This is a genomic window from Streptomyces sp. NPDC000983, from assembly GCF_040299205.1.
Classification (GTDB): Bacteria; Actinomycetota; Actinomycetes; order Streptomycetales; family Streptomycetaceae; genus Streptomyces.
Window position 1 is genome coordinate 283900 of sequence record NZ_JBEPBM010000006.1, and the last position, 40639, is coordinate 324538.

General features: G+C 73.2%; 30 protein-coding genes (1 of these 30 cut by a window edge). 14 read left to right on the top strand and 16 right to left on the bottom strand.

The annotated features are described in order from the left end of the window. Together ABT296_RS09775 and ABT296_RS09780 are read left to right on the top strand one after the other, a co-directional pair. On the top strand, positions 1 to 1154 hold the 3' portion of the coding sequence (locus ABT296_RS09775) for a catalase (RefSeq protein WP_351925119.1). Its footprint begins 319 nt before the window's first position; 1154 of the gene's 1473 nt are visible here — the last part of the coding sequence; the start codon falls outside the window, past its left edge; the stop codon is at positions 1152 to 1154. A gap of 339 nt (positions 1155 to 1493) precedes the next feature. Then, complete coding sequence (locus ABT296_RS09780; protein WP_351925121.1) at positions 1494 to 1748, top strand: hypothetical protein; 255 nt, start codon at positions 1494 to 1496, stop codon at positions 1746 to 1748. 300 nt (positions 1749 to 2048) lie between these two features. Here the strand turns inward: ABT296_RS09780 and gcl are convergent, their stop codons facing one another. After that, complete coding sequence (gcl, locus tag ABT296_RS09785; protein WP_351925123.1) at positions 2049 to 3833, bottom strand: glyoxylate carboligase; 1785 nt, start codon at positions 3831 to 3833, stop codon at positions 2049 to 2051. Positions 3834 to 4038: 205 nt separating this feature from the next. Here gcl and ABT296_RS09790 point away from each other — a divergent pair, with 205 nt between their 5' ends. After that, positions 4039 to 4737, top strand: a complete 699-nt coding sequence (locus ABT296_RS09790; RefSeq protein WP_351925125.1) for a hypothetical protein — start codon at positions 4039 to 4041, stop codon at positions 4735 to 4737. A 73-nt stretch (positions 4738 to 4810) separates the two neighbouring features. Here the strand turns inward: ABT296_RS09790 and ABT296_RS09795 are convergent, their stop codons facing one another. The 5 genes from ABT296_RS09795 to ABT296_RS09815 all read right to left on the bottom strand — a co-directional run bounded on the left by ABT296_RS09795 (position 4811) and on the right by ABT296_RS09815 (position 11772). Further along, positions 4811 to 5893, bottom strand: coding sequence for a lytic polysaccharide monooxygenase auxiliary activity family 9 protein (locus ABT296_RS09795; protein ID WP_351925127.1), 1083 nt, complete (start codon positions 5891 to 5893; stop codon positions 4811 to 4813). Between the two features lie 132 nt (positions 5894 to 6025). Continuing rightward, positions 6026 to 7165, bottom strand: coding sequence for a glycoside hydrolase family 12 protein (locus ABT296_RS09800; protein ID WP_351925129.1), 1140 nt, complete (start codon positions 7163 to 7165; stop codon positions 6026 to 6028). A gap of 266 nt (positions 7166 to 7431) precedes the next feature. Next, positions 7432 to 8457: a LacI family DNA-binding transcriptional regulator gene (locus ABT296_RS09805; protein ID WP_351925206.1), complete on the bottom strand. Its 1026-nt coding sequence runs from the start codon at positions 8455 to 8457 to the stop codon at positions 7432 to 7434. Positions 8458 to 8518: 61 nt separating this feature from the next. Then, complete coding sequence (locus ABT296_RS09810) at positions 8519 to 10108, bottom strand: AMP-binding protein (protein ID WP_351925131.1); 1590 nt, start codon at positions 10106 to 10108, stop codon at positions 8519 to 8521. Next, on the bottom strand, positions 10105 to 11772 hold the full coding sequence (locus ABT296_RS09815) for an AMP-binding protein (protein WP_351925133.1): 1668 nt from the start codon (positions 11770 to 11772) through the stop codon (positions 10105 to 10107). The genes ABT296_RS09810 and ABT296_RS09815 overlap by 4 nt, the downstream gene beginning before the upstream one ends. Before the next feature lie 113 nt (positions 11773 to 11885). Here ABT296_RS09815 and ABT296_RS09820 point away from each other — a divergent pair, with 113 nt between their 5' ends. The 3 genes from ABT296_RS09820 to ABT296_RS09830 all read left to right on the top strand — a co-directional run bounded on the left by ABT296_RS09820 (position 11886) and on the right by ABT296_RS09830 (position 17759). Beyond that, complete coding sequence (locus tag ABT296_RS09820) at positions 11886 to 12719, top strand: helix-turn-helix transcriptional regulator (protein WP_351925135.1); 834 nt, start codon at positions 11886 to 11888, stop codon at positions 12717 to 12719. 1219 nt (positions 12720 to 13938) lie between these two features. Continuing rightward, positions 13939 to 16743 carry a helix-turn-helix transcriptional regulator gene (locus ABT296_RS09825; RefSeq protein WP_351925137.1) on the top strand — a complete coding sequence of 935 codons (2805 nt, stop codon included), beginning with the start codon at positions 13939 to 13941 and terminating at the stop codon, positions 16741 to 16743. Between the two features lie 221 nt (positions 16744 to 16964). Beyond that, entirely contained in the window at positions 16965 to 17759 is a 795-nt protein-coding gene (locus ABT296_RS09830; protein ID WP_351925139.1) for a S1 family peptidase, read from the top strand. Positions 17760 to 17858: 99 nt separating this feature from the next. Here the strand turns inward: ABT296_RS09830 and ABT296_RS09835 are convergent, their stop codons facing one another. From ABT296_RS09835 to ABT296_RS09850, 4 genes are all read right to left on the bottom strand, one after another. Next, complete coding sequence (locus ABT296_RS09835; RefSeq protein WP_351925141.1) at positions 17859 to 18962, bottom strand: winged helix DNA-binding domain-containing protein; 1104 nt, start codon at positions 18960 to 18962, stop codon at positions 17859 to 17861. A 49-nt stretch (positions 18963 to 19011) separates the two neighbouring features. Further along, on the bottom strand, positions 19012 to 21129 hold the full coding sequence (locus ABT296_RS09840; RefSeq protein ID WP_351925143.1) for an ATP-binding SpoIIE family protein phosphatase: 2118 nt from the start codon (positions 21127 to 21129) through the stop codon (positions 19012 to 19014). Between the two features lie 203 nt (positions 21130 to 21332). Next, positions 21333 to 21791 carry an iron chaperone gene (locus ABT296_RS09845; RefSeq protein WP_351925145.1) on the bottom strand — a complete coding sequence of 153 codons (459 nt, stop codon included), beginning with the start codon at positions 21789 to 21791 and terminating at the stop codon, positions 21333 to 21335. After that, the gene (locus ABT296_RS09850; protein ID WP_351925147.1) at positions 21788 to 22255 is read right to left on the bottom strand and encodes a carboxymuconolactone decarboxylase family protein; all 468 of its coding nucleotides are present in this window, start codon (positions 22253 to 22255) and stop codon (positions 21788 to 21790) included. Before ABT296_RS09850 ends, ABT296_RS09845 begins: the two co-directional genes overlap by 4 nt. A gap of 166 nt (positions 22256 to 22421) precedes the next feature. Between ABT296_RS09850 and ABT296_RS09855 the strand changes: the two genes are divergently transcribed. From ABT296_RS09855 to ABT296_RS09870, 4 genes are all read left to right on the top strand, one after another. Further along, the gene (locus tag ABT296_RS09855) at positions 22422 to 24893 is read left to right on the top strand and encodes an ATP-binding protein (protein ID WP_351925149.1); all 2472 of its coding nucleotides are present in this window, start codon (positions 22422 to 22424) and stop codon (positions 24891 to 24893) included. Positions 24894 to 24972: 79 nt separating this feature from the next. Further along, positions 24973 to 25749, top strand: coding sequence for a polysaccharide deacetylase family protein (locus ABT296_RS09860; protein WP_351925151.1), 777 nt, complete (start codon positions 24973 to 24975; stop codon positions 25747 to 25749). Between the two features lie 105 nt (positions 25750 to 25854). Further along, positions 25855 to 26295: an SRPBCC family protein gene (locus ABT296_RS09865; protein ID WP_351925153.1), complete on the top strand. Its 441-nt coding sequence runs from the start codon at positions 25855 to 25857 to the stop codon at positions 26293 to 26295. Between the two features lie 23 nt (positions 26296 to 26318). Beyond that, entirely contained in the window at positions 26319 to 27632 is a 1314-nt protein-coding gene (locus ABT296_RS09870) for a lanthionine synthetase LanC family protein (RefSeq protein ID WP_351925155.1), read from the top strand. On the opposite strand, the gene ABT296_RS09875 is transcribed toward ABT296_RS09870, so the two are convergent. From ABT296_RS09875 to ABT296_RS09895, 5 genes are all read right to left on the bottom strand, one after another. Further along, positions 27584 to 28738, bottom strand: coding sequence for an XdhC family protein (locus ABT296_RS09875; RefSeq protein WP_351925157.1), 1155 nt, complete (start codon positions 28736 to 28738; stop codon positions 27584 to 27586). The two genes, ABT296_RS09870 and ABT296_RS09875, sit on opposite strands and share 49 nt — an antisense overlap. A 50-nt stretch (positions 28739 to 28788) precedes the next feature. After that, positions 28789 to 30246: an NCS2 family permease gene (locus ABT296_RS09880; protein ID WP_351925159.1), complete on the bottom strand. Its 1458-nt coding sequence runs from the start codon at positions 30244 to 30246 to the stop codon at positions 28789 to 28791. A 187-nt stretch (positions 30247 to 30433) separates the two neighbouring features. Next, positions 30434 to 32827, bottom strand: a complete 2394-nt coding sequence (locus tag ABT296_RS09885; protein WP_351925161.1) for a xanthine dehydrogenase family protein molybdopterin-binding subunit — start codon at positions 32825 to 32827, stop codon at positions 30434 to 30436. Between the two features lie 2 nt (positions 32828 to 32829). Beyond that, positions 32830 to 33417 carry a (2Fe-2S)-binding protein gene (locus ABT296_RS09890; RefSeq protein WP_351925163.1) on the bottom strand — a complete coding sequence of 196 codons (588 nt, stop codon included), beginning with the start codon at positions 33415 to 33417 and terminating at the stop codon, positions 32830 to 32832. Beyond that, the gene (locus ABT296_RS09895) at positions 33417 to 34307 is read right to left on the bottom strand and encodes an FAD binding domain-containing protein (protein WP_351925165.1); all 891 of its coding nucleotides are present in this window, start codon (positions 34305 to 34307) and stop codon (positions 33417 to 33419) included. The genes ABT296_RS09890 and ABT296_RS09895 overlap by 1 nt, the downstream gene beginning before the upstream one ends. Before the next feature lie 377 nt (positions 34308 to 34684). On the opposite strand from ABT296_RS09895, the gene ABT296_RS09900 reads away from it, so the two are divergent. Together ABT296_RS09900 and ABT296_RS09905 are read left to right on the top strand one after the other, a co-directional pair. Further along, on the top strand, positions 34685 to 36358 hold the full coding sequence (locus tag ABT296_RS09900) for a PucR family transcriptional regulator (RefSeq protein WP_351925167.1): 1674 nt from the start codon (positions 34685 to 34687) through the stop codon (positions 36356 to 36358). A 156-nt stretch (positions 36359 to 36514) separates the two neighbouring features. Next, positions 36515 to 37282: a hypothetical protein gene (locus tag ABT296_RS09905; protein WP_351925169.1), complete on the top strand. Its 768-nt coding sequence runs from the start codon at positions 36515 to 36517 to the stop codon at positions 37280 to 37282. Between the two features lie 143 nt (positions 37283 to 37425). Here ABT296_RS09905 and ABT296_RS09910 read toward each other — a convergent pair whose 3' ends face one another. After that, on the bottom strand, positions 37426 to 38217 hold the full coding sequence (locus ABT296_RS09910; RefSeq protein ID WP_351925171.1) for a GntR family transcriptional regulator: 792 nt from the start codon (positions 38215 to 38217) through the stop codon (positions 37426 to 37428). A 156-nt stretch (positions 38218 to 38373) separates the two neighbouring features. Between ABT296_RS09910 and ABT296_RS09915 the strand changes: the two genes are divergently transcribed. Both ABT296_RS09915 and ABT296_RS09920 read left to right on the top strand, forming a co-directional pair. Next, positions 38374 to 39222 (top strand): (2Fe-2S)-binding protein, encoded by an 849-nt coding sequence (locus tag ABT296_RS09915; protein ID WP_351925173.1) that lies wholly within the window; start codon positions 38374 to 38376, stop codon positions 39220 to 39222. Positions 39223 to 39524: 302 nt separating this feature from the next. Beyond that, complete coding sequence (locus tag ABT296_RS09920) at positions 39525 to 40571, top strand: DUF2637 domain-containing protein (RefSeq protein WP_351925175.1); 1047 nt, start codon at positions 39525 to 39527, stop codon at positions 40569 to 40571. The last annotated feature ends 68 nt before the right edge of the window (positions 40572 to 40639 follow it).

Below are 40639 nucleotides of genomic sequence, written 5' to 3' on the forward strand. Positions count from 1 at the left end.
CGGACGCGGTCCGCGACCCGCGCGGCTTCGCCGTCAAGTTCTATACGGAGGAAGGCAATTACGACCTCGTCGGGAACAACACCCCGGTCTTCTTCATCAAGGACCCCGTCAAGTTCCCGGACTTCATCCACTCGCAGAAGCGCGACCCGTTCACCGGACGTCAGGAGCCGGACAACGTCTGGGACTTCTGGGCGCACTCCCCCGAGGCCACCCACCAGGTGACCTGGCTGATGGGCGACCGCGGCATCCCGGCCTCGTACCGGCACATGAACGGCTACGGCTCGCACACCTACCAGTGGACGAACGCCGACGGCGAGGGCTTCTTCGTCAAGTACCACTTCAGGACCAACCAGGGCGTGCGCTGCCTCTCCTCCGAGCAGGCCGCCGAGATCGCCGGCCAGGACCCGAACTCGCACCAGACGGACCTGCTCCAGGCCATCGAGCGGGGCGTCAACCCGTCCTGGACGCTGTACGTGCAGATCATGTCGGCGGCCGAGGCGGCGGAGTACCGCTTCAACCCCTTCGACCTGACCAAGGTCTGGCCGCACCGGGACCACCCGCTCCGGCGCGTGGGCCGCCTGGTCCTGGACCGCAACCCGGACAACGTCTTCGCCGAGGTCGAGCAGGCCGCGTTCTCCCCGAACAACTTCGTCCCGGGCATCGGCCCCTCCCCCGACAAGATGCTCCAGGGCCGGCTCTTCGCCTACGCGGACGCGCACCGCTACCGGCTGGGCGTCAACCACACCCAGCTCGCCGTGAACGCGCCGAGGGCGACGACGGCCCACAACCACGGCCGGGACGGCCTGATGGCCGCCAACTCCCAGGGCCGGTACGCGAAGAACTACGAGCCGAACTCCTACGACGGCCCGGTGGAGACCGGCCGGCCGCTGTCCGCCCCGCTCCCCGTGAGCGGCCACACCGGCACCCACGCGGCCCCGCTCCACACCAAGGACGACGACTTCTTCCAGGCCGGCGAGCTGTACCGGCTGATGTCCGCGGACGAGCGGTCGCGGCTGGTGGCGAACATCGCCGCCGGCCTGTCCCAGGTCTCCCGCGACGACGTGATCGACAAGAACCTCGCCCACTTCCACGCCGCCGACCCGGAGTACGGGCGGCGCGTGGAGGAGGCGGTGCGCGCCCTGCGCGAGGACTGAGAGGACCGACAAGACTCCCTGACCGCGCCCGAGGGCGCCGGGCGGCCCGGATGAGGGGTGGCCGTCCGGCATCCGGGGGCGCGGGACGGGGTGCGGACCGCGGCGGTGCGCGAGCCGGTGCGGTGGTGAAGGATCCGGGTCCCTTCTCGACGTGAGGGAGGGGATGTTCGGACTCCGTCGCGCCCGCCGCGGTCCCGGCAACAGGCGTCAAGCTCCACAGGCCCCACAGGCCCCATCTGCCTCACCGGCTGAGCAGCGCCGGATACGGACGGTCCCGTATCCGGCGCTGCTCGCCGTTTCCGGGTCGCGCTCCGGCCGCTCGCGCAGGAGGCTGAAGGCATGGCACAACCGACGCGACAACCGCACATCGTGGTCCACTCCCCGGCCCTGGACGGCTCCCGGCGGGTCACCGCCGGCGAGGAGACCCTCGGCGTCGCCACGCACGCCGACGACGTCGCCGAGTTCCTGAGACTGGCCGACCTCTACGTCACCGACGTCGAGGGCACCGACCTGATCGAATGGCAGGGCGGTGGCCCGGACGACTGGCCCGGCCTCTCCGAGCACCACGAGCACCACGGGACCCAGGGGTCCTGACACACCTACGCCGGCGGCCGTACGCCGGCTACGCAACCCTCAAATCAACCTCTGAACCCGCGCCCGGGGGCTTCAACTCCCCCCGGGCGCGGGCAATCCTCGTCACACGGGGTCCGCCGGCACGGGGGCGGCGGATCCCGGCGGGCCGCACACCGGTCAGGGGTGTCCGGTCGGCCCGGTACGACGGGGGCGGTCCGAGGTTCGCCGACACGGGGGTGTGCGGCGGGCCTCGGACCGGGCACGACGAAGAGGGGCGGCCCGCCCCGCAGGACGAGCCACCCCTCGAGAAGACCGCGCGGGTCAGACCTTCAGTGTCCTGATCGAGGTCGGCGCGTGAGAGGGCTCGGTGGCGACCTCCTCGAACTCCACGACGTTGCCGATGTCGTTGGTGGTCGACATGGCGATGTTGGTGACGCGCTCCAGGATCGCCTCGACGACGACCGGCACCCGGTACTCGGCGGCGAGCTTCTTGGCCTCCTCGAAGGCCGCCCCCAGCTGGGCCGGGTCGGTCACCCGGATCGCCTTGCAGCCGAGCCCCTCGGCGACCTTGACGTGGTCGACCCCGTAGACGCCCAGCTCGGGCGAGTTGATGTTCTCGAACTCCAGCTTGACCTGGAAGTCGATGTCGAAGGCCCGCTGCGCCTGCCGGATCAGGCCCAGGTAGGAGTTGTTCACCAGCACATGGATGTACGGGATGCGGTGCTGCGCGCCGACCGCCAACTCCTCGATCATGAACTGGAAGTCGTAGTCCCCGGAGAGGGCGACGACCGGTGACTCGGGGTCGGCGGTGGCGACGCCGAGGGCGGCCGGGACCGTCCAGCCGAGCGGTCCCGCCTGGCCGCAGTTGATCCAGTGCCGGGGCCGGAACACGTGCAGCATCTGGGCGCCGGCGATCTGGGAGAGGCCGATGGTGGAGACGTACCGGGTCTCGGGGCCGAAGGCCTTGTTCATCTCCTCGTAGACGCGCTGCGGCTTGATCGGGACGTCGTCGAAGTGCGTACGGCGCTGGAGGGTCGCCCTGCGATCCTGCGCGGACGCGGCCCACGCCGAGCGGTCGGGCAGCCGGCCCTCGGCCCTCAACTCCCTTGCCACCTCGACGAAGAGCGTCAGCGCAGCCTTCGCGTCGGAGGCGATGCCGTAGTCGGGGGCGAAGATGCGGCCGATCTGGGTCGGTTCGACGTCGACGTGGACGAAGGTCCGGCCCGCCGTGTAGACGTCGAGCCGACCGGTGTGGCGGTTGGCCCAGCGGTTGCCGATGCCGAGGACGAAGTCGGACTCCAGGAAGGTCGCGTTGCCGTAGCGGTGCGAGGTCTGCAGGCCCACCATGCCGGCGTTCAGCTCGTGGTCGTCCGGCAGCAGGCCCCAGCCCATCAGGGTCGGCACGACCGGGGTGCCGGTCAGCTCGGCGAACTCCACCAGCAGCGCGGCGGCGTCGGCGTTGATCACCCCGCCGCCGGCGACGATCAGCGGCCGCTCGGAGGCGTTCAGCATCCCGATCGCCTTCTCGACCTGGGCACGGGTCGCGACGGGCTTGTAGACCGGCAGCGGCTCGTAGGTCTCCGGGTCGAACTCGATCTCGGTGAGCTGGACGTCGATCGGCAGGTCGATCAGGACCGGGCCGGGACGGCCGGAGCGCATCAGGTGGAACGCCTGCTGGAAGACGCCGGGGACCTGCGCGGCCTCCAGGACGGTCACCGCCATCTTCGTCACCGGTTTGGCGATGGAGGCGATGTCGACGGCCTGGAAGTCCTCCTTGTGGATCACCGCGGTCGGCGCCTGGCCGGTGATGCACAGGATGGGAATGGAGTCGCCGATGGCCGAGTACAGGCCGGTGATCATGTCGGTGCCGGCCGGCCCCGAGGTGCCGATGCAGACGCCGATGTTGCCGGGGTGGGTACGGGTGTAGCCCTCGGCCATGTGCGAGGCGCCCTCGACGTGCCGGGCGAGGGTGTGCCGGATCTCGCCGGAGGCCTTGAGCGCCGCGTAGAACGGGTTGATCGCCGCGCCCGGCACCCCGAACGCGTTGCTGACGCCCTCGCGCTTGAGGATCTCAACTGCCGCGCGGGCAGCGGTCATTCGTGCCATCGAGTACTCCTGCTTCGGCCGTCGGATTCGCACTCCCGTCGCGCCCCGCGGTGAGCGTCTTCCGTGTCGTCTTCCGGATTGGCTTCCGGGTCACCTTCCGCATTGTTTCCACATTGCGGAAAATAACTTCTACTATCTGGAAGCAATCTATGTGGGGGGACGAAGCCCGTCAAGAGACGGACAAGCCGGGGTCTCCTGGCGCACCATGGGTGCCATGTCCCAGAGCACGGCGGTGTGCTGCCCGGCCTGCAGACGTGAGCACCGGTACACGGCTCCGTCGTACCCGTGCGTCTGCGGCGCCCCCGTGGCCCCGCGGCTGGACCCCCGGGGCACCCCGTCGGTCATCGCCCACCGCGTCTGGGCCGAGGAGTGGGTGACCGTGGAGTGCGGCTCCTGCGGGCGCCGCGACCAGTGGCCGCACCCGGAGCTGGGCTGTCCGTGCGGCGCGGCGGTACGGATCCCGGTGGCCGACGCCCCGGCCGAACCGGCCGCACCCGCCGACGGCCCCGGTGCGCCCCGGCGCCGGCCGGTCTTCCAGCCGGTCACCATCCGCACCGCGCGGGACGCCGTCACCGCCGCGGCGCTGTATCTGCGCTGGCTCGGCTACCGGGACATACGGCGCGCCGACCAGCGGCCCCCGGCCGGCATCGGCCTCGCCGCGCGCGGCCTGCTGGCACAGGTCGACCCGACCGTACGGCCGGCCGCCGCCCGGGACGTGGAGTGCCTGTGGCTGACGGCCATGACCGAGTCGTCCGTCTGCGTCTACTTCTCGCTCGCCGGGTACGCCGCGGACGCCCGCACCCGGGCCGACTCGCTCGGCGTCCCGCTGTTCGTGCTGGACCTCACCGGCACCCCGCAGCCGGTCAACAGCCACGCCGACGCGCTCGGCTGCCCCGCCGGCTGACCCGCGCGCACGACCGCGCCGGCCCCCTGTCGCACGGGGACCGGCGCGGCGCTCGCGGTGTCACCGGCCGGCGCTACGGATTCACGCAGCCGATGGAGCCGACCGGGAAGTTGTTGCCGGTCGAGTTGGCGGTGAAGCCGAAGGTGACGCTGCCGTCCGCCGCTATGGTCCGGTTGTAGGCGGCGTTCGCGACGGTCAGGGTCCCGTCGGTGCCCGTACTCAACGTGCCGTTCCAGACCGTGTTGATCCGGGTGCCGGCGCCGGGCTGCCAGCGCACCGCCCAGCCGTCGAGGGGCGTGGTGCCGTGGTTCATGACCTCGACGGAGCCCTGGAAACCGCCGTTCCAGGCGCTCGTCACCGAGTAGACGGCCATGCACCCGGTGTGCGGGTCGGTCGGAGTGGGCGTCGGGGTCGGCGTGGGCGTCGGTTCGCCGGTCGAGCCGCCGATGCCCGTCACCTCGCCGTTGCCGCCGTCGAAGACGATGTCGGAACAGGAGAAGAAGTTCTCCGGGCTGTCCGAACGCACCCACTGGATGAACAGCACCGCGTCACCGGAGCGGCCCGAGGGCAGGTTGAGGTCCCAGTAGTAGTGGCCGGACTCGGTGCCCACCGAACCGGACTGCGGCGGATTGGTGACCGTCTGGATCAGCTCCAGGTCGTCCCAGCCCAGCTCGGTGCTGGGCGAGTAGCCGGGCTTGGAGAGATAGACCCTGAAGTCACCGGGGTGGGCGGCCCAGTTGCTGTACTTGACCCGCATCGACGCCCCCGAGGTGAGATGGGTGCGCGGCCAGTCGGAGCGGGCGGCGTTGTAGCCGGTGAAGTTGTACGGGGACCGGTCGCCGGCGCTGCACAGCTTGCCGTCCGGCACGTAGCCGGCGCCGCGGCCGGCCGCGGCGGAGTCGAGTACGGCGAACCAGTTGTACAGCGCGTTCGCCCCGCTCTCGGCGAGCGCGGCCTCGCAGGCCGGGTTCGTCGGGTCCAGGGAGCCGGTGCTGGTCTTGGCGTCGACGTAGCAGAGGTAGGTACGGGAGCCGGGCATCATCGCCACCCCGTGCGCCTGGGCGCTGCCCTGGCCGAGCAGGGCCAGGCCCACTCCGCCGAGCAGGGTGGCCAGTACCGCCGCCAGGGAGAGCAGGCGGTTTCCGCGTAGTGCCATGTGTGGTTCTCCTGTCGGTCGTCGAACTGTCCGCTCTGGAACCCTCCGCCCGCCCGGGGCCGGCTGTGCGCCGGGCGGGCGGAGGTGCGGGGTGGGGCCGGGCCGTGCGGGGCCCGTCCCGGGCTGCGCGGGTCAGACGACGGTGCAGGCGGTGCCGTTCAGGGTGAAGCCGGCCGGCTCGGCGAAGGTGCCGGAGTAGGTGCCCTGGAAGCCGAAGTTCTGCGAAGTGCCGGGCGCGATCCGCGCGTTGTGCGCGACGGGGCTCGCCACCAGGGCACCGGAGTTGGCGGACAGGGTCGCGTTCCAGGCGCCGGTGACCCGCTGTCCGGACGGCAGGGTGAAGCCGAGCTGCCAGCCGTCGAGGGGGGCCGAACCGGTGTTGTGGAGCGTGACGTTGGCGGTGTAGCCGCCCTGCCACACGTTGGTGTCGTACGCCACCCGGCAGCTCGCCGCCGGATCGCCGGGGTCGCCCGGGTCACCGGGGTCGGTGGAACCGGTGTTCACCGTGGAGGAGAAGGAGTTCACGCTGAGCCCGGCACCGTTCTGCCAGGGCTCGAAGCCCGCCTGAACGCTCGTCAGATACCAGCTGGGCTGGGCCAGTCCACGGGACACGGCCTGGTCGACGAAGTCCATGACGTCGAAGCTCCACTGGGCGATCGCCGAGGGGGCCACGAAGGAGATCACGTCGTTGGCGCCGTTGCTGCCGGTCCACACCTCCCAGCTCCGGCCGCCGACGGTGGCGGTGCCGGTCTGCGAGCCGATCGGCTGGATCGGGCCGACCCGGTTGAACCAGATCATGATCTCCGTCCGGTTGACGCCGTCGGTGCGGGGCGTCGGGTCCAGCCAGATGTCGTACGAGGCGTTGTACACCGCGTCGTTGACGAAGCCGTAGGAGATGCTGCTGGGTGCGCTGGAGATGGTGCTGACCTGCGTGGGCAGGCTGGTGCCGGGCGAACAGTTGGTGTAGTGGCAGCCGTTGAAGACCGACGGGTACGACTTGGGGGCGCCGTTGGTGGGCACCGAGCCGTCGGCCTGGGTGACCCGGAAGCCGGTGTCGGTGGCGGTGACGCACTGGGTGGCGCCGGTGCCCCAGCGGTTGTTCTGGACGACGTAGCGCCCCTGGATCACGGTCGTCCCGTACTGGTCGCAGATCAGGGTGTCGGCCTGGGCGGGCGGCCCGGCGGCGAGGAGGGCCGCGACGGTGGCCAGTGCGGTGAGCAGGGCGCCGAGGAGTGCGCGGGGGGTGCGGAGGCGGTGCGTGAGCAAGCGCATGTGGGGGCCTCTCTGCGAGGAACCGGATTCGACAGGGGGGTGCTGCGGGGGTCGCGGGAGCGCTCCCAACTCCCCATTGATGGGAGCGCTCCCACCCCACCGGTTTCGTCGCGACTGTAAGAGCACCGCATGCCCCTGACAACCCTGCGCGCGCGAATCCGTCGAACGGATTCCCAACCGCCCTGCTCAGCGGGGCCCCTACGGAATGATCGTCCAACGGGCGGACGGAGCAAGCCACTTGGGAGCGCTCCCGAAAGGGGCGCGGATCACGCCGAGTCCCGCACCACCAGCCGTGTGCGCAGCACGACATGGCGCCAGGCCGTGGTCTCCGGCCGCTCGATCTCCTCCAGCAGCAGCCGCACCATCGTGGCGCCGATCTCCTTGAGCGGCTGCCGCACGGTGGTCAGTGGCGGGTCGGTGTGCCGGGCGAGCTGGAAGTCGTCGAAGCCGACCACCGCCACGTCCTCGGGCACCCGGCGCCCCGCCGCCCGCAGCTCGGCCAGGGCCCCCGCCGCCATCGTGTCGGAGGCGGCGAACACCGCGTCCAACCCGGGGTGCAGCAGCAGGAGTTCGGCGGTCGCCCGGCGACCGCTCGCCTCGGAGAAGTCGCCCTCGACGGTCAGCGACGCGTCGTCCGGCAGCCCGGCCGCGGCGAGTGCCTGCCGGTAGCCGAGCAGCCGGCACCGGGCGACGTACATGTCGAGCGGCCCGGTGACGGCGGCGATCGACCGCCGGCCGCCGCGCACCAGATGGGCGACGGCCTCCCGAGCGCCGCCCACGTTGTCCGCGTCGACATGGGTGACCCGCTCGTCACCGGAGCGGCGGCCCAGCAGCACGGTGGGCAGGCCGGCGTCGGCGAGCATGTCGGGCAGCCGGTCGTCTGCGCGCACCGACATCAGCAGTACCCCGTCGACCCGGCCGCCGCGCGCGTACTCCACGAACCGGCGGCGCTCGTCCTCGGTGCGCACCAGGGTGAGCAGCAGCTGGACGGAGGCGCCGCCGAGGGCGTCGCCGACGGCGGTGACCGTCTCGGAGAAGAACGGCTCGCCGAACAGCCGCCAGTCCTGCTCGGTCATCACCAGCGCCACGGCGTCCGCGCGCCGGCCGGCGAGGGTGCGGGCCGCGAGGTTGGGCACGTAGCCGAGTTCGGCGACGGCCCGCTGCACGGCACGGCGGGTCGAATCCCGCACGCCCGCCTCGTTGTTGATGACCCGGGAGACCGTGCCCCTGCCGACACCGGCGTGCGCGGCCACCTCCTCCAGCGTGGGCGCGTCGAGCCGCCGTCTGACCATGCTCACCCCCCAAGGGCGTCCGATCCTACGACCGCCGGCGCCCCCGCACGTCCCGAACGGGTCAGTCCCCGTACCGCTCGCGGAGTTCCACCTTGCGCACCTTTCCGGACACCGTCATCGGGAAGGCGTCGAGGAGGCTGAGCCGGCTCGGGATCTTGTAGTGGGCGAGGCGGCCGGCGCAGTGGGCGCGCAGTTCCTCCAGGGTGAGCGGGTCGGCCGGGTCGCGCGGGATGACGCAGGCGAGGACCTCCTCGCCGTAGCGCTCGTCCGGGACGCCGATCACCTGGACGTCGGCGATCTTGGGGTGGGCGTAGAGGAACTCCTCGATCTCGCGCGGGTAGATGTTCTCGCCACCCCGGATGATCATGTCCTTGATGCGGCCGACGATCTCGACGTACCCGTCCTCGCGCATCACCGCCAGGTCGCCGGTGTGCATCCAGCGGGCGGGGTCGACGGACTCGGCGGTCTTCTCGGGCTCGTTCCAGTAGCCGAGCATCACGCTGTAGCCGCGGGTGCACAACTCCCCCGCGGCACCGCGGGGTTGAGTGACCCCGGTCGCCGGATCGACGATCTTCACCTCGATGTGCGGCAGGGCCCGGCCGACGGTGCCGGTGCGGTGCTCCAGGTCGTCGTCGCGCCGGGTCTGGGTGGAGACCGGCGAGGTCTCCGTCATGCCGTAGCAGATGGACACCTCGGCCATGTTCATCTCGCCGACCACCCGTTTCATCACCTCGACCGGGCAGGGCGAGCCCGCCATGATGCCGGTGCGCAGCGAGGACAGGTCGTACTCGGCGAAGTCGGGCAGGTTCAGCTCCGCGATGAACATCGTCGGGACGCCGTAGAGCGAGGTGCACCGCTCCCGCTGGACCGCCTCCAGGGTGGCCCTCGCCTCGAAGGACGGGGCGGGGATGACGATGCAGGCGCCGTGCGAGGTCGCCGCCAGGTTTCCCATGACCATGCCGAAGCAGTGATAGAAGGGGACCGGCAGACAGACCCGGTCCTGCTCGGTGTAGGCGATCGCCTCCCCCACGAAATAGCCGTTGTTGAGGATGTTGTGGTGGGAGAGGGTGGCGCCCTTGGGGAAGCCGGTCGTGCCCGAGGTGTACTGGATGTTGACCGGGTCGTCGCAGGACAGGTCGGCCGGGAGGGCGGCCGGGGTCGCACGGGCGAGCAGCGTCTGCCAGCTCCGGTCGCCGAAGTACACGGCCTCGCGCAGGTCCGGGCAGGCGCCGCGGACCTCGTCCACCATCGCCCGGTAGTCGCTGCCCTTGTGGCCCGGCGAGGCGAACAGCAGGGAGATTCCGGCCTGTTGGAGCACGTACTCGACCTCGTGGGTGCGGTACGCCGGGTTGATGTTGACCATGATCGCGCCGATCCGGGCGGTGGCGTACTGCACCAGCACCCACTCCGGGCAGTTGACCGCCCAGATCCCGACCCGGTCCCCCTTGCCGACCCCGCTCGCGAGCAGCGCGTACGCCAACTCGTCGACGTCCGCGAGGAGTTCGCCGTACGTCCAGCGGCGGCCCGAGGGGACGTCGACGAGCGCCTCCCGGTCCGGCCAGGTGGCGGCGGTGCGGGCCAGGTTGTCGCCGATCGTGTCGCCGAGCAGCGCGGTCGCGCCGGTTCCGTGGGTGTACGACGGTGCGGTCACCGGAAGTCCTCCTCGCGGTACTCGGCGTCCGAGCCGGCCGCCGTGGCCTCGCGCAGTTCGATCCGGCGGATCTTGCCGGAGACGGTCTTGGGCAGGGGCGCGAACTCCAGCCGGCGCAGGCGCTTGTAGGGGGCGAGGACCTCGCGGGAGTGCTCGAAGAGCACCTTCGCGGTGTCGGGTCCCGGCTCCCAGCCCTCGGCGAGGACGACGTACGCCTTGGGGACGGCCAGCCGCAGCGCGTCGGGGGCGGGCACGACGGCGGCCTCGGCGACCGCCTCGTGCTCCAGCAGCGCACTCTCCAGCTCGAACGGGCTGATCTTGTAGTCGGAGGCCTTGAAGACGTCGTCGGCCCGGCCCACGTAGGTGATGTAGCCGTCGGCGTCCCGGGACCCGATGTCCCCGGTGCGGTAGTAGCCGCCCGCCATCGCCTCCGCCGTGCGGTCGGGGTCGCCGTGGTAGCCGGTCATCAGGCCGACGGGGCGGGCCGACAGGTCGAGCGCGATCTCTCCCTCGGCGGCGCCGGGGGCGCCGGAGACCGGGTCGAGCAGTTCGACCCGGTAGCCGGGGCTGGGGCGTCCCATGGAGCCGGTCTTCAGGGGCTGGCCGGGGCTGTTGGAGACCTGCACGGCGGTCTCGGTCTGGCCGAAGCCGTCCCGGATGGTCACGCCCCAGGCCCGCCGGACCTGTTCGATGACCTCGGGGTTGAGGGGCTCGCCGGCCGCCACGGCCTCGCGCGGCGGCGTGCGCAGCGCGCTCAGGTCGGCCTGGATGAGCATCCGCCACACGGTCGGCGGGGCGCAGAACGTGGTGACGCCGGCCCGGTCCATCTCCGCCATCAACCGGGCCGCGTCGAAGCGCGTGTAGTTGTACAGGAAGACGGTCGCCTCGGCGTTCCACGGGGCGAACAGGTTCGACCAGGCGTGCTTGGCCCAGCCCGGGGAGGAGATGTTGAGGTGGACGTCGCCCGGGCGCAGGCCGATCCAGTACATCGTGGCGAGGTGGCCGATCGGGTACGAGGTGTGGGTGTGCTCGACCAGTTTGGGCCGGGCGGTGGTCCCGGAGGTGAAGTAGAGCATCAGCGGGTCGTCGGCGCGGGTCGGACCGTCGGGGGTGAAGCCGGCCTCGGCGGTGGCGGTGTCCTCGTACGGCAGCCAGCCCTCGGGGGCGCCGCCGACCGCGATCCGGGTGTAGGCGCCGGGCACCTCGTCGAACTTGCCGGTGTCCCCGGCCCGCGCGATCACATGCCGGACACGGCCTCGCTCCACCCGGTCGCGCAGGTCGGCGGGGCCGAGCAGGGGGGTGGCCGGGATGACGACCGCGCGCAGCTTCATCGCGGCCAGCGCCGTCTCCCACAGCTCGGTCTGGTTGCCGAGCATCACCAGCACCCGGTCCCCGGCCCCGACACCCCGGGCGCGCAGCCAGTTCGCGACGCGGTCGGAGCGGGCGGACATCTCGGCGAAGGACAGCCGCGCCTCGGTGCCGTCCTCCTCGACGATGTGCAGCGCGGTGCGGTCGTTGTCCCGCGCGATGACGTCGAACCAGTCGAGGGCCCAGTTGAACCGGTCGGGCCGGGGCCAGTCGAAGCCGTCGTGGGCGGTGGCGTAGTCCTCGCGGTGCTCCAGCAGGAAGTCCCGCGCCCTGCGGAAGTCCTCGGTGGCCGTCATGTGTCCTCCTCGGTTCCGGACCGTTGCCCGGCGGCTCCCCGCCATCGTCTAATCCAGGTGACACCACTCACTACCCGCGAACGGGGGTGTCGCCGCGGAAGGAGGGCGGACGGTTGACGACGGACGTGGGCGCGACGGCCGAGATCCGCGGCGCGCTGGTGCGGCTGCGCCGCGGCACGGGTCTGCCGGTGGCCTTCGGCGGTCTGGTGGAGTCCGCCCGGCCGCAGATGCTGATCAGCGAGCTCAGCGGCACGGCCACGCTCTCGCTGAGCCGCCTCGCGGTGACCTCCGGAACCGGTCTCGGCGGCCGGGCCGTGGCCCTGGCCCGCCCCTGCGCGGTGACGGACTACTCCGTCTCGCGCCAGATCAGCCACGAGTACGACACCGCGGTCGCCGCGGAGGGCCTGCGCTCGGTCCTCGCGGTCCCGGTCGTCGTACGGCGCCGGGTGCGCGGTGTCCTCTACGGCGCCCTGCGCACCGCCCAGCCGCTGGGCGACCGCACGCTGTCCGCGGCCGTGGCGGCGGCCCGGGACGTCGAGCAGGCGCTGGTGGTGCGGGAGTCTGCGCGCGAGCTGCTGGACGCGGCGCGTCCCGAGCCGTCGCCCGGCGAGACCGGTGCCGCCCGGGAGCGGGTCCGGGAGGCACACGCGGCGCTGCGCGCGCTGGCACCCCGGATCGGCGACCCGGAGCTGCGCGCGGAACTCCTGGAGGCGTGCGGGCTGCTCGCCCCCGAGGCGGAGCGCGACCCGGGCGTGGTCCTCGCACCCCGGGAGCTGGACGTGCTGGCGTGCGTGGCCGCGGGCGCCACGAACGCGGCCGCCGCGGAACGGCTCGGGCTGCGCCCGGAGACGGTGAAGGGCTACCTGCGCTCGGCGATGCGCAAACTCGACGCCCACACCCGCGGCCAGGCAGTGGCAGCGGCCCGCCGAGCATCGTTGCTGCCGTAGGGCACGGGGTGCCTGCGGCGCTGGGGCAGGGGGGTGGGAGACGTGCCGTGGGCACGGGGTGCCTGCGGCGCTGGGGCAGGGGGGTGGGAGATGCGCCGTGGGCACGGGGTGCCTGCGGCGCTGGGGCAGGGGTGCCGGGGCACGGACGGGCGAGGCGCCGAAGGCACAAGACGGCGGGGGTGCCGGGGCACGGACGGGCGAGGCGCCAAGGGCACAAGACGGCGGGGTGCCGGGGCACGGACAGGCGAGGTACCGAAGGCGTGAGATGGCTGCGGCACCCTGGCACGGGCCGGCGGCGTGCCGTGAACGCGGCACGCCGGGACTCCACGGGCGCGGGGTGGCTGCCGCGCCGTGGCGCGGGGTGATCGCGAGGGCGTGCCGCGGCCAGGTCGCGGGGCAGGGCCGTTGTGTCAGGGCGGCACGGCTGCTGTGATGCGCGGCGCGACCACGCCGCCACGGCACCGCCGCGGCCTCGACGGGGAGAACGGCGCGCGACCGCCGTAGCGCGCGGCGGCAGCCGCACCTCAGCCGGACGACCGCTCTACCGAGCAGGCACGACCACCGCAGCGCATGCGGCGACAGTCTCGCCCCGGCAACACGCCCCGGCCGCTCCGCGAGACGCCCGCTCCCTGGTACGGCACGACTACCGCAGCACCCGACGGCAGTCGCGCCTCGGCGAGACGACCGCTCTGTCGGGAAGGACACGACTATCGCAGGGCGCGGGGACAGTTGCGCCCCGGCCGGACAGCCGCCCCTTCGGGAAGGCGCTGCGACTGTCGCGCCCCGGCAGCACCCCTCGCCCGCCCCGCAGGACGCCCGCCCCCTGGTACGGCAGACCACCGCAGCACCCGGCCGCAGTCGCGCCTCGGTCCGTGGGACGGGTGTGCCCTCCTGCGGGGCGTCGTAGCGCACGCGGCGGTTCGGCCCTTGCCGTGCGAACCGGCGGCCGTTGTGTCATGTGTGTCATGGCCGCAGCAGGCACGCGTGTGCGGGCGGTACTGCGGGCGCGGTCCGTGTCCGTCGGGGCGCCGCGCCCGGCCCGTTGTCGCGGGGACGCGGAGGGGTTCGGGGGTGTCCGGGGCGTCGGTGGCTCATTCATGTGTGCGTCCCGTGAATTTGACTATGCCGCCGAGTTGTTATTCGGCTCACCCGGCAGGCACTCCGAAATTCAAAGACCCTTGCCTAATATTGGCCAGGACACGCCACAGGGAGGGGAGCGGTGACCGTGCCACGGGACTACAGGGAGCCTGCCAGATCCCGCTCCGACCTGGTCATCGGTCGGGACGAGCCGGTCGCCGCCGCGCGTGCGCAGCTCGCCCGGGGCGGCAGTGTCCTCCTGCACGGGCCCGCCGGAATAGGAAAGTCGACCGTCCTGCGGGCCCTGGCCGCGGAATACGGGGAAGCGTCACGGACCGTGTTGCGCTGCTCGGCCACCGAGTCCGAATCCCACCTCCCCTTCCTCGCCCTCGCCGACCTCCTCGGTCTGGTGCTGGACGAGGTGTGCGCGGGGCTCCCCGCCGCCCAGCGCACCGCCCTGGAGTCGGCGCTCACCGGCCGCGGCGAGTCCACGCTCCAGCGCGACGGGCTCGCCCTGCGTCTCGCCGTGCTCTCCGCCCTGCGCGCGCTCGCAGCCGAGGGCCCGGTGCTGGTGGTCGCCGACGACCTCCAGTGGCTGGATCCGGCCAGCGCGGAACTCCTCGGTTTCGCCGCCCGCCGCCTCGGTGACACCCCGGTGCGGATGCTCTTCGCGGCCCGCACCGAGGACCAGGAGTACGACAGGCATCTACGCGCGTCCCCGCCGGACACCCTCGCCCTGCGCCTCGGCCCGCTGACCCGTACCCAGGTGGCCGCCCTGCTCGACCACCGCGGCTACACCGGCCTGCCCCGCTCGACCGTCCGTGACGTCCACCGCACCAGCGGCGGCAACCCGCTGTTCGCCCTGGAGCTCGGCCGGACCCTCGCCGAGAACCCCACCCCGCCCCGGCCGGGCGAGCCGCTGCCGGTGCCGACCTCGCTGCGCGCCCTGGTCCTGGACCGGCTGCAGATGCTCTCCCCCGACGCCCGCCACACCCTCCTCGTGGCCAGCGCGGGCGCCCGCCCCACCCTGGCCACCCTGCGCGCGGCCGGCCGGGCCGACGCCGAGGCGGACACCGCGCGGGCGACCGAGCTGGGTCTGCTGGCCACGGAGTCCGAGGGACCCGCGGTCCGCTTCGCGCATCCGCTGATCTCGGCCGCGCTGTACGCCGAGGCCCCCGCGCAGGAGCGCCGGGCCGCGCACACCGCGCTGTCCACGGCGGCCTCGGACCCCATCGAGCGGGCCAGGCACCTGGCGCTGGCCACCACGGGCACCGACCCGGAGGTGGCCGCCGCGCTGGCGGAGGCGGCCGCCCTGGCCCGCGACCGGGGGGCGCCGTCGATGGCCGCCTCGCTGGGCCGGCTGTCCGCCCGGCACGCCCCGGCCGAGCGCGGCCCGCACGCGCTGCTGCTCCAGGCCGCGGAGGACGCCATCACCGCCGGTGAGCTGGACCTCGCCCGGGACATCGCGCGCGAGGTGCTCTCCGGTTCGACAGTGCCGGCGGAGCGGGTGCGGGCGTGGATCGTGGTGGTCGAGACCGCCGGGCACGCGATGGCGGAGGTCGACGCGGTCTTCCCGCAGGCGCTGGCCGACGCGGGCGACGATCCCCGGCTGCTGGCCCTGATCCACTACCAGCTGGGCTGGCGGGCCCTGCTGGTGGACGGCGACTTCGACCGCGCCCGGGAGGAGGCCGCGTACTGCGCGGAGCTGGCCGCCCGCGGCGGCGACCGGTACACCGAGCTGATGGCGCTGTCCTTCCAGGCGCAGACCGAGACCCTGATGGGCCACCCGGACGCGCCCTCGACCATCCGGCGGGCGCTGACCGAACCCCAGGACCCGCGGGTGTCCTGCCATCACAACGGTGCCGGGTACGCCCGGTTCCGGTGGCAGGTGATGAGCGACCAGCTGGCCGAGGCGCGGGCGACCGTGACCGGGCTGCTGCGCGAGGTCCGCCGGCGCGGCTCGGTCGAGAGCGAGGTGCACTTCCTGCGCGGCCTCGCCGAGACCGAGCTGCGCACCGGGCACTGCGCCCGCGCCCTGGACCTCGCCCGGGAGAGCCTGCGGCTGGCCCGGGACACCGGGATAGGCGAGGTCGCCTCCGCCGTACTGGCCTCCTTCGCGGAGGCGGCGGGCGGTGAGGTGGACCGGGCGCTGGCGCTGGCCCGCGAGGCCTTGGACCACGCGGAGCGGGACGGCGACCAGATGTACGTCTCGCGCGCGCTGGCCGCCCTCGGCCACGCCCAGCTGGTGGCGGGGGACGCGCCTGCCGCGGTCGCCTCGCTGCGCCGGGTGCGGGAGCTGGAGGCGGGTCTGGGCATCACCGACCCGGCACGCGGGCGCTGGCACGGCGACCTGGCGGAGGCGCTGGTGGTGGTCGGCGCGACCGAGGAGGCGCAGGACGTCATCGACACGGCGCGGGCCCGCGCGCTGCGGCTGGGCCGGGAGAGCGTGCTGGCGGTCCTGGACCGCGCGGAGGCGCTGGTGCGCGCCGCGCGCGGGGAACGGGACCCGGCCGCCGCGCAGCTGACGTCCGCACAGGACCGGCTCGCCAAGCTGGGTTACGGGCTGGAGGAGGCGCGGGCGGCGTTCGCGCTGGCCGCGCTGCGCTCCCCGCGGCCGGGTCCGACGGCGTACGACGAGGCGGCGCGGCTGTTCCGGCGGTGCCGGGCGCTGCCGTGGCTGCGCCAGGTGGCGGCGGCGGCCACCGCGCCCCCGGCCGAGCCGGTGCCCGCCCGGGCGGCCGCGCTGGACGCGCTGGACTCGCTCGCCTCGATGGAGCGTCAGGTGGCCGCGCTGGTCATGGAGGGCGCCACCAACCGGGAGATAGCCGGGCGGCTGTTCATCAGCGTGAAGACGGTCGAGGCGACCCTGACCCGCGTCTACCGCAAGCTGGGAATCCGTTCGCGGGTCGACATCGTCCGGCTCGCGGCGGGCCGGCCCGGCAACTGAGACGGCCCCACGGATTCACCTTCACCGGGGGTTTGCGGGCGGCCGACCGAGGGTTTTCCCTGCCCAACTCCCCTAGGGGGTTCCCTTCTTGGGTAGGGCTGCCGCGGGTTCTAGCGTATGGGGCGTGCCGCTCGCCGGGCACACGGGGGTCGGTCCCGAGGCCTTCGTGACTCACCCCCACACCCGTGCGACCCCCCACCGGCAACGCAATGAGGAGACTCATGTTCGGGCTCAACCGTGCCAAGAAGACCGCCATCGGGCTCGCGGCGACCGCCGCGGCCGCGGCCACCGCGCTGATCGGCGTCGCCCCCACCGCCGCCGCGGCTCCCCAGCCCATCGTGGGCGGCTCGACGACCACCACGACGGCGTACCCGTTCATGATGCAGATCACGGACGCCTCGCAGAGCCAGTTCTGCGGTGGGACGCTCGTCTCGGCCACCAAGGTGGTCACCGCGGCCCACTGCATGGTCGGTGAGACCACCAGCAGCGTCAGAGTGGTCGGCGGCCGCACCTACCGCAACGGCACCAACGGCACTGTCAGCCGGGTCAGCAAAATCTGGATCCACCCGAGCTACTCGGACGCCACCAACGGCGACGACGTGGCGGTGCTGACCCTGTCGACGGCGATGCCGTACACGACGGCGCCGTACGTCTCATCCACCCAGACGGGTGTGTACGCGGCCGGCACCACCGCGCGCATCGTCGGCTGGGGCACCACCTCCTCGGGCGGCAGCTCCTCCAACCAGCTGCGGACGGCGACCGTGCCGATCGTCTCCGACTCCGGCTGTGGCGGTTCCTACGGTTCGGACTTCGTCCAGTCCGACATGGTCTGCGCCGGATACACCTCCGGCGGCGTCGACACCTGCCAGGGCGACAGCGGCGGTCCCCTGCTTGTCGGGGGCGTCCTGGCAGGGATCACTTCCTGGGGCGAGGGCTGCGCGCTGGCCGGCTACCCGGGCGTCTACACCCGGCTGACGACCTTCTCCAGCCTGGTGACCGCTCAGGTCAACTCGTGACCGGGAAAGACTCCTGAGTATCCCTCAGGTGCACTACCAGGGGGCGTTGCGGGCCTCCACGAGCGGCCCGCAACGCCCCCGATCCATGTCCTGGGCCGGTTACGGGATGACCTTCCCGAAGCGGAGGTCGTAGCCGTCGTCGGGGTGCATGACCCGGAGTACGTGCTCGCCCTCCGTGCGGACCTCCGCGCGTTCGGCGGCGGTGAGGTCGCGGAACGTCTCGACGACGAGGGCGCCGTCGATGATCCGCCAGACGCCGGCGAGGAAGCCGTCGACGAGGAGCGGGCAGTAGAAGGTGTTCGCCTGCCAGGTGCGGCCCCGGTCGGCGGGCGGGATCACCCGGGTGCGGTCGGCGTGGGAGAGCATCAGGTTGTCGAACTCGGGGAGGAAGCGCGGGGGCGCGGGGGTCTCGGGGTCGGGGCGCGGGGCGTCGGGCAGGTCGAAGAGCTCGACGCCGTGTTCGTCGCGGAAGGTGAGCAGTTCGGGGCGGAGCCGTTCGAAGGCGGGGCGCATCCGGGTCAGCCCGCACCAGGTCTGCATGTCCTTGACGGAGGCGGGGCCGAAGGCGGCGAGATAGCGCAGGACGGCGGTGTCGGCGGAGGCGGCTTCCTCCTGGGGGCGGTCCAGCCAGTGTTCGACGGTGGTCAGGGTGACCTGGGCGCTGCGGCCCCACAGGCCGCGCGGGGTGATCTGGACGAGCGGCAGCCGGCAGCGCGCGGCGATGGCCAGCGACTGCGGGTCGGCGTCCGGCCACCGCTCGCCGAGCGCCTCCCGCAGCTGTTTCATGGTGCGGGGCTCCTCCTCGACGAGGTCGCGGGCGAGGGCGGCGAGCCGGTCCAGGTCGACGCCGGCCAGGCCCTTGCGGAACAGGTTGATCTCCCGTTCCCGGGCGGGCTGCACCAGCGGCCGCAGGGTGAGGGCGTCGTCGGCGGTGTGCAGGTGGATGGTGGAGCGCAGGGTGACGATCCGCACGGTCTCGCGGCGCTCCAGCAGCCCGGCGAGTTCCCCGGTGGTGAAGCCGTCGAGCCTCGCGGCGAGCGAGTAGTACGGCGGCTTGACCTCCTGGGCCTGGAGGCCGGCGAGGTGCTCCACGGCGGCCCGCGCGGCCATCGGGGTGCGGCGCAGCAGCAGCTGGCGGTCGAGGGTGGCGCGGTTGAGGGCGCGGGTGCCGAGAACGGGGCCCTGGGCGGTCGTCTTCGTCATGTCCGGCACGCTAGTACCGGTTGCGGACAACGACGGTCCGCAAGCCGGGTCAGATGAGGGAGGCGATGTCGAGGTCGAGGTCGGGGAAGGGGGACCGGCCGTCCTCGCTGAGTTCCGCCCAGACCGTCTTGCCCTGCCGGGCGTGCCGGGTGCCCCAGTGCTCGGCGAGCTGGGCGACGAGCAGCAGGCCGCGGCCGCCCTCGTCGTAGGTGTCGGCGCGGCGCAGATGGGGGGTGGTGCTGCCGGCGTCGGAGACCTCGCACATCAGCGCGCCGTCGTGGATGAGGCGCAGCCGGATGGGCGGCCGGCCGTAGCGGATGGCGTTGGTGACCAGTTCGCTGACGACCAGTTCGGTGGTGAAGTCCAGTTCCTGAAGGCCCCAGGCGGTGAGCTGGCGGGCCGCGTTCGCGCGGGCCCGGGAGACCGCCGCCGGGTCGGCGTCCAGGTCCCAGGCGGCGACCTGACGGTCGCCGAGGGTGCGGGTGCGGGCCAGCAGCAGGGCGACGTCGCCGTGCGGCCGGCCGTCGGGCAGCAGGGTCCGCAGTACGTGGTCGCAGGTCTCCTCCAGGACGTCGGCGGGCCGGGCGAGGGCCCGGCGCAGCAGGGCGAGGCCGGCCTCGGTGTCGTGTCCGCGCGCCTCGACCAGCCCCTTGGTGTACAGGGCGAGGAGGCTGCCCTCGGGCAGGTCGAGGTCCACGGCCTCGAAGGGCAGCCCGCCGACGCCGAGCGGCGGGCCGGGCGGCAGGTCGAGGATCTGAACGGTGCCGTCCCCGGTCACCACCGCGGGCGGTACGTGGCCGGCCCGGGCCAGTGAGCAGCGTGCGGTGACGGGGTCGTAGACGGCGTACAGGCAGGTGGCGCCCAGGTCGCCGGTGGCGGGTGCCTCCGGGTCCTTGGCGGCGTCGGCGGCCAGCCGGATGACGACGTCGTCGAGGTGGGTGAGGAGTTCGTCGGGCGGCAGGTCGAAGTCGGCGATGGTGCGGACCGCGGTGCGCAGGCGGCCCATGGTGGCGGCGGCGTGGATGCCGTGGCCGACCACGTCGCCGACGACCAGGGCGACCCGGGCCCCGGACAGCGGGATCACGTCGTACCAGTCGCCACCGACGCCGGCCCGGTCACCCGCGGGCAGATAGCGGGCGGCGACGTCGACGGCCGAATGGTCCGCGGTGCCCTGCGGGAGCAGGCTGCGCTGGAGGCTGAGGGCGGTGGCGCGGGCGTGGGTGTAGCGGCGGGCGTTGTCGACGGCGACGGCGGCCCGGGCCGCGATCTCCTGGGCGAGCAGGAGGTCGTCGTCGTCGAAGACCTCCTGGTGGCCGTTTCTGAGGAAGCGGGCGACGCCGAGGGTGGTGCCGCGGGCGGTGAGCGGCACGACCAGGCCCGAGCCGTCCTGGGCGCGGGAGGGGTGCCCGGTGACCAGGGCGTGGGCGGAGGGCGACTCCGGGGGGCAGATGTGCCGCTGCTGCACCTCGAACTCCGGTTCGAGGTCTCCCTCGGCCGCCCGGTCGGCCATCCGGCGCAGGACGGGGGGATCGGTCGGCGTGGTGCCGTCGACCACCGAGTCGAGCAGGTCGACGGTGACGCCGTCGGCGAAGTGGTCGGTGGCGAGGTCGGCCAGCTCCTGGGTGGTGCGGGCGATGTCGAGGGTGGTTCCGATGCGGATCCCGGCCTCGTTCACCACCGACAGCCGCCAGCGCAGCCGGCGGTCGCGTTCCTCCTGGAAGGCGGCTACGCCCTGCGCGGAGGAGCGGTCGACGTAGGCGGTGGCGGTGGCGGTCATCCGGCGTGCGGTGGCGCTGATCAGCTCGGGGTCGTCGGTCAGCTTGGGCAGCTCCGCGAGCATCGCGTCGAGGACCACGCTCTCCGCCAGCCGCTGGGCCCGCAGGATGGCGGTGACGCCGGTGCCGTGGCGGGCCAGTCTGCGGGAGTGCTCCAGGTCGGTCGGGGGCAGGGCGATGGTGTCCGGGGCGTTTCCGTGCTCCAGTCCGGACAGGACGCCCGTGATGTGCTCGGTGATGTTGTCCGCCGTCTTCCGGGCGATCTCGGGGGTGCTCCACAGCTCGGGCACCTCGCGCCGCAGGTACCGCGCCACTTCGGCGATCAGCTCGTCCGCCCGGGGGGCGAGCCGCCGTGCGGCACGGGACAACAGAGCGTCGGCAGTGACGTCCACACACACGACGGTACGCCGAACGGGGCGGGCGCGAATCTCAGCGGGGCCGGTCCCGGGGCTGGGCGGGATTTGGGTGCGGCGGCGTCGTGGTCGATCGCGCAGTTCCCCGCGCCCCTGGGGGGTGCCAGTCGGGCGCGGGATTTGGGTGCGGCGCTGTCGTGGTCGATCGCGCAGTTCCCCGCGCCCCTGGGGGCGGGGGAGGGTTAGTTTGCTGCCTTTGTGATCAGGGTTGCGATGTGCTGCTCGGCGGTCGGGGTGAGGCGGGTGAGGGCGAAGGCGGTCGGCCACATGGTGTCCTCGTCCAGGCGGGCCGTGTCGTTGAAGCCGAGGGTCGCGTAGCGGGCGTTGAACTTCTGCGCGCTCTGGAAGAAGCAGACGATCTTTCCGTCCCTGGCGTAGGCGGGCATCCCGTACCAGAGCTTGGGCGCCAGCTCCGGGGCGGCGGTGCGGACGATCTCGTGGATCCGCTCGGCCAGCACCCGGTCCGCCTCCTGCATCTCGGCGATCTTCTCGACGACGGCGGCCGCGTCCTGGGCCTCCTTCTCGGCGCGGGTCATCCGGCGCGAGCCGGCCTTCACCTCGCGGGAGCGCTCCTTCATCGCGGCGCGCTCCTCGTCCGTCCACTGCTCGGCGGGGGCGGTGGTGTGCTGGGTCTTCGTCATGACGGGTTCCTTCCGGGTGGGTCGAGTGGCGTGCCGGGGTGCTGGCGGGTCGTGGCGGCGAGCCGGTTGGTGAGGTTGGTGACGCCGATCATGAGGATCAGCGCGGCGAGCCGCTGTTCGTCGTAGTGGGTGGCGGCCCGGTCCCAGACGGGGTCGCTGACCGCGTCGGGGCGGTCGGCGAGCCGGGTCGCGGCCTCGGCGAGTTCCAGGGCCGCCCGTTCCGCCGGGCTGAAGCAGGGGGTGTCGCGCCAGGCGGCGAGGGCGAGCAGCCGTTCGTCGCCCACCCCGGCCGCCCGGGCCGCAGCGGCGCCGAGGGCGACGCAGGCGCCGGATCCGTTGATCTGGCTGACCCGCAGCCGCACCAGCTCCAGCGTCCCGGCGTCCACACCGGCGGAGTGCGCCGCGCGCCGGATCTCCTCCAGTGGCCGGGCCGCGCCGGGCAGGACGTCGGCGGGTTTCCGCATCCGGGACCGCACTGCTCTCCCCTCTCTTCTCGTCCGTCGCCCCGTCCCCCGGGGCGTGACTCCATGACAGCCCGTCCCCGCGCCCCGGGCCATCCGGGCGGGACGCCGTGGGACAGCACAACAGGGCTTGACCTGCGCCGACTTGGCTGTGAAGACTTCGGGCACGGTGGGACGCACGGACGGGGGAACAGTGGTGGACCAGCAGGCCGGGACCAACGATCCGCAGGAGGAGCTGGCGGCGCGGCTGCGCCTGGTCCAGGAGCTGTCCGGGCTGGGCGTACGGGCGCTCGCCCGGGACTCCGGCCTCAGCTCCTCCTCGCTCTCGCGCTACCTCACCGGCCGTACGGTTGCGCCGTGGCCCGCCGTGGTCGCCCTGTGCCGTCTGGTCAAGCGGGACCCCCGGCCGCTGCGGCCCCTGTGGGAGCGGTGCGCGAACCCGCTGCCCGCGCCGCCCAGGAGCAGCCGCCAGGCCCGGCCGGCACCCCGCAACGACCTCCCCCGTGACGTGCCCGACTTCACCGGGCGCGAGGAGGCCCTCGCCGCGGTGTTCGCCGCGCTGGACAGCCATCGGGCGGTCTCCGTCGACGGCATGGCGGGCGTCGGCAAGAGCACGCTCGCCGTGCACGCGGCGCACCGGCTGGCCGACTCCTTCCCGGACGGACGGCTCTACGTCGATCTGCACGGGTTCACCGAGGGCCGTCCCCCGCTCGATCCCGACTCCGCGCTGCGGATGCTGCTCGGCGCCCTGGACGTGCCGTCCGAGCGGGTGCCCCGGGAGGGCCTGGCGGAACTGTCCGCCTGCTGGCGCTCGGAGCTGGCCGGCCGGCGGGTGGCCGTGGTCCTCGACAACGCGGCCGACGCCGAGCAGGTGCGCCCGCTGCTGCCCGGTGCGGGCGCCTCGGTCGCGCTGATCACCAGCCGCAACCGGCTGCTCGGCCTGGAGGAGGTGCCGCCCGTCTCGCTGGACGTGCTCGGCGCCGAGGAGAGCGCGCTGCTGCTGGCCCGGGCCGGCGGCGACCCGGGCGGTCCCGGGGGCCGGCTGGCCCGGGACCCGGAGGCCACCGCGGAGGTGCTGCGGCTGTGCGGCCGGCTGCCGCTCGCGCTGCGGCTGGCCGGGGCGCGGCTGCGGCACCGGCCGGGCTGGACCGTGGGCATCCTCGCCGAACGCCTGGCCGGGGGCTCGGACGAGTTCGACAGCGCGCTCGCCATGTCCGTACGGCAGCTGGACCGGGCGCACGCCCGGCTGTTCCGGCTGCTGGGCGTGGTGCCCGGGGAGTCCTTCGACGACCATCTGGCCGCGGCGCTGGCGGACGTCGGGGTGGGTGAGGCGCGGGCCGTGCTGGAGGACCTGGTCGACGCGCACCTCGTGCAGGAGCCGACGGCGGGCCGCTACCGGCTGCACGACCTGGTGCACCGGCACGCGCGCCGGGCGGGCGTCGAGACGGACCCGGCGGCCGACCGGGAGCGGGCCCTGCTGCGGGTGCTGGGCTACTACGTCCACGCGGCGGCCGCCGCCGACGCCGCGATGCCGTTCGTGGCGCCCGCGTCCGCCGTCGCCGCGGGGCCGGCCCCGAAGGAGCTTCCGCGGTTCGCGGACCGCGGCGCCGCCTTCTCGTGGTTCGTCGCGGAGTACGGCAATCTCGTCGCCGCGTTCGAGACGGCGGCGGCGGTCGGCGCCGACGTCCATGTGTGCGAGCTGCCGCGCTTCCTGCGGTCCTACTTCGCCCGCCGCTGCGGCACCACGCACCTCAACGTCCTCTTCGAGCGCTCGCTGGCGGCCGCCGAGCGGCTGGGCGATCCGCTGCGGCTGGCGGAGGCGTACAGCGACCTGGGGTTCGCGCGCTACCACGCGGGCCGTGCCGCGGAGGCGGCCGAGGCGTACGAGGCGGGCGGGACGAGGGCGGAACAGGCGGGGGACGTCCGGGTGGCGGCCGAACTGGCCCTGCGCCGCGGCTACCTGGGCTGGGACGCGGCCCGGGGCGAGGAGCCGCTGGACCTCTTCCGGCTGGCGGGCAAGCTGTACACGGAGGCCGGCTGTCCGCAGGGCGCCGCGCACGCCGCCGCCGCTCAGGCCTGGGCGCTGCTGCAACTGGGGCACCGCGAGGAGGCGGCGGGGCTGGCCCGGGAGGTGCTCGGCGTGCCGCACACCGACCCCGTGTGGCCGCCGGCGCTGACGGCCCGGATCACGCTCGGGGTGGCCCTCGCCCGGGAAGCCCCGGAGGAGGCGGCCGGCCATCTGGACCGCGCGCTGGCGCTGGCCCGCGAGGACGGGCATCTGCACAACCAGGCGTGGGGCCTGAACTGCCGGGGCGTGGCGCTGCGGCAGATGGGCCGGTACGAGGAGGCGCTGGCGAGCCACCGGGAGGCGTTCGCGCTCCTCGACGAACTCTTCGAGGAGCACTGGAAGATCCACTTCCTCAACGGTTACGCCGAGACCTGCCGGCTCGCCGGTCTGCCCGAGGAGGCCCTGCGGCTGCACCGGCAGGCTCTGGAGCTGGGGCCGGGCCACCGGTACGAACGGGCGCTGGCCCACGAGGGCATCGCCGCCGTGCTCGACGCCACGGATCCGGCGGGCGCCGCCTCCGAACGCGCGGCGGGCCGGGCCGTTCTCGGTGAGCCGGTCGCCCAGGACCGCTGAAATTCCCCTGGTCCGGGCCCTTTTGGGCTCGCCGAACCCACTATAAACACCGCGTATACACGCGACGTATAGTCCCGGCATGCCTTCTCTGACCAAGAAGATGAAGAAATCGGGGGCCGCGTTCCTCGCCGCCATGACCCTGTCCGCCGTGACCGCCCTGACCGGCTGCACCCAACTCGACACCACCTCGCCCGCCGACGTCCGCGCGGAGGCGAGCACCGACGTACAGGCCCGGGCCGGGACCGTCGACTGCCGCGAGGTCAAGTGCATCGCACTGACCTTCGACGCGGGCCCCAGCGAGCACTCGCCGCGGCTGCTGGACATCCTGAAGGAGGAGCAGGTCCCGGTGACCTTCTTCCTCCTCGGCAAGCGGCACATCGAGAAGTACCCGGAGCTGGTCCGGCGGATGGCCGACGAGGGACACGAGCTGGCCAACCACACCTGGGAACACAAGATCCTCACCGAGCTGGAACCGGACCAGATACGCGAGGAACTGCGCCGGCCCAACGAGGAGATAGAGCGGCTGACCGGGCACCGGCCGACCCTGATGCGCCCGCCGCAGGGCCGCACCGACGACACCGTGCACGAGATCTCCCGTGAACTGGGCCTCGCCGAGGTGCTGTGGAGCGTGACGGCCAAGGACTACAAGACCAACGACTCGGCGCTCATCGAGGAGCGCGTCCTCGACCAGTCCGAACGGGACGGGATCATCCTGCTGCACGACATCTACCGCGGCACCGTGCCCGCGGTGCCCGGGATCATAGACAAGCTGAAGAAGCGCGGCTTCGTGTTCGTGACGGTGTCCCAACTCCTCGCCCCGGGACGGGCCGAGCCCGGTGAGGTCTACCGGCCCTGAGCCCTCCGCACCGCCTACGCCGGTGCGCCGACCGGGCGTTGGGCCATGTGGCTGAGCCGGGCGCGAGCGCGCCGCCCGGCCGGCCGGACTGCTTAAGATCGTCGCGTGGTCACCTTCCGGCTCGAACGCACGCCGCCGCTCTCCCCCGAGGAGGCCTGGCGCCGCCTCACCGAGTGGCCCCGGCACGCGGAGGTGGTCCCGCTGACCCGGGTCACCGTGCTCACCCCCGGCCCCTCCGGGGAGGGCACGGTCTTCGTGGCGCGGTCGGGCGTGGGCCCGTTCGCCTTCGACGACCGGATGAAGGTCACCGTGTGGCGGCCCCCGACGGACGACGCCCCGGGGCTGTGCCGGCTGGAGAAGCGGGGCCGGGTGGTGCTGGGCTGGGCGGAGATCGAGGTGCGTCCCGGCCCCGGCGGACGGGCCCGGGTCCTGTGGCGCGAGGAACTCCGGGTCCGGCTGCTGCCGGGGCTGTTCGACCGTCCGCTGGAGGCCGCGTCGCGGCTGGTGTTCGGACGGGCCGTCAACAGCCTGCTGCGCAGCCCCTGAACACCGCCTGACAGACTGGCGCCATGGTCCCGGGCGATGGCGTACACACGGCGGTCGACGAGGTCGAAGCACTCGCGGCGGACTCCCTGCGCTGGCTGCTCGCGCAGGCGCGGGACGCCGGTGACGGCGGCCTCGCCTGGCCCGTAAGGCCCTCGGACCCGGTCTGCGACCCGATGTTCTACAACGGCACGGCGGGCGTCGTACCGGCGCTGCTGGAGGCGTGGCGGACAACCGGCGACGACCGGTACGCCGACAGTGCCGTGCGCGCCGCCCGGGGTCTTGCGGTGGCGGTGGAGGAGACGGAGGACAGCTCCCTGTACTTCGGTCTCACCGGCATGGCGCTCGTTCTGCGCGCCGTCCACGAGGAGTTGGGCGACACGGCCGCCGGCGCCGCCGCGGACCGGGCCATGGCGCTGGTGCGCTCCCGGTTCGACGGCACGCGCTGGGGTGAGCTGTTCGAGCTGATGGGCGGCAACGCGGGCATCGGCCTCGGCGAACTGGCGCTCGGTGAGCCGGAGTTCGCCGTACGGGCGGTCGAGCCGTACCTCGGCGCCGCGGAGCGGACCGATGCCGGGGTGCGGTGGCCGTTCCGGCCCGGGCCGGCCGGGCGGATGCACCACATCTCGCACGGCACCCTCGGCGTGGTGACCGCACTCGCCGCAATCGGTGCCGCGGCCGGCCGCGCGGACCTGGTCGAGCTGGCCCTGGCGGGTGCGGCGGACGTCGTCGCGCGCGACGAGGCCGGCCCCGAGGGATTCCTGGTCCCGCACTCCGATCCGCAGCACGGCGGCGGGCGGGCCGCCCGGTACAACTACGGCTGGTGCCACGGTCCGGCCGGTGACGCCCAGGTGTTCCGGCTGCTGCGGGACGCCCTGGGCGACCCCGCCTGGTCGGCGCGGGCCGACCGCTGCTGGCACACCGTCACCCGGTCCGGACTGCCCGAGCGGACGAGCCCGGGCTTCTGGGACAACAACGGCCGCTGCTGCGGCACCGCGGGCGTGCTGGCGCTGGCCTGCGACCGGATCGCCGAACAGGGCGACGCCCCGGACTTCGCCCGGGTGCTGGTGGCGGACCTCGCGGCGCGTGCCGTGCGGGACGCGGACGGCGCCCGCTGGTCCAACGTGGAGCACCGGGCCGTGCCGAGCGCGCTGGAGGCGGAGACCGGCTGGGCGATGGGCAACGCGGGCATCGCGCGCGAGCTGCTGCGGTTCGTCCGGCTGAGCCGGGGCGGCGCCCCGGACTACGCCGTCGGCTGGCCCGACCAGCCCCCGGTGCGCCGGGGCTCCGGTCAGGCCACCGAGCCGATCCGGCCGGCCGGTACCGCACCGCCGTCGTGATGGATCGGCGTGTGGGCGCCGGTCAGCGACACCCCGCTGCCGCCGCGCCGGGCGGCGACGATCTCGGCCGCGATCGACAGGGCCGTCTCCTCGGGCGTACGGGCGCCGAGGTCGAGGCCGATCGGGGAGCGCAGCCGGGCCAGTTCCAGTTCGGTGACGCCGACCTCGCGCAGCCGTTCGTTGCGGTCCAGGTGGGTACGGCGGGAACCCATCGCGCCGACGTAGGCGACCGGCAGGCGCAGCGCGAGCCGTAGCAGGGGCACGTCGAACTTGGCGTCGTGGGTGAGGACGCACAGCACGGTGCGGGCGTCGACGCGGGTGCGCTCCAGATACCGGTGCGGCCAGTCGACGACGATCTCGTCGGCCTCGGGGAAGCGGGCCCGGGTCGCGAAGACGGGCCGCGCGTCGCAGACCGTCACATGGTGGCCGAGGAACTTCCCGACCCGTACCAGCGCCGACGCGAAGTCGATCGCGCCGAAGACGATCATCCGGGGCGGTGGCACCGAGGACTCCACCAGCACCGTCAGCGGTTCTCCGCAGCGCGAGCCCTGCTCGCCGATCTCCACGGTGCCGGTCCGGCCGGCGTCCAGCAGGGCGCCGGCCTCGGCCGCGACCGTGCGGTCCAGTTCCGGGTGCCCGCCGAGGCCGCCGTCGTACCCGGCGCCGTCGGGCCGGACCAGCAGGGCGCGGCCCATGAGTGCGGCCGGGCCCGAGACGACCCGGGCCAGGGCCGCCGCCTCCCCCCGTGCGGCGGCGGCCAGGGCGGCGGCGACCACCGGGCGGGCCCGGCCTGCGGCCCGTACCGGGGTGACGAGGATGTCGATGATCCCGCCGCAGGTCAGGCCCACGGCGAAGGCGTCGTCGTCGCTGTAGCCGAAGCGCTCCAGGACGGTCTCGCCGTCCTGGAGGGCCTGTTGGCACAGGTCGTAGACGGCGCCCTCCACACAGCCGCCGGAGACCGAGCCGATCGCCGTGCCCTCGGTGTCCACGGCGAGCGCCGCGCCGGGCCGGCGGGGCGCGCTGCCGCCGACCGCGACGACGGTCGCCACGGCGAAGTCACGGCCCTGCTCGACCCACCGGTGCAGTTCCTCGGCGATGTCCAGCATCTCTCGTTCTCCTTAAGGGCGATGGTGCGGAGGGCTCACGGCCGGCGCCACTAGTGGACGCCGAGCCAGCTCTCGATCGGGTTGAGGGCGAAGAACACCACGAAGATCACGGTCAGGGCCCACATGAACGCCCCGATCTCCCGGAGCCTGCCCTGCGCGGTCCTGATGGCGACGTAGGAGATGACGCCGGCGGCGACACCCGCGGTGATGGAGTAGGTGAACGGCATGACCACCACGGTCAGGAAGACCGGGATCGCGGTGGCGCGGTCGGCCCAGTCCACGTGCCGGGCGTTCATCATCATCATGGCGCCGATGACGACCAGTGCCGCGGCCGCGACCTCGCCGGGCACGATCGCCGTGAGCGGGGTGAAGAACAGACAGGCGGCGAAGAACAGGCCGGTGACCACCGAGGAGAGGCCGGTGCGGGCCCCTTCGCCGACGCCGGTCGCCGACTCCACGAACACGGTCTGGCCGGAGGCGCCGGAGACGCCGCCGATCGCGCCGCCCGCGCCGTCGATGAACAGCGCCTTGGACAGACCCGGCATCCGGCCCCTGTCGTCGGCGAGCTTCGCCTCGGTGCCGACGCCGATGATGGTGGCCATCGCGTCGAAGAACCCGGCGAGCACCAGGGTGAAGACGATCATGCCGACGGTCATCGCGCCGACCTCGCCCCAGCCGCCGAACTCGACGTCGCCGAAGAGGGAGAAGTCCGGCATGGAGACCGCGCTGCCGTGCAGTTCGGGCGCGCCGCCCGCCCACTGCTCGGGGTCGATCGCGTCCACGGCGTTGAGGAGGACGGCCAGCAGGGTGCCGCCGACGATGCCGATCAGGATGGCGCCGGGCACGCCCCGCGCCTGGAGCATGAAGATCGCCAGCAGGGTCACGGCGAACAACAGCACCGGCCAGCCCGCCAGTTCGCCGGCCGGGCCGAGGGTGAGCGGGGTGGCCTGGCCCTGGTGGACGAAGCCGGCCTTGGCGAAGCCGATCAGGGCGACGAAGAGGCCGATGCCCATGGTGATGGCGTGCTTGAGGGCCAGCGGGATCGCGTTCATGATCATCTCGCGGAGGCCGGTGACGACCAGCAGCATGATGACCACGCCGTACATCACGCACATGCCCATGGCTTGCGGCCAGGTCATCTGCGGGGCGACCTGCGAGGCGAGGACGCCGGAGACGGACAGGCCGGCCGCGAGGGCGAGCGGCACCTTGCCGAAGAAGCCCATCAGCAGGGTGCTGAGGGCCGCCGCGAACGCGGTCGCGGTGATCAGGGCCTGCTGTCCGAGGGTGTTCCCGGCGGCGTCCTTGCCGGACAGGATCAGCGGGTTGAGCAGAAGGATGTACGCCATCGCCATGAAGGTGGTGACGCCGCCGCGCACTTCGCGCGCGACCGAGGAGTCCCGCCTCGTGATGTGGAAGTACCGGTCCAGCCAGGACCGTCCGGCCGGGACGCGTGAGCCTGCGCCCGCGTCCTCGGCGACGGTCTCCGTCTGAAGTGACTGCTGGGTCATGTGGGCCTGCTCCCAAGGTTCAAAGGGACACCCGCAGCGACAACCGCCGTGGCGGGCGCGGGATTTGGGAAGGTGTTACGGCCGCACGACCCGGGGGACGGCCCGAGACGAACGAACGGGATCCTCCGGGCGGCGCGGCGAAGTGTGACGTTCCCGGCGCCGCCCGGAGAGACTTGCGGTGGTGTGTCTACGCCGTACCGGTGAGGTGTTCCGGCCGTACCGGCGTCCGGTCGAGCTCCAGCCCCGTCGCGTTCCGGATCGCCGCGAGGACGGCCGGGGTCGAGGACAGGGTGGGTGCCTCGCCGATGCCGCGCAGCCCGTACGGGGCGTGGTCGTCGGCGAGTTCGAGCACATCGACGGGGATGGTCGGTGTGTCGAGGATCGTGGGGATGAGGTAGTCCGTGAAGGAGGGGTTCCTCACCTTCGCGGTCTTCGGGTCGACGATGATCTCCTCCATCACCGCGATGCCCAGGCCCTGGGTGGTGCCGCCCTGGATCTGGCCGATGACGGAGAGCGGGTTGAGCGCCTTGCCGACGTCCTGGGCGCAGGCCAGTTCGATCACCTTGACCAGGCCCAGCTCGGTGTCCACCTCCACGACCGCGCGGTGCGCGGCGAAGGAGTACTGGACGTGGCCGTTGCCCTGGCCGGTGCGCAGGTCGAAGGGTTCGGTCGGCCGGTGCCGCCACTCCTCCTCGACCTCGACGCTCTCGTCCTGGAGGACCTCCGCGAGGTCGGCGAGGACCTCGCCGCCGTCGGTGACGACCTTGCCGCCCTCCAGCAGGAGTTCGGCGGTGGCCCAGGCCGGGTGGTAGGAGCCGAACCTGCGGCGCCCGATCTCCAGGACCTTCTCCCGGACCAGTTCGCAGGCGTTCTTCACGGCGCCGCCGGTGACGTACGTCTGGCGGGAGGCGGACGTCGAACCGGCGCTGCCCACCTGGGTGTCGGCCGGGTGGATGGTCACCTGGGTGACGCCCAGCTCGGTGCGGGCGATCTGCGCGTGGACGGTGACGCCGCCCTGGCCGACCTCGGCCATCGCGGTGTGCACGGTGGCCACGGGCTCGCCGGCGATGACCTCCATGCGCACCTTGGCGGTGGAGTAGTCGTCGAAGCCCTCGGAGAAGCCGACGTTCTTGATGCCGACGGCGTAGCCGATGCCGCGGACGACGCCCTCGCCGTGCGTGGTGTTGGACAGGCCGCCGGGCAGCTGCCGTACGTCGGCGCCCTCGCTGGACTCCCACTGGCGCTCCGGCGGCAGCGGCATCGCCTTGACGCGGCGCAGCAGTTCGGCGACCGGGGCGGGCGAGTCGACGCGCTGCCCGGTCGGCAGGAGCGTGCCCTGTTCCATCGCGTTGAGCTGCCGGAACTCCACCGGGTCCAGGCCGAGTTCCTTGGCCAGCTTGTCCATCTGCGCCTCGTAGGCGAAGCAGGCCTGGACCGCGCCGAAGCCGCGCATGGCGCCGCAGGGCGGGTTGTTGGTGTAGAGGGCGACGGCCTCGATGTCCACGTTCTCGACGACGTACGGTCCGACGGAGAGCGAGGAGGCGTTGCCGACGACGGCCGGGGAGGCGGAGGCGTAGGCGCCGCCGTCCAGCACGATCCGGCACTTGAGGTGGGTGAGCTTGCCGTCCCTGGTGGCGCCGTGCTCGTAGTGGAGCTTGGCGGGGTGGCGGTGGACGTGTCCGAAGAAGGACTCGAAACGGTTGTAGACGATCTTGACGGGCTTGCCGGTGCGCAGGGCCAGCAGACAGGCGTGGATCTGCATCGACAGGTCCTCGCGGCCGCCGAAGGCACCGCCGACGCCGGAGAGCGTCATGCGCACCTTCTCCTCGGGCAGGCCGAGGACGGGCGCGATCTGGCGCAGGTCGGAGTGGAGCCACTGGGTGGCGATGTAGAGGTGGACGCCGCCGTCCTCCTCGGGCACCGCGAGGCCGGACTCCGGGCCGAGGAACGCCTGGTCCTGCATGCCGAAGGTGTACTCGCCTCGGACGATCACGTCGGCCCGCTTCGCGGCCTCGGCGGCGTCGCCGCGGACGATGGGCTGGCGGTGCACGATGTTGGGGTGCGGGACATGGCCCGCGTGGTGGTCGTCGCGGCCCTCGTGGACCAGGATCGCGTCGGGCGCGGTCGCGGAGGCCTCGTCGGTGATGACGGGCAGTTCGCGGTACTCGACGTGGATCTTCGCGGCGGCGCGGCGCGCGGTCTCCGGGTGGTCGGCGGCGACCAGCGCGACCGGCTCGCCGTGGTGGCGCACCTTGCCGTGCGCGAGGACCGGGGTGTCCTGGATCTCCAGGCCGTAGTTCCTCACCTCGGTGGGCAGGTCGTCGTAGGTGAGGACGGCGTGGACTCCCGGGGTGGCCAGGGCCTGGCTGGTGTCGATCGAGACGATCTCGGCGTGGGCGACCGTGGAGCGCAGGATCTGTCCCCAGAGCATGTCCTCGTGCCACATGTCGGACGAGTAGGCGAACTCGCCGGTGACCTTGAGGGTGCCGTCCGGGCGGAGCGTGGACTCGCCGATGCCGCCCTTGGTCTGAGAACCCTGAGTGATCTTCGTGGGCGCGCCGCTGGTGGGCTTCGTGGGCATGGTCAGACCGCCTCTGCCTGCCGGGCGGCCGCGAGGCGGACCGCGTCCATGATCTTCTCGTAGCCGGTGCAGCGGCACAGGTTGCCCGAGAGCGCCTCGCGGATGTCCGCGTCGCTCGGGTTGGGGTTGCGCTCCAGCATCTCGTCGGCGGCGACCAGCAGCCCGGGGGTGCAGAAGCCGCACTGGACGGCGCCGGCGTCGATGAACGCCTGCTGGACGGGCGAGAGTTCGGTGCCCTCGCCGGTGTGCGAGTCCTGGCCCTTGGCCTGCCAGCCCTTCGCCTCGTCGAGGGAAGTGCCGCCGCACGCGCCGGTGGCGCAACCGCCGTGCTCGGCGCGCTGCTTGGCGAAGTCCGCGAGCCCCTCGACGGTCACCACCTCGCGGCCCTCGACCTGACCGGCCGCGACCAGACAGGAGCAGACCGGTACGCCGTCGAGGCGGACCGTGCAGGAGCCGCACTCGCCCTGCTCACAGGCGTTCTTCGAACCGGGCAGGCCGAGGCGCTCGCGCAGCACGTACAGCAGGGACTCGCCCTCCCACACGTCGTCGGCCTCCTGCGGACGTCCGTTGACAGTGAAGTTGACACGCATCAGGCGACTCCCTCCGAGCGGGCGGCGGAGCCGCGGTAGGACTCCCAGGTCCAGGTCAGGGTGCGGCGGGCCATGATGCCGACCGCGTGGCGGCGGTAGCTCGCCGTGCCCCGGACGTCGTCGATCGGGTTGCAGGTGGCGGAGCACAGGTCCGCGAACTGCTTGGCGACCGACGGGGTGATGATCTTGCCGTTGTCCCAGAAGCCGCCCTCCTCGAGCGCCGCGTTCAGGAACTCCTCGGCGGCCCTGGCCCGTACCGGGGTGGGCGCGGCGGAGCCGATGCCGGTGCGCACGGTCCGGGTGTCCGGGTGCAGGGCGAGGCCGAAGGCGCACACCGCGATCACCATGGCGTTGCGGGTGCCGACCTTGGAGTACTGCTGGGGTCCGTCGGCCTTGGCGATGTGCACGGCGCGGATCAGCTCGTCGGGCGCCAGCGCGTTGCGCTTCACGCCGGTGTAGAAGTCGTCGATCGGGATACGGCGGCTGCCGCGCACCGACTCGACCTCGACCTCGGCGCCCGCCGCGAGGAGCGCGGGGTGGGCGTCGCCGGCCGGGGAGGCGGTGCCGAGGTTGCCGCCGACGCCGCCGCGGTTGCGGATCTGCGGCGAGGCGACCGTGTGCGAGGCGAGGGCGAGACCGGGCAGTTCGGCCCGGAGGTGCTCCATGATCCTCGTGTACGGCACGGAGGCGCCGAGCCGTACGCTCTCCTCGCCGACCTCCCACTCGTAGAGGTCTCCGACGCGGTTGAGGTCGAGGAGGTACTCGGGCCGGCGGTGGTCGAAGTTGATCTCGACCATCACATCGGTGCCACCCGCAATCGGCACAGCCGTGGGATGCGCTGCCTTCGCGGCGAGCGCCTCCTCCCAGCTGGCGGGGCGAAGGAAGTCCATGAACGGCTCTCTTCTTGGTCTCGTGAGTCGTACAGATTGAGCCAATCCGTGTGCGGCGAACCAGGCTCGTTCATGTGCTGTTTACGCGGAGTGAGGCCAGTACACAGCGCTGTACTCCAGCGGGGTCAGTCACGGAAACCATGAAGGAGTTGGCTGGCCAGGCCGGTCATCTTGTAGATTCGTATGAACGGAGGTCATCAGTAACCTCCCGGTTCTCCCGTGGAAACGTGCGACCCGCACCGCGTGACCTGGGACACAGTCGAAACGCGGCCCAGGGGACGGAGGGCCGCGCCCACCGGCCCGCCGGACGGGCCCGAGACCTCTCCATCACCCGGATCCATCGTAGTTTTCGAGACAAAAGAACGGCGGCGACGAGAATGCGGCTGCGCGCACTGCTGGACACCGACGCGCTGGGCCTCAAGCTGCTCGGCGGCGAGGACGAGCTGGACCGCTCCGTCCGGGGCGTGATGACCACGGACCTGCGCGACCCCAGCCGCTATCTGTCGGGCGGCGAGCTGGTGCTCACGGGCCTGGCCTGGCGGCGGGACTCCGCGGACTCCGAGCCGTTCGTGCGGATCCTGGCGCAGGCCGGGGTGGCGGCCCTCGCGGCCGGCGAGGCGGAGCTGGGCGACGTCCCCGAGGACCTGGTGGCCGCCTGCTCCCGGCACCGGCTGCCGCTGTTCGCGGTGCACGAGTCGGTGGCCTTCGCCTCCATCACCGAGCACGTCGTACGGCAGGTCTCCGGCGAGCGCGCGGGCGACCTCGCGGCGGTCGTGGACCGGCACCGCCGGATGATGACCTCCGGGCCGGCCGGCGGCGGCCCCGACGTCGTCCTCGACCTGCTCGGCTCGGACCTGGACCTGCGCGCCTGGGTCCTGTCCCCCACCGGACGGCTGATCGCCGGTTCGAAGGTGGGCGGCCCGGACCTCCCCGCCGACCTGTGCGCGGCGCTCGCCGCCGAGCACCTGGCCGCCGCCCGCACCGGCCGGCGCGGCCCGCACCGGGTCACGCTCGGCTCGACGCCGTACTCCCTGTTCGCCGTCGGCTCCGGCAGCCGCTCGCCGCAGGCCGCCCGCGACGTGCGGGAGACGGTGCTGTCGGACTGGCTGCTGGCCGTGGAGGCGGACGCCGGGGACTGGCCCGAGGAGCGGCTCGACCTGCTCCAGGGCGTCACCCAGCTGATCGCGGTCGAGCGGGACCGCCGGGACGCCGGCCGCACGGTCCGCCGCCGGCTGGCCCAGGAGGTGCTGGAGCTGGTCCAGACGGGCGCGGCGCCCGCCGAGATCGCCGCCCGGCTCAGAGTGGCCGCCCCGGTGCTGCTGCCGGGCCTCGGCGCCGCCCCGCACTGGCAGGTGGTGGTGGCCAGGGTCGAGTGGGACGGCGACCGGGGCGAGGGCGGCGCGGTGGCCCAGTCGCTGCTGGAGGAGATCCTGGTCGACCCGCTGACCACCGGCCCCGAGCCCTCGGACCGGATCGCCGTGGCGCACACCGGCGACGAGGCCGTCGCCCTGGTGCCGCTGCCCGCGGTCTCCGCCGAGCACGACGGCTCGGAGGAGGGTCTGCTCGCCGACCGGCTGCTGGAGTCGGTGCGCCGTCCGCTCTCGGCCGGCCTCGGCGACGACGGCCGGGTCACGCTCGGCGTCAGCGCCGCCGTGCACTCCGCCGAAGGGCTGCGCGGGGCGCTGGAGGAGGCCCGGCACGCCCGCCGGGTCGCGGCGGCGCGACCGGGCCGGGTCTGCGCGGCCGGCCACCAGGAACTGGCCTCGCACGTCCTCCTGCTGCCCTTCGTCCCCGACGACGTGCGGCGCGCCTTCACCGCGCGGCTGCTCGACCCGCTGCGCGAGTACGACCGGCGCCACCGGGCCGAACTGATCCCGACCCTGGAGGCGTTCCTCGACTGCGACGGCTCCTGGACGCGCTGCGCGAACCGGCTCCACCTCCACGTCAACACACTGCGCTACCGGGTCGGCCGGATCGAGCAGTTGACGAGCCGTGACCTCTCCCGACTGGAGGACAAGCTCGATTTCTTCCTGGCGCTGCGGATGAGCTGACATGATGGGGCGGGGGTCCGACTCCGGTTTCTGTCACACCACTTTGTGAAATCCTTCACCTACCCCCTTGGCCTGTACGGGCCGCAGGTGCTGGAATGCGCCCACCACTCAAAGCTCAAAGGCGTGCTCGGGGAGGGCAACGTGGCGCATACCGCCATGTCTGGTTACGGAACGACCGCTGACGATCCACTCCAGACCGCGGTATGGCGGTTGCGCTCACGGGCGTGCTGGGCCGACGCGGCGGCCCTGCTGCGGCCCGACACCCCGGCGGCCGCGCTGCAACGGGCGGCGCTGCTCGTCGAGCGGTGCCTGTACACCGAGCAGGGCTGGCAGGACGCGGAGGACGCGCTGCGCACGGCGGAGGCCGCGGCGCACAGCGACGACGAGCGGGGGGCGGCCGCCTGTGAACGCGGTCAACTCGCCTACGCGGCCACGCTGCACACGGTCCGGGACCGGGCCGACGAGGCGCGGGCGGCACTGGGGCGGGCGGCGGCACTCATCCCGCCGGGGGCGCCGGGCCGGGCGCTGCTGGACTTCCGGCGGGGGCTGCTGGCGGAGAACCTGGCGCACTCGCCCCAGGCGGCGCGGGCGGCGTACCGCAGGGCGCACGCGGCGGCCACCTCGCACACGGATCCGCTGCTGCTCTCCTTCACCTGGCGGCATCTGGCGGGACTGGCCCTGCGCGAGGGCGAGTTGGCGGAGGCCCGGCACGGCTTCGCCGAATCCCTGCGGATCCGCGAGGAGTTGGGCTACCTGGTCGGCACGGCCCCCGCGCTGGCCTCGCTGGCGGACACCGAGCCGGAGCCGGAGGCCACCCGGCTGCGGGAGGAGGCCCGCCGGCTGTTCCGGCTGCTGGGCGGCGTACCGACCTGGCTGGCCCGGCACCTGGCCACGCAGAGCCCACCGGACGCGGCGACGGCGTGACGGAGGCGGGGGTCCACGGGCTCCCGCCGAGCACGTCCCGACGGACCGGGGCCTGGCGGGCAGGGCCTGCCGGGCTCCCGCGAAGTTCTCTCGGCGGCGGGTGCCCACCGGTGCACCCGCCGGGTGCTCCCCGGTGACGGGCCCTACCGGGCCCCCGTGAAGTGTTCGCCGACCAGGGCCCGGACCACGTCCAGGTCGCGGGCGAGCAGGGCGTCCAGCAGGGCGGTGTGTTCGGCCGCGTCGGCGATCAGGTCCGCGCGGCCCCGGCCGGCCGGGGCGCCGACCAGCGGCCACTGGGAGCGGCGGTGCAGGTCCTCGGCGATCCGGACCAGTTGCTCGTTGCCCGCGAGGGACAGGACCGCCGAGTGGAAGGCCCGGTCCGACTCCGCGTAGGTCGCGCGGCAGCCGGACGCGGCCGCCCGTACCGTCGCCTCGGCGAGGGGGCGCAGGGCCGCCCAGCGCTCGGCGGGGACGGTCCGGGCCAGCCGGAGCATCACCGGGACCTCGATCAGCGCCCGCACCTCGGCCAGTTCCGCCAGTTCGCGGACGCCGCGCTCCACCACCCGGAAACCCCGGTTGGGCACGACCTCCACCGCGCCCTCCTGGGCGAGCTGCTGCATGGCCTCGCGGACCGGGGTGGCGGAGACCCCGAACCGGTCGCCGAGCGCGGGCGCCGAGTAGACCTCACCGGGCCTCAACTCCCCGGTCACCAGCGCGGTGCGCAGCGCGTCCAGGATCTGACCGCGCACCGAGGACCGCTGCACGGCCACCCGCGGGCGCGGGATCGGCACCTCGCTGTGGGTGTGCTCGCCGCGGACCCGCTCCGACTCCACGGCGCCGTGCTGCGCGGGCACCCTGACCCCGCTCACGGACTGTTCCGTCGCGAGCGGTACGGCGGCCCGCGCGACGGCGGAGCCCTGCACACCCTGGGTCACGGGCTCCTCCTGCGGACGTATCGGTACTTGAGGTCATTACGGCGGGTTGTTACTCGCCCGTCAAGCACCATAGGCGTACCGGCCGCCAGTTCACATCCCGGAAATCATGGGTAAGGTAAGGCTTACCTCAAAATCGCACTGGATTGGGAGCTTCGGATGCCTGTGCCCCGTTCGGCCGTCACGGACGCGTACACGCGGCTCACCGAAGTCCTCCCGTCACTCGCGGTGACCGAGATCGGTCCCGCGGACCCCCTGCCCACCGGCTCCGGCTGGGTCGGCGCCGCCGCGCTGGCGGCCGGCGGAGCGCCCCTGGACTCCTTCCTGGCCTGGGACGACGAACAGATCCTGCGCGACTACGAGCAGCGGGCCCGGCCGGACGTCACCGCGAGCTTCGGCCTGCACCGCTACGCCTGGCCCGCCTGTCTGCTGGTCACCGTCCCCTGGTTCGTCCTGCGCCGCGTCCCGCGGCTGCCCGTGACGCATGTCTCCTTCGACCGCACCGCCGACGGCCACGCCATCGGCGCGATGGCGGTCCGCACGGACGCCGGCTTCGCCTGCCTGCCCGACGACCCGGCGGCGGGCCTGCCCGGCGCCCGCGTGGTGCCCGACGAGGACGCCCTGCGCGCCGAGGTGCGCGCGGCCGTGGCCGAGCACCTCGAACCGGTCCTCGCCTCCTTCGGCCCCCGGATGCGCCGCCGCGGCCGCGCCCTGTGGGGCATGGCGACCGACGAGATCGTCGAGAGCCTGTGGTACGTCGCCCACCTCCTCGGCGAGGAGGAGCGCGCGATGCGCGAGCTGGAGCTGCTGCTGCCGGGCTCGACCAAGCCGTACGCCGGTTCCGCCGCCTTCCGGGTGCTGACCGGGCCGTCCGGCGAGGCGCTGCCCACCCGGGACCGGGTGAGCTGCTGCATGTTCTACACACTGCGCCCCGAGGACACCTGCGCCACCTGCCCGCGCACCTGCGACGCCGACCGCGTCAGCAAGCTTGTGGCGAGCGCGAGTTGAGCACCGGGAGGGCGTGAGCACTCCGCACGCTCCCGTAAGATCGACTCCTTGGCACTCCCCGCACGGTTACAGGCGTTTCACAAACTCCTCACGCGTCCCGGGAACTTTCCGTGGAACCACCCGTACGGGTAGTCTTATTCGAACTCAACTCCCGCCCCTCACGCGGCAGTTCGAGCAGAACGCCGCCCTGGGCATCCCCTTGCACCTCCTTGGCGGCCTCTTGCCCCGAAACCCCCTGAGGGCCGGAGGGATTGGGTCACTATGGCGGGCGTTACGCCCTATCCCAATGCAAGGGACCCCAGATGAGACTTACCGACATATCGCTGAACTGGTTGCTTCCGGGCGCCGTACTGCTCCTGGGCACGCTGGCGGCGATGGCGGTGCTCGCGCGCGGAAAGCGCTCCTCGGGGAAGGACACGAGTGCCGACGACTCGTGGGAGCGCAGCGAAGAGCGCCGCAGGCGCAAGGAGGCCATGTACGGCACGGTCTCCTATGTGCTCCTGTTCTGCTGTGCCGCCGTGGCGGCGGCGCTCTCCTTCCACGGACTGGTCGGATTCGGCGAGCAGAACCTCGGCCTCACCGGCGGCTGGCAGTACCTGGTCCCGTTCGGCCTCGACGGGGCCGCGATGTTCTGCTCCGTGCTCGCGGTGCGCGAGGCGAGCCACGGTGACGCGGCCCTCGGCTCCCGGATACTCGTATGGACGTTCGCGTTCGCCGCGGCCTGGTTCAACTGGGTGCACGCGCCCAGGGGCATCGGCCACGACGGCGCCCCGCACTTCTTCGCGGGTATGTCCCTGTCCGCGGCGGTGCTCTTCGACCGGGCGCTGAAGCAGACCCGCCGGGCCGCCCTGCGCGAGCAGGGTCTGGTGCCCAGGCCGCTGCCGCAGATCCGGATCGTGCGCTGGCTGCGGGCCCCCCGGGAGACGTACAAGGCGTGGTCGCTCATGCTCCTGGAGAATGTGCGCAGCCTGGACGAGGCCGTCGAGGAGGTCCGCGAGGACAAGCACAAGAAGGACGAGCAGCGCATGCGGCGCCGTGAGGCGCAGCGCGTGGAGCGTGCCCAGCTCAAGGCGATCAGCCGCGGCCACCGCGGGTTCGTCGGCCGGGGCGGCGGGCGCCAGGTCGAGGTGCAGGCCGTGGAGCGCGGCTCCTCGGACCGGGTCACCGCGGAGCCTGCCATATCGACCGCGGAGCAACTGCCCGTACGCGCTCGGCCCTCCCTTCAGCCGGTCCGCAGTGGTTCTGAGCCGGTGACCGTCGACCTCACCGCCGAGGACGACACCATGGCCCTGCCGCGACTGGACTCGCTGGAGCGCAAACTCAAGGACCTGGAGCAGCAGTTCGGCTGAAAACCGCTCCGCGCACGATGAGAGGGAGGGGGGGCCCCCCGAGCCCCGGCCCCCCCCCCCCCAACAGG

Bases quoted from the DNA above. Each gene is read 5' to 3' on its own strand.
- ABT296_RS09780 (WP_351925121.1), top strand. From the start codon at position 1,494: ATGGCACAACCGACGCGACAACCGCACATCGTGGTCCACTCCCCGGCC.
- gcl (WP_351925123.1), bottom strand. From the start codon at position 3,833: ATGGCACGAATGACCGCTGCCCGCGCGGCAGTTGAGATCCTCAAGCGC.
- ABT296_RS09790 (WP_351925125.1), top strand. From the start codon at position 4,039: ATGGGTGCCATGTCCCAGAGCACGGCGGTGTGCTGCCCGGCCTGCAGA.
- ABT296_RS09795 (WP_351925127.1), bottom strand. From the start codon at position 5,893: ATGGCACTACGCGGAAACCGCCTGCTCTCCCTGGCGGCGGTACTGGCC.
- ABT296_RS09800 (WP_351925129.1), bottom strand. From the start codon at position 7,165: ATGCGCTTGCTCACGCACCGCCTCCGCACCCCCCGCGCACTCCTCGGC.
- ABT296_RS09805 (WP_351925206.1), bottom strand. From the start codon at position 8,457: ATGGTCAGACGGCGGCTCGACGCGCCCACGCTGGAGGAGGTGGCCGCG.
- ABT296_RS09815 (WP_351925133.1), bottom strand. From the start codon at position 11,772: ATGACGGCCACCGAGGACTTCCGCAGGGCGCGGGACTTCCTGCTGGAG.
- ABT296_RS09830 (WP_351925139.1), top strand. From the start codon at position 16,965: ATGTTCGGGCTCAACCGTGCCAAGAAGACCGCCATCGGGCTCGCGGCG.
- ABT296_RS09835 (WP_351925141.1), bottom strand. From the start codon at position 18,962: ATGACGAAGACGACCGCCCAGGGCCCCGTTCTCGGCACCCGCGCCCTC.
- ABT296_RS09845 (WP_351925145.1), bottom strand. From the start codon at position 21,791: ATGACGAAGACCCAGCACACCACCGCCCCCGCCGAGCAGTGGACGGAC.
- ABT296_RS09850 (WP_351925147.1), bottom strand. From the start codon at position 22,255: ATGCGGAAACCCGCCGACGTCCTGCCCGGCGCGGCCCGGCCACTGGAG.
- ABT296_RS09860 (WP_351925151.1), top strand. From the start codon at position 24,973: ATGCCTTCTCTGACCAAGAAGATGAAGAAATCGGGGGCCGCGTTCCTC.
- ABT296_RS09870 (WP_351925155.1), top strand. From the start codon at position 26,319: ATGGTCCCGGGCGATGGCGTACACACGGCGGTCGACGAGGTCGAAGCA.
- ABT296_RS09875 (WP_351925157.1), bottom strand. From the start codon at position 28,738: ATGCTGGACATCGCCGAGGAACTGCACCGGTGGGTCGAGCAGGGCCGT.
- ABT296_RS09880 (WP_351925159.1), bottom strand. From the start codon at position 30,246: ATGACCCAGCAGTCACTTCAGACGGAGACCGTCGCCGAGGACGCGGGC.
- ABT296_RS09885 (WP_351925161.1), bottom strand. From the start codon at position 32,827: ATGCCCACGAAGCCCACCAGCGGCGCGCCCACGAAGATCACTCAGGGT.
- ABT296_RS09890 (WP_351925163.1), bottom strand. From the start codon at position 33,417: ATGCGTGTCAACTTCACTGTCAACGGACGTCCGCAGGAGGCCGACGAC.
- ABT296_RS09895 (WP_351925165.1), bottom strand. From the start codon at position 34,307: ATGGACTTCCTTCGCCCCGCCAGCTGGGAGGAGGCGCTCGCCGCGAAG.
- ABT296_RS09900 (WP_351925167.1), top strand. From the start codon at position 34,685: ATGCGGCTGCGCGCACTGCTGGACACCGACGCGCTGGGCCTCAAGCTG.
- ABT296_RS09905 (WP_351925169.1), top strand. From the start codon at position 36,515: ATGTCTGGTTACGGAACGACCGCTGACGATCCACTCCAGACCGCGGTA.
- ABT296_RS09915 (WP_351925173.1), top strand. From the start codon at position 38,374: ATGCCTGTGCCCCGTTCGGCCGTCACGGACGCGTACACGCGGCTCACC.
- ABT296_RS09920 (WP_351925175.1), top strand. From the start codon at position 39,525: ATGAGACTTACCGACATATCGCTGAACTGGTTGCTTCCGGGCGCCGTA.